The organism is Cellulomonas sp. P5_E12 (genome assembly GCF_054049315.1).
This window is the reverse complement of the sequence record NZ_JBFUMP010000001.1, coordinates 115,343-171,491: the sequence shown is the minus strand read 5'-3', so window position 1 is coordinate 171,491 and position 56,149 is coordinate 115,343. Positions and strand designations below refer to the sequence as shown.

Below are 56,149 nucleotides of genomic sequence, written 5' to 3'. Positions count from 1 at the left end.
TCGTCGTCGATCGCCCGGATCGCCTGGACCTGGGTGACGTGGGCGCGCAGCGCGGTCAGGACGCGGTCCCGGACGGGCAGGACGTCGACCTCGAGCTCGACCTCGTCGTCGGGGACGGCGACGGACGGCAGCTCGGCGGCAGCGTCGGGCACCTCGAGCTCGTCGTACAGCGAGCCGAGCGCCGCGAGCACGGCGTCGCCGCGAAGAGCGCGCAGGCCACGCTGCAGCGCGAGGCGCCCCTGCACGGCCCAGAGCACGACCGGGACCGCGAAGGCGGGCGACGTGTCGTCGGGACGCGAGCCGGCGAACTCGACCGCCCACTGCGTGACCTCGTGCGTGCGGACGTGGTCGGGGTGCCCGTAGCCCCCGCCCGGCTCGTACGTCACGACGACGTCGGGGCGGCGCGCGCGGATGACGCGCGCGAGGCGCTCGGCGGCCTCCTCGAGCCCGACGCCGACGAACGCCCCCGCGGGGATCTCGTCGGGAAGCCCGGCACGGCCGGTTCCCACCCACTCCATGCCCGAGTCCTCGAACCGCTGGTCGACGGACCCGGGGATGGTGTCGAGATACCCGCGGTCTCGCACGCCCAGCGCCGCCAGCGCCTTGCCCAGCTCGTGGTCGCGGTGCTCGGCGAGCGCCGGCCCGTCCCCCTCGAGGTGGGCCAGGCGCTCGCCGATGACCTCGCCGCGCTCACCGCGCGTGCAGGTCACCACGGTGACGGGCCGACCGACGGCTGCCCAGGTGGCGAGCAGCGCGCCGGTCGCGAGCGTCTCGTCGTCGGGGTGCGCGTGCACCGCGACGAGGCCGCCGGAGGAACGAGTCACGCAGAGATCAGGCGCGCTTGGAGCGTGCCGTGATGCGCGCGCGCTCGGTCTGGTCGAGCACCACCTTGCGGATGCGCACCACGGTCGGCGTCACCTCGACGCACTCGTCCTCGCGGGCGAACTCCAGGGACTCCTCCAGCGTGAGGTTGCGCGGCGGGATGAGGTTCTCAAAGTTGTCGGCGGTGGCCGAGCGCATGTTGGTGAGCTTCTTCTCCTTGGTGATGTTCACGTCCATGTCCTCGTTGCGCGAGTTCTCACCGACGATCTGGCCCTCGTAGACCTCCTGCGTGGGCTGGACGAAGAACGAGCCGCGCTCCTGCAGGTTGATCATGGCGAACGGCGTGACCGGACCCGAGCGGTCGGCGACGAGCGAGCCGTTGATGCGCGTCTCGATCGGGCCGGCCCACGGCTCGTAGCCCTCGGAGATCGAGGACGCGATGCCCGTGCCGCGGGTGTCCGTGAGGAACCGCGTGCGGAAGCCGATGAGGCCACGCGCGGGGACCAGGAACTCCATGCGGACCCAGCCGGTGCCGTGGTTCGACATGGTCTCCATGCGGCCCTTGCGCTGCGCGAGCAGCTGCGTCACGGCGCCGAGGTACTCCTCGGGGACGTCGATGGTCATCCGCTCGACGGGCTCGTACGTCTTGCCGTCGACCTTCTTCGTGACGACCTGCGGCTTGCCGACGGTCAGCTCGAAGCCCTCGCGGCGCATCTGCTCGACCAGGATGGCCAGCGCGAGCTCGCCACGGCCCTGGACCTCCCACGCGTCGGGGCGCTCGGTGGGCAGGACGCGGAGCGAGACGTTGCCGACGAGCTCCTTGTCGAGACGGTCCTTGACCTGGCGGGCCGTGACCTTGTGGCCCTTGCCGCCGCGGCCGGCCAGCGGGGACGTGTTGATGCCGATGGTCATCGAGATCGCCGGGTCGTCGACCGTGATGAGCGGCAGCGGACGCGGGTCGTCGGGGTCCGTCAGGGTCTCGCCGATGGTGATGTTCTCGATGCCGGCGACGGCGACGATGTCGCCGGGGCCCGCGGAGTCCGTGCTGACGCGCTCGAGCGCCTTCGTCTCCAGCAGCTCGGTGATCTTCACGTTCGCCAGCGTGCCGTCGGCCTTGGCCCACGCGACGGTCTGACCCTTGCGGATCGTGCCGTTGAAGACGCGGAGGAGGGCCAGACGGCCGAGGAACGGGGACGCGTCGAGGTTGGTGACGTGCGCCTGCAGCGGCGCGCCCTCGGTGTAGGTGGGCGCGGGGATCCGCTCGAGGATGGTCTTGAACAGCGGCTCGAGGTTCTCCGAGTCCGGCAGGCCACCGTCGGCAGGCTGGTTCAGCGACGCGCGGCCGGCCTTTGCGGCGGCGAACACGACGGGCACGTCGAGGATCGCGTCGAGGTCCAGGTCCGGCACGTCCTCGTGCAGGTCGGACGCCAGGCCCAGCAGCAGGTCGGTGGCCTCGTGCACGACGTCGGTGATCCGCGCGTCGGGGCGGTCGGTCTTGTTGACGACCAGGATCACCGGGAGCTTGGCGACGAGCGCCTTGCGCAGCACGAAGCGCGTCTGCGGGAGCGGGCCCTCGCTCGCGTCGACCAGCAGGACGACGCCGTCGACCATCGACAGGCCGCGCTCGACCTCGCCACCGAAGTCGGCGTGGCCCGGGGTGTCGATGACGTTGATGGTGATGCCGCCGGGCTCGCCGATCTCCGCCGCCGCGGGACCCGTGTACCGGATCGCCGTGTTCTTGGCGAGGATCGTGATGCCCTTCTCGCGCTCCAGGTCGCCGGAGTCCATCGCGCGCTCGTCCACGTGGGCGTGGGAACCGAACGAGCCGGACTGCCACAGCATGGCGTCGACCAGCGTCGTCTTGCCGTGGTCGACGTGAGCGACGATGGCGACGTTGCGCAGGTCGTTGCGCACGCTGGTGCCGGGAGATGCGGCGAGCGCAGCCGGCGCAGACGTGGGCTCAGACATGGGGGAACTCATCTCAGAAGGTGGGGAGCGCGCCGGGTCGTCGGCCGCGCCGATCGATTCTACCCGCACACCTGTCCCGCGGGGTCAGATGGTGACCAGACGCACGTCGGCGACGCGCGCGCAATCCCTCAGCGGCTGGCGCGAGCTGTCCCTCAGCCGCTGACGCGGGCCCAGGACCACCACGACGTCAGGTCCGCGCGCCCGAGCTGGAGCGGGTCCACCTCGAGCGGCTCCGCGGTGCTGCCCGACGTCTCCGCCGCGGACGCCCGGGTAGCCACGACCACCGGCTGCCGCACGAGCGAGAGCACGGCGCCGCCGTCCTCGAGGCTCTGCGCGACCGGTGCCAGCTGCGCGTCGACGGACGTCGGGTCGACGCTCGTGGCGAGGGGGCCGAGCAGCGCGTCCGTGGCGGCGTCCGTCCAGCCCGTCACGTTCGTCGCGCCACCCGTTCCCCACCGGGACACCACGGAGTCGACGGGCAGGTCCGCCTGCGACACGGGCACCAGCGCCGCGTCCCAGGAGTCCGGTGCCCCCACCAGGTCGGGCCCGAGGCCGTCCACCACGTCGTACGGCTCGACCTGGAACCCGACGTCGGCAGCCGTCGCCGTGAGCAGCGTGAGCATCGCCGACCGCAGCGGGTCCGTCGCGTTGACCAGGACGCGCACGGCCACGGGCTCGGTGACGCCGGCGTCCGCCAGCAGACGGCGCGCACCCGCGATGTCGGCCGGCCCGCTGGGCGCCACGTCGCCGCCGGCCTCCGGGCCGACGGTCGGCAGCAGCGCCCCGGCGACGGTCGCCTCGGGCCACAGCGGCCGGACCACGTCGGAGACGATCGCGTCCCGCGGCACCGTCAGCAGGAACGCGCGGCGCACCGCCGAGGCGACCGCCGTGTCGCCGCCGTACGACGCCGGGTCGAACGCCCCGCCGCCCGCCGCCTGGAGCTGCAGCTGCAGCGTGCTGTCCCCGCCCGTGGTCACGTCCGCCCCGTCGACCTTCCCCAGCGCGTCGAGCACGTCCTTCGTGTCCGTCGGTGTGACCACGTCGACCGTGCCGGCGTCGAGCGCCGCGACCTCCGCCAGCGGGTCCAGGTCGCTGCGGACGACGACCCGGTCGTACGCCGCCTTGCCGGCGCCCTTGTACTTGTCGTTCCGCGCCAGCTCGACGCGTTCGCCGGGCACGATCAGGTCGATCACGTACGGACCGGTCGAGACGGCCTGGTCGACGTGCTGCGCGAGCGTGTCGGCGTCGAACCCGGTCCGCCACGCGGCGGAGATCGAGCTCAGCGCGGCCTTGTCCTGCTCGACGATGGCCTTCGTCACCGCCGCGGCCGCGGCCTCTGGGTCCTCGACGCCGAGCGCGGTCTGCCCCAGCACGTGCGCCGGCACCCCGACGTCGAGCGCCGTCGGCCAGTCCGCGACGGGCACGGCGTACGTCAACGTGAACGTGCGTCCGTCCGTCGTCGGCAGCTGCTCCGCGTGCACGAGGGCCGGCGACGCCGCCGCGAACGCGACCCCCGCGTCGAGGGCGTCGTTGTTGGTGATGCCGCCCTGCGGGTCGAGCTCCGGGGTGACGTCGTCCAGCTGGCCACTGCGCGCCGCCCACTCGAGGAGCAGGTCGTCCGTGGTGACCGGCACGCCGTCCGACCACGCTGCCGACCGGTCGATCGTGTACGTCACGGTCAGCGGCGCGTCGCTCACCTTCGCGACGGTGCCGAAGCCGTCGTCGGGCACGGCGGCGCCGTCCTCGTCGAGCGACACGAACCCGGCCTGCGCGAGCGAGCGCACCAGGGTGCTCCCGGGCGCGCGCCCCTCGGTCGTCCCGCCGTTCAGCGACGTGAACGGGGACCCGACGGCGACGACCACCGTGCTGGTCCGGCTCGGCTCGGGCGTCTCCGTGGTGCACGCCGCCAGGAGCGAGAGCGCCCCGACAGCTCCCGCCACGACCAGCCACCTACGCTGCACCACGACCCCCGCTCGCACCCGATCGGACCATCCGCCCATGCGGGCGATATCGGTCGATCACACCCGCACCTGAACCCTGTCGGACAACTCGTCCACAGGACGGGACGCCACGCGGTGGCCGCGGGACGGCTAGGACTTCTCGAGCAGGAGCGCCCGCAGCTCGCGCCGCTCGCGCTGCTTGTCCGGGTCGGGCAGGGGCACCGCGGCGATGAGCCGCTGCGTGTACGCCTGCTGCGGGTTGCGCAGGATCGCGTCGCGCGTGCCCTGCTCGACGATGACCCCGCGCCGCATGACCGCGATGCGGTCGGCCAGCACGTCGACGACCGCGAGGTCGTGGGTGACGAAGAGGCACGCGAACTTCAGGCGCGCCTGCAGGTCCTGCAGCAGCTCCAGCACGGTCGCCTGGACGGACACGTCGAGCGCGGACGTCGGCTCGTCGGCGACGAGCAGCTCGGGCGACAGCGAGATCGCGCGGGCGATGCCGACGCGCTGCTTCTGCCCGCCCGACAGCTCGTGCGGGTACCGGTTGCGGTAGCTGCGGGGCAGCTGCACCTGGTCGAGCAGCTCCTCGATCCGCTTCTGCAGCGCATCGCCCTTGGCCACGCCCGCCAGGTACATCGGCTCGCCGATGCTCTCGCCGACGGGGAGCCGCGGGTTCAGCGACGACGACGGGTCCTGGAACACCATGCCGACCTTGCGGCGCAGCGAGCGCAGCTTCTTCGCGTCCCGGACGGTGAGCTCGACGCCGGCCACGGTCAGGGTGCCCTCGACCACCGGCAGCAGGCCGACGGCCGCGCGCCCGATGGTCGTCTTGCCCGAGCCCGACTCGCCGACCAGCCCGACGACCTCGCCGGGACGGATGAGCAGGTTGGCGCCCTCGACGGCGCGGAAGGCGGGGATGCGACCCTGCTTCGGGTACTCGATCGCGACGTCGACCAGCTCGAGGATCGGGGCGGTGCCCTCGACCTCGGCCGCTCGTCGTGCGCGTTCCGACACCTCGAGCGCCTTCTTGTTGGCCGCCTCGCGCCGCGCCAGCTCGGCGGCGTCGACAGTGAGGACGTCCTCGTTGCCGGTGGCCGCGGCGAGAGCCGCCGTGAGGTCGATCTCCTCGCCCGACGAGTCGGCCGCGCCGAGGTGCGGGACCGCCGCCAGCAGCTCCTGCGTGTACGGGTGCTGCGGGTTGCTGAAGATCTCCCGGGCGGTGCCCGTCTCGACGATGAGCCCGCGCCGCATGACCGCGATGCGGTCCGAGAGGTCCGCCACCACGCCCATGTCGTGCGTGATGAGGATGACCGCCGAGTGCAGGTGGTCGCGCAGGTTGCGCATGAGGTCGAGGATCTCGGCCTGCACCGTGACGTCGAGCGCCGTGGTGGGCTCGTCGGCGATGAGCAGCACGGGGTCGTTGGACAGCGACTGCGCGATCATCGCGCGCTGCCGCTGGCCGCCCGAGAGCTGGTGGGGGTAGGAGTTGAAGGCCTTGAGCGGGTCGGGCAGCTCGACCATCGTGAGCAGCTCGAGCGCCCGGTCGCGGGCGTCCGACGGCGACATCATGTTGTGCAGCCGCAGGGCCTCGATGATCTGCGCACCGATCGTGTAGACCGGGTTCAGCGCCGTCATCGGCTCCTGGAAGATCATCGCGATGTCGTTGCCGCGGATCTCCCGGACCTTCGCCGACGACATGTCGCTCATCTCCTGGCCCATCAGCTTGATGCTGCCCGTGATGCGCGCGTTCTTGGGCAGCAGGCCGAGGAGTGCCATGGAGCTCACGGACTTGCCCGAGCCCGACTCGCCCACGATGGCGAGGACCTCGCCGGCGTGGACCTCGTAGCTCACGTCGATGGCGGCCGGGATCCACTTGCGGTCCACGGCGAAGTCGACGGACAGGTCGGTGACCTGGAGGACGGGTGCGTCCTGGGAGGTCGTATCGGTCATCGTGTGACTCCTGAGATCATGCGGGCATGCGTGCCGAAGGTGGCGACCTGTCGTACAGGCCGCGCAGCAGATATGTGTCGACGATCGCCGCCTGGGCGGTGATCGCGGGACTGACGGCAGCGCGGGGCTTCGAGGACGGGGCGACGGCCGTGCTGCGGGCGCTGCCGCTGGCGTTCGGCCTGGGTCTGCTGGCGTGGCTGGTCTTCTGGCGCCCGCGGGTCGACGTCGCGCACGAGGGCGTCACGCTGGTGAACCCGCTGCGCACCGTCCGGGTGCCGTGGGCCGCGCTCATCCACGTCGAGACGCAGTACTCGCTGACCCTGGTGACCCCGACCGGCCGCTATCGCGCCTGGGCGGCACCCGGGCCGGGCCGCCACCAGGTGGTGACCGCCGGCAACGAGGAGCTCTCCGGGATGTCCCGCATGGCCCGCGACTCCCGCGGAGCGGTCTCCATCGGCGACCTGCCCAGCGCGCCGTCCGGCCACGTCGCCTCGATCGTCCGCCGCCGCTGGGAGGAGCTCGTGGAGAACGAGCTGCTGCCCATCGGCGTCGCGGACGACACGCCCGTGGACCAGCACTGGAACGGAGCGGCGATCGCGCTGCTCGGTCTCGCGGTTGTCGGCGTCGCGGTCGTGGCTCTGACCTGACGTCACCGCCGGCCCCGCCCGTCGTCGTTCTCGTCGCCCATGTCGCGAGGCTGGTCGAACGACTCGTACAGCCCGCCGGACGCGATGGAGTCCGAGCCGGCGCTGGCGATGTGGTCCGGGGCGGGCCCAGGCCTGTACATCGTCGTGCGGTCGCGCGTCTCCTTGACGCGGCGCAGCGCGAGCTTCTTCTGGCGCGGGTCGAACGCGTCGCGCAGACCGTCGCCGATGAAGTTGATCGTGAGGCAGATGACGACGATGAAGACGCCGGGCCACCAGAACAGCCACGGCCGGGTGGCGAACGCGGCCTGGTTCGCGCTGATGAGCGAGCCCAGCGAGACGTCCGGCGACTTCACGCCGAGGCCGACGTAGCTCAGCGCGGTCTCCGTGAGGATCGCCGCCGACATCAGCAGCGTGGTGTTCACCGTGATGACGCCGACCGCGTTCGGCAGGATGTGCTTGAAGATGATCCGCTGGTTCGACGCCCCGGCCAGGCGGGCGGCGTCGACGAACTCGCGCTCGCGCAGGGTCAGGAAGTCGCCACGGACCAGGCGCGCCATGCCGGTCCACGACACGAGGCCGAGGAACGCCGCCAGGGCCACGACGCTCTTCGCCGAGTTGGCCACCACGGCGGCCGCAATGAGCGCCGGGATGATGATGATCATGTCGGTGAACCGCATGAGCACGGCCTCGGTCTTGCCGCGGAAGAAGCCCGCGCTCGAGCCGATGAGCACGCCGACGAGGGCGGCGATGAAGCCGACCATCAGCATGATGAACATCGAGATCTGGGTCCCGCGCATGGTCATCGCGAACAGGTCACGACCGACGCGGTCCTGGCCGAACGGGTGGTCACCGAGCGAGAACGGCAGCAGCTGGAGCGTCGGGTGCCCGCCGTTCTGGAGCGGCGGGGTGTCCGCGTAGCTCCACATCCACCAGCCCGGGATCGGTCCGAGCCCGATCGCCGAGACGGCCAGGATGAGCACGAAGGCGAGCACCACGATGCTGACGACGGCACCGGTGTGCCCGAAGAACCGCTTGGTGACGATGCGGCCCTGGCTCAGGCCGCGGACGTCCTCCGGGTTCTCCGGGGTCGTCGGGTTCGGCGGGACGTCCGCCGTGTTCTCCAGGATGGCGGTCATGCCTTCACCCTCACTCGCGGGTCGAGGGCCGAGTACGTGAGGTCGGCCAGCAGGTTGAACACCACCGCGGTGATGCCGGTCACGAGGAACACGCCCATGACCGGATTGGGGTCGACGTTGTGCAGGCCGGTCAGGAACATCTGACCCATCCCCTTGATCGAGAAGACGTTCTCGGTGATGACGGCGCCGCCAATGAGGCCGCCGATGTCGATGGCGACGATGGTCGCGAGCGGGATCATCGCGTTGCGGAACGCGTGCCGCGTGACGACGACGCGCTCGGAGAGCCCCTTCGCGCGTGCGGTGCGGACGTAGTCCTGGCCCATGACCTCGAGCATCGACGCACGCGAGTAGCGCGTGTACGACGCCAGCGAGATGAGGATCAGCGCGATCGTCGGCAGGATCAGGTGCGTGTACTTGTCGATCCCGGTGATCCAGAAGTCGCCGTTGAGGTTCGGCGTCTCGGCCCCGATCGTCGCGATGGGGCGGTTGCGGATGCGCGGGTTGGCCATGTACGCGGGCCACGACTGCATGTAGCGGTCGAGCAGGATGAGGAACGCGACCGCGAAGCTGGTGAGCGAGGCCGCCTTCATCGACTGGCCACGGTCGTAGCCGCCCATGAGGTACCCGACGAGCAGACCCACCCCGATGGCCAGCAGACCGAGGCCGATGATCATCCACAGGTTCGCGTTGTCGAGCAGCGGCTGGAGCGCGAAGTACGCGACGAGGCCGATGCCGACCGTGATGAAGCAGGAGTAGAGCGCCTTGCGGTTCTGCAGCCCGGCGAACAGCACGGTGAACCCGTAAGAGGCCGCGATGCCTGTGACCGTGATGACCACGAGGCCGAGCGACGGCGTGGTGAACCAGCGGGTGACCGACAGGTAGTAGAGGACCGCGGCGGTGACGAGCGTGGCGGCGCCGAAGGTGATCAGGCGTCGCCTCAGGTTGCCCGCGATGATCACGGTCCAGATCAGACCGACGATCAGCGAGATCACGATCACGGTGCCGTTCGCGATGTACGGGTCCCGCAGGAAGTCGTTGAAGCCGATGGCCCCGAACTCCTTGAGCAGCACCGCGACCCAGAAGACCGGCAGCGAGAAGAAGAGGAACGTGATGAACGTGACCGAGTAGTCGAGGGTGCTGTACTGCCGCAGCGCAGTGATGACACCGATGGTCACGCCGAAGAGGATCGCGAGGAGCGCGGCTGTGGTGACCAGCTGGAGCGTCGAGGGGATCGCGGTCGACAGCGCCGCCGTCACCGGCTGGTTCTGCAGCGTGACCCCGAGGTCGCACTGCCCGCCGAACGGGATCACGCACTTGATCGCGCCGCTGAGCCAGATGAAGTAGCGGAGCGCCGGCGGCACGTCGAGGTGGAGCAGCTCCGTGCGCTGCTGCATCTGGGCGCCCTTGCTCGGCGAGTTGCTGGACCGGATCTCAGCCAGCGGGTCGCCCGAGTAGGCGATGAGCAGATAGACGATGAACGACGCGCCCAGCAGGATCAGCAGGGACGCGAGCAACCGTCGAAGGATGTAGGTGGTCATCGTTTCTCAGGTGTCGGTGTCGGGGCGGCACGCCGAACCGCGTGCCGGGAATGGTCAAGCGTAATTCAGACGCCGCCCCAGCACTGCACGGACCTCGTCGTCCCTGCTGCGTCGTGCCATGGGCGGACCCGAAGGTGCCGGGCCCCCGCGAAGCGGGCGACCCGGCACCTTCGGTCGTTCAGGCGACTGTCACACAGTCGTCGGGTGGTGCGCTAGTTCGGCCAGGATCAGCCGTCGTTGACGCTCCAGTTCCAGACGTTCCACCAGACACCGTTCTGGTTGGGGTTGTACGCGTCGATGCCCTGAACCCGGTCGGCGACCGCGTCCACGCCCACGCTCTGGAAGAACGGCAGGCCGTAGTCGGCAGCGAAGATCTTCTCGTCGATCTGCACCTGCAGGTCGGTCTGCTTGGCCTTGTCGGTCGTGACGATGAGCTCCTGCATGAGCTCGTCGGCGGCCGGGTCGGTGAAGCCGTTGAAGTTCGAGTCGGCACCCGACCCGAAGATCTGCGGCACGCCGGAGACGCCGACGCCCGAGTTGATCCAGCCGAAGATGGACGCGTCGTACGAGCCGTCGCCGAGGCGCGAGCCCCACTTGGCGTCGCCCTGGTCGTCGATGATGAAGCCGGCCTGCGAGGCCGACTGCTGGATCAGCGTGAACGCGTCAACACGGTTCGGGTTGTTGACGTTGTAGAGGATGCGGACGGTCGGCGTCTGGCCGCCGAGGAGCGCCTTGGCACCCTCGATGTCCACGTCGGCGAACTTGTCAGAGCCGTTGCTCTTGACCGAGTCGGCGTAGCCGTCCTGCGCGGGCACGAACAGCTGCGAGTCGAGAACCTTGGCCTCGGGGTCCAGCGGCGTGATGATCGCGTCGAGGATCGCCTGGCGCGGGATCGTCTTGAGGAACGCCTCACGGACCTTCTGGTCGGCGAAGACGCCGGAGAAGTTCAGGTCGATGTGGTCGTACGCGAGCTGGTTGCCCTTGTGGACCTGGACACCGTCGAGACCCTCGAGCGAGGCGAGCGTGTCGGCGTTGGCCTGCGGCGAGATGATGTCGACCTCACCGTTCTGCAGCGCCTGGACCATGGCGGACGGGTCCGCGATGGTGCGCATGGTGATCTCGTCGAGCTTCGGCTTCAGGCCACCGGTGTACTTGTCGTTGGCCTTCATCGTGACCGACTGACCCTCGACGACGTCCGTGACGATGTACGGGCCGCTGGACAGGTACAGCTCCGGGTCGCTGGGCAGCGTCCGGGAGTCGAAGCCCGTGTTGTAGAAGTCGGCGGCGGCCTTGAGCTGCGGGTCGGTCGCGGCCGGGGCGTCGGGGTTGCCGCGCGGCTTGTCCTTCATCACGGCGGTCAGCGCGTCGGCGTCCGCGAGGCCGGCACCCTTCGCGACGACGTGGGCCGGGCGGTCCAGACCGAACGAGGTCTCCCAGTCGGCGAACGGCTTGGAGTACGTCAGCGTGATGCTGCGGTTGTCGTCACCGATCTCGGGGAACTCGGTGAGGGCCAGGCCGTCGGTCGAGCCGGCGTAGCTGAAGTAGTTGGTTCCCGTCGTCGGGTTGCCCTCGTCGTCGGGGGCGCCACCGTCGTCGTAGAAGCCGGAGTACACGGCCCACGCGAGGACCAGGTCGTTCGCGTCGATCGGCTCGCCGTCGGACCACTTCTGGCCCTCGTTGACCGTGTACTTGACCGTCAGCGGGTCGTCGCTGACCTTCTCGATCGTGCCGAACGACTCGTCGCGCTTGACCTTCAGGTCGCCGTCGATGTAGTAGAAGTTCGAGTTCGTCGCGAGCGCGATCTTCGAGTTGATGTCCGTGTTGCCGTTGGCAGTCGACGAGTTGAACGAGAAGAACTCGTTCGTCTCCGCGACGACGACGTTGCCACCCGTGGCCGCGGCAGCCGACTCCGACGAGGACGCAGTGTCCGTCGGGGCGTTGTTGGAGCACGCGGTGAGCACCAGGGCGCCGGCTGCGAGAGCCGCGGCCGCGGCGCTGATTCGCCTGATCTTCAATGTTCCTCCTGGGAAGGGGTGGACGCTGATCCGCGCGCCTCGTCCCCCCAGCGTGCTGCAGGGACAGAGGCGGGTGCAGTGTGAGCACGTCCGCCGTGAGTTGCAGACAAGGTAGGCCACGGTTGCTCGGACATATCGGGCACGTATGGGCCTGACGCCGGATCGTTACCTGATTGATACTGGCGAGTACCGTCCAGCATGCGAGATGGCGACCAGCGGAAACATCACCGTAATGTGTCCGTTCCCGAGGCCGCGGGGGTGTCTTGACTCAAAAGCAGCCCCATCCGGCGCGTTGATCTGCTATGGCAGTCCCGAGCGTCTGCTATGGAGTCGCCCGCCGCGAGACGCCGGTCACAGCCCGAGCGTCGGGGACACTCGTCCGATGGATCTCACCACCACCGTGCGCCGCCTGGGGCGCACCCGATGGTTCGCACGGCTCGGTCGGGCCACCACCGGGATCGACCGGCGGCTGCAGAAGGCCACCGACGGCCGCTGGAGCACCCTCGGCCGGGCGCGGCTCCCCCAGCTGATCCTCACGACCACGGGTCGCAAGTCGGGCCAGCCGCGCGAGGCCGTCCTGCTCTACGCGGTCGACGGCGACGGCTGGGTGCTCATCGGCTCGAACTGGGGCCAGGAGCACCACCCCGCGTGGTCGGGCAACCTCCTGGCCGAGCCTCGCGCGTCGGTCAACGTCGGCGGCGTCACCACCGAGGTCGTCGCGTCGCTGGCCGACGACGACGAGCGCGCCCGGCTGCTGCCCGCCCTGCTCGGGGTCTGGCCGGGGTACGACGACTACGCCGCGCGCGCGGGCCGCGAGCTCCGGGTGTTCCGCCTGGCTCCGGCCTGATGGAGATCCTCCACCTGACCGAGCGCGCCCACTGGGACGATGCGGTCCGCACCGGGAGCTACCGCTGGTCCACGCGCGGCCGGACGCTCGAGCAGGTCGGGTTCGTGCACGCCTCGACGCGCGAGCAGCTGCCGGGTGTGGCGGCGTTCCTCTACACCGGAGCGACGGAGCAGCTGTGCGTGCTCGTCATGGAGACGGACACCATCGCGGCCGCCGGCACGCGCGTCGCCTTCGAGGACGGCGGGAAGGGCGAGCTGTACCCGCACATCTACGGCCCGATCGACCCCGCCTGGGTGTCGGACGTGCGACCCGCGCGCATGGCCGGCGCCGACCTCTCCTGGTGACGGGCCGCGGATAACCGTTGCCACCAGGTCCCCGTCGAGCGGATGCTCGAGGCATCGCCGCTCCGCCGGTCCGTCACCCGGACGCCCGTGCGGCTCATTGTTACCGGCTGGTAACCAGGGGGTGGGCCGCACACGGCCCCGTTCGTCGAAACATCGCAAGGAGTTCCATCGTGAAGCGTGCCGCCCTGTTCCTCGTCGCTGCTGCCCTGACCACCACCCTCGCCGCCTGCTCCAGCGGCAACGACACGAGCGGCGACTCGACCGCCTCGTCGTCGTCCACCGCGTCCTCCACCGCGAAGCCGACCGCCGACGCCGGCAGCACCGCGGCGCCGGCCGAGGCGAACATCGCGCTCGCCTGCGGCCGCTACTACAACGGCGGCGAGAGCTCGCTCAAGGTGCGGATCGCGGCCGTCGCGCCGGCCATGGACGCGCAGGACGCGGGCACGCCGCTCGACGAGGACACGACCACGGAGCTGGGCGCGATCGACTCGTCCCTCGTCCTGGCCGTCAAGGTCGCGCCCGCGCCCCTGGCCGAGGCGTACACGGCAATCCAGGACCGCATCCAGGGCGCCCTGGCGGCCGCCGAGTCCGGGGGCACCAACGCCGCCACGCTCGACCTGCCGGCGCAGGACGCGACGATCAGCACGGAGTGCGCCGCGGGCGGCTTCCCGGTCAGCTGACACCTCCCGGCGGGTCGCGACGAAAGGTCGTGACCCGCCGGCGGTCGGTTTGGCAGGATCCGGCCATGACCGAGACCCTGCTGCTGCGCGCACTCTCCGTCTCCGACGAGCAGGACGCGCGGGCCGCGCACCGCGAGCTCGCCGACTCGGGGTTCGAGTTCGTCCTGGGGCTCGACGAGGCCCCGAGCTGGCCGGCCCTGCTCGAGTCCCTCGAGCGCGAACGCACCGGGCGCGACCTGCCGCCGGGGCGGGTGCCGGCAACGTTCCTCGTCGCGGTCGTCGGCGACCGGATCGTCGGACGCCTCTCCGTCCGGCACCGGCTCAACGCGTACCTCGCCGAGGTCGGCGGTCACATCGGCTACGCCGTCCGGCCCGCTGCCCGCCGCCGCGGCTACGCCACCGAGATCCTGCGGGCGGGGCTGCGGGTCGCGGGCGACCAGGGCGTCGCGTGCGCGCTCGTCACCTGCGACGACGACAACGTCGGGTCGGCCACGGTGATCGAGCGGTGCGGCGGCGTGCTGCGCGACACGGTCGACGTCGACGGATCGCGCAAGCGCCGCTACGACGTCCCGACTGCGCCGGCCTGATGTCCGCATGGCCCTGAGTGCCGCACCCGGAGGCGAGCCCTACCGAGAGGACTCGAGTCCGGCAGCCTGCGCCGGGGCCTTCCGCGAGCGCTGACGGTACGCCCGGGCCTTCATGACGTCGCCGCACTCGTTCATCGAGCACCAGCGGCCGGACCGGTTGCGCGAACCGTCGTAGTAGATCCACTGGCAGTCGGGGTTCGCGCACGCCTTGAGCCGCGGCCACTCCCCCGCCGCGTGCGCCCGATGGACCTCGGCGAGCAGGTCGGCGACGAGCGCGTCGTCCCCTGCCGGTGCGAGGGCCGCCGCGCCGCCGTCAAAGGTCACGACCAGGGGGTGGGTGGCCGCGATCGCCTCGAGCCCGACCGGGTCGCCCGTCACGAGGTAGGCGCGCAGGGCATCGCGGAACGCCCGGAGCGGTCGGGGGCCGTGGGCCTCGAGACGGTCGACCCCGTGGAAGYGGTCGTCGGTGTTCAGCAGGGCACGGACGCGCTCCAGCGGCCCGGGGGCGACGCCGGGCTCGGCGCCCAGCGAGACCCACTCGAGGAGCGGGTCGGGGCGGGTGATCTCGCTGACGGTGTCCTCCATCGCTCTTGACGTCGGGTGCGGGTCGCCAGAATAGTCGTCACCACTGTAACTGTTTTACTGGTGATGCACACGCAAGGAGACCCCGATGACCGCCGCGACGACCGAGAAGCTCGGCTGCGACACCTCCGACATGCTGACCATCCACGCGCTGTTCCGGCGCGCGTTCACCGACGCACCCGGGCTCGTGCGCGGGGTCGAGGACGGCGACCTCGCCCGCCTGGCTCCCGTCGCCGGCCACGTGCGGGAGGTCGCGGGCGCACTGCACCACCACCACGAGGGCGAGGACCTGCTGCTGTGGGACACGCTCGAGCAGCGCGCCCCCGCCTGCGCCCTGCACGTCGGGCTCATGCGCGCCCAGCACGCCGCCACCGCGAACCAGCTCGAGCGGCTGGACGAGCTGATGACCGAGTGGGAGGTGGACGCCGGCGCCGACGAGCGCGACGCGGTGGCCGCGCACCTCGACGAGGTCCGGGACACGCTGCTGGCACACCTCGGAGCGGAGGAGACGCAGATCCTGCCGACGGCGTCGACCGTCATGTCCCAGCGCGAGTGGAGCCTGCTGCACGAGCACGGCATGGCGTCGATCCCGAAGGACCGGCTGTTCCTGCAGCTCGGCTGGGTCCTCGACGTCGTCCCCGCAGACGAACGGGCAGGTTGGCTGCGTGCCAACCTGCCCGCTCCTGCCCGGATGCTGTGGCGGCTCGTCGGCAAGCGACAGTTCGCCGCGCACCGGGCGCGCGTCTACGGACCCGGGTCCCCGGCCCTCAGCTGATCTTGCGCCGGTAGACGCGCATCGCGAAGACGTAGGCGACGACGAGGATGCCCACGCACCAGGCGAGGGCGACCCAGATGTCGCTGCCGACCGGCTGCCCGGAGAACAGGTTCTGGATCGTGTCGACGATCGACGTCACCGGCTGGTTCTCCGCGAAGGCCCGCACGGGAGCGGGCATCGTCTCGGTCGGCACGAAGGCCGAGCTGATGAACGGCAGGAAGATCAGCGGGTAGGAGAACCCCGCGGCGCCGTCGACCGACTTCGCCGACAGGCCGGCGATGACCGCGACCCACGTGAGCGCCAGCGTGAACAGCGCCAGGATCCCCGCCACCGCGAGCCAGGCCAGCACGTCGGCCGAGGTGCGGAACCCCATGAGGAGGCCGACGAGCACGATGATCACGACCGTGATGGCGTTGGACGCCAGCGAGGTCAGCACGTGGGCCCACAGCACCGACGGTCGGGAGATCGGCATGGAGTGGAACCGCTCGAAGATGCCGCTCTGCAGGTCCGTGAACAGCCGGACCGCGGTGTAGGCGATGCCCGACGCGATCGCGATGAGCAGGATGCCCGGCAGCAGGTAGTCGACGTAGTTCTCGCTGCCCGTGTCGATCGCCCCGCCGAAGACGTAGACGAACAGCACCATGATGGCGATCGGCGTGACCGCGGTCGTGATGATCGTGTCCACGCTGCGGGTGATGTGGCGCATGGAGCGGCCGGTCAGGTCGACCGTGTCGCTGAAGAAGTGCGTGGTGCTCATGACAGGTCCTCACTGAGCTCGGTGGTGGCGTCTTTCCCGACGAGGACGAGGAAGATCTCCTCGAGGGTCGGCTGCTTCTCGACGTACTCGACCGTCGCCGGCGGCAGGAGCTTCTTGAGCTCGGCGAGGGTGCCGTTCGCGATGATCCGGCCCTGGTGCAGGATCGCGATCCGGTCCGCCAGCTGCTCCGCCTCGTCGAGGTACTGCGTGGTGAGCAGGACGGTCGTCCCCTGTGTGGCGAGCTCCTTGATGACCTGCCACACCTCGAGGCGCGCCTCCGGGTCGAGTCCCGTGGTGGGCTCGTCGAGGAAGAGCACCTTCGGCCGGCCGATCAGGCTCATCGCGATGTCGAGGCGGCGGCGCATCCCTCCGGAGTACGTCGCCACCTTGCGCGCACCGGCCTCGGTGAGGTTGAAGCGCGCGAGGAGGTCGTCCGCGATCTGGCCGGTGCCCTTGAGGTGCCGCAGCTTGGCGACGAGCACCAGGTTCTCCCGGCCGGAGAGGATCTCGTCGACCGCGGCGAACTGCCCGGTCAGGCTGATGGACTCCCGGACCTGCAGCGGTTCGCCTGTGACGTCGAACCCGTTGACGGTGGCCGTGCCGGCGTCCGGCTTCAGCAGCGTGGACAGGATCCTGATGATCGTGGTCTTGCCGGCTCCGTTCGAGCCGAGCAGGGCGAAGATGCTGCCCGGTGCCACGTCGAAGTCCACGCCGCGCAGGACGTGCAGCTCGTTGTAGGACTTCTCGATGTTCCGCAGACGGATCGCCGGTCCGCGATCCTCGATGCCCGTCATGTCTCTCGTTCCCCTCTGCTCGTGTGCTGGACTCATCGGGCGTGCTGGACGGTGATGTCGCCGGACGCGGTGCGCGCACGCACGGCGACCGTGCGCTCGGACTCGTCCGGAGCGACGTCGCCCGCGAGCTGGTTGCGGACGTGGCCGATCTTCGACGACAGGTCGAGCCAGGCCGCGATTCCGGGCCGCACGCCGATGGTGACCTGGCCGTAGCCGCTCTCGACCTGGATGGACCCGCTCGAGACCTCGCGCAGGTCGATCGCCCCGTACGCCGTCTTCGCGGTGACGGAGGCGAGCGCCTGGGTGATCTCGAGGTCTCCGTAGGAGAGCTTCGCGTCGAGGTCACCGCCGGACTGCCCGACGGTGACGGTGCCGTGCGACGCCTTGAGGATCGCGTCGCCGGTCACCGTGCCGAGCCGGATCTGTCCGTGGTCGGCGGTGATCTCGGCCCCGCCCTGGACGGTGCGCACGGTCGCGTTGCCGTGCCCGGCGCGCAGCCACAGGTCGCCGGTGGTGTCGACGTCCGCGCCACCGGACGACGCCTTGATGCGCGTGGCGCCGAGGCGCCCGACGGTGCGCACGTTCCCGACCGAGATCTCGGCCGTGAGCCGCGACCCCGCGGGCAGCTCGACCACGACGTCGACAGTGTCGAACGGTCCCGGGCCGATCCAGCTGAGGCGGGGCTTCGGGCCCGTGATCGTGAGCCGCTGGCCGTCGAAGTCGACCTTGGTGTCCTCCGCGCCGCGGCGGTCGACGGCCTTGGCCGGGTTGGTGGGCGTCACGGTCACGACGGTGTCGGTGCGGTCGCCGGCGACGACGTCGATCGCGCCGACCTGGAGGTGGATGGCGAGGTCGATCGGAGTGGGGGTGCTGTAGGTGGGCATGCTCACGACTCCCTGCTTCTGGGTGTGTTCGTCCGGCCCCGCGGGTCCGCGTGGCTGGTGGAGGTAGGTGGGGCTGGGGCTAGCGCGCCCAGCCGGCGAAGCTGTCGCCGGTCCGCATCGTCTTGGCCGCGGACCGTCGTTGTCTGGGTTGCAGCGCTGCCGCGATCGCGCGGACCAGCCATGCGTTGACGGACAGACCGTCGGCGGCCGCCGCCTCGTCGACCCGCACCTTGAGGGCGTCGGGCAGGCGGAGCGTCGTGCGCGACGTGCTCACGTCGTCGAGGTCGACGGCGGTTGCGGGCGCGTCGTCGGTGTCGTGCTCCGGGTTCGGCTGGGCGACGACGAACTCGATCTCCCGCCCGCGCAGCCGGAGGTCGACCGAACCGGGTGCGAGGTCGCGGGTGATCTCCCCGACCGCGGCGGAGAGGGCGTCGAGCAGCACGAGCCGGGCCGCGGAGTCGAGGCCGGCGACGAGCCGCTCGGCGACCGCGCGAGTGCCCTCGTTGCCGTTCTCTGCGGCCTCCACCAGCTGGCGCTGAAGGTCGGTGACGTACTGTCCAAGTTCCATGGCACCATCTTGACACCACCATGGTGTCACGTCAAGCGATTGTGGTGTCAGCCGTGACACCGCGCCACGAACACCATCTCCCGCCCGGGCCGGTCGGGCGCCTCCCGGACGTCGAGCACCTTGAAGCCGGCCGCCTCGAGCGACCGCTCGACCGTCCTCCGGTCGCGGAACCGCAGGGTCGAGTCCGAGGTCAGCACGGCTCCGTCCGACTCGAACGCGTAGTAGGCGCGGAACGTCACCGTGTCGCCGACGACCTCCGTGACGTCGACCCACGTCTCGACCCGCCCGACCCCCTCGACATCGTTCGCCTCGAAGGTCGCCGCGCGCGTCCACTCCCGCCATGCCTGCCGCTCCGGGATGCGGGTCTCGAACACGAGGTGCCCGCCAGGCGTCAGCGCGGCACGGACCCCGGCGAGGGTCGCCGCCCACTCCTCGTCGGTCACGAACACCTGCGCGACGTTGCCGGTCATCGTCGCGAGGTCGACCTGCAGCGGCGGCAGGGCGGTGGCGTCGCCCTGCAGCCACCGGACCTCGTCGGCGCCCGGTTTGGCCCGCGCCACGTCGAGCGACGCTCGCGCCGGGTCGAGCCCGACCACCTCCAGACCGCGCGCCGCGAGCTGCAGCGCGAGCACGCCGGTCCCGCACCCGACGTCGAGCACGCTGCGGGCGCCGAGCTCGTCGGCGATGGCCACGTACGCGTCGAGGTCGCTGCGGTCGGTGTCGAGCGGGTCGTAGAGCTGCGCGAGGCGGGGAACCTCGAATCCGTCGTCGGCCATGACCGGGACGCTAGGAGGACGGCGGGGCCGTGGGCCACCGGAATTGCTCGTCGCCGTCGCGATGTGGTTCTACCCGCGGTAGACCTTGACCACTGGCCCGCCTCACCGGCACCGACCCACTGGAGGAGACAACATGAGCCCCAGCGCCACGGGCCGCCGCGAGACTCGCAACGGTCACGACAGCGTGGTCGTCGACCGCACCTTCCGCGCTCCGATCGAGTCCGTGTGGGCGGCGGTCACCGAATCGGACCGGCTCGAACGATGGGTCGGCACCTGGAGCGGCGACCCCGCCTCCGGTTCGGTCCTGTTCCGGATGAATGCGCAGGGCGACGACATCTTGCCCGAGACGTTCACCATCGAGACCTGCGACCCGCCCCACAGGATCGCCCTCACCTCCAACGTCGAGGGCGAGCAGACCGTGTGGCACTTCCTCCTCGAGCTCACCGAGGACGCCGGCACCACGACCCTCAGCTTCAGCCAGTCCGTGCCGGACGCGGAGATGGCGGCCGGTGTCGGACCGGGCTGGGAGTACTACCTCGACCGGCTCGTGGCCGCGGAGACCGGCGCCGACGTCGCGGCTCTCGACTTCGGCGCCTACTACCCCGCGCAGGCGGATCACTACCGCGGACTGTTCGGCCGCGTCACGGGTTGAACCCACCAGCTCGCCATCCGTCGCCACGAGGTCGAGGCGACCAGCCGCCGGAGTGATCGCCGGCCGGGCCTGACCCGACCAGGCGATGTCGATCCCGCCGGACTCCCAGACGCGCTTGACAGGGTCCCGGACGCCGACGGCGCGGGTGATGTTGCGCGCGGCGGGTCGGAGTAACGTCGGCCTCGCACCGCGATGTCGATGTCGATGTTCGGGTGGAGGACGGGATGGCCAAGACACTGCCTCCCCCCGGGCCGCTGCCCGCGGGGCAGCACCCCGGTTGCGACACGTCGGGGATGATCCTCGTCCATCGGATCTTCCGCTGGCTGTATCGGGAGCTCCCTGAGCTGGTGCGCGAGGTCGAGCCGGGCGACACCGCACGCTCGGCGGTCGTCGGCCGCTATGCCCACCTCGACTTCTTCGCCCTGCACATGCACCACGAGACCGAGGACATGGTGCTGTGGGACAGGCTGGTCGCGCGCGAACCCGCCTGCACCCTGCACGTCGGTCAGATGCGGGCGCAGCACGCCGAGGTCGCGGTGCGGCTCGCGCGGATCGAGCCGCAGCTGGAGCCCTGGGTGGTCAGTGCCGATCCTCGGCTTCGTGATGCCTTTGCCACCGACATCGAGGGTCTCCGCGACCTCCTGTCGGCGCACCTCGGGCAGGAGGAGGACGACATCCTCCCCGTCGCAGGGGAGGTGATGTCCCAGCAGGAGTGGGACTTCATGGAGGAGCACACCCGCGCCACCCTCATGGCGCACCGCAAGGAGCTCGGGAAGGACGTCCTGTCGCTGCAGGTCGGCCTGCTCATCGCGAGCGTTCCCGAGGCCGAGCGGGAGGACTGGGTCCGCGCCAACGTGCCCGCCGCGATCCGGCTCCTGTATCTCCTCCTCATGAAGCGGAGGTACGACAACGCGATGAAGGAGCTCTACCCCGACCGGCCCGTGCCCTCGATGGTGTGACGCGCCGACATGTGGCGACGCGTCAAGCTCGACGTCCATCTCGATCACCCGCCGTCGCGCGTCTACCCGTACCTCGCCGACCCGGGTCGGTGGCCCGAGTTCGCGCCCGCGGTCGACTCCCGCCGCCCGCTGGACGGCGGTCCGCTGCAGGTGGGGAACCGGTGGGCCGCAGTCGACCGCATCGGGCCGTTCCGGATCCGGTTCACCGACGTGCTCGAGGTCGTCGAGCCCGACCGTCGGGTCGTGTGGCACTCGACGTCCCCGTGGAACTCCCGCGTCGAGTACGTGTGCACGCCCGACGCCGGGGGCACGCGCATCCGCGCCGACTACGACGGCGACGTCGCCGCCTGGCTCCGGCTGGTGGCGCTCCTGCCGACGTTCGTCCTGGCGCGGATCCTGCTGCGCGACTTCACCGGCCTCCGGCGGGTGCTCGAGGCTGCAGACCGGGCTCGCGCCCGGGAGTGACGTTCTCGCGGCCACCGGCGCCAGGCCTCGCCGGTCCGTCGTCCGACGTCGGCAGACGAGGGACCGATCCTGCGAGGAGTGTCCAGCAGCAGCGTCGGCCGGTACTCAGAAGGTCACGCAGGCGAGGTAGTCGAAGCCCTCCTGGGCGGCCTCGAAGGGGTCGAACGTCGGGTCGCCAAACCGGGGGTCGTGCTCGACGACGTAGTACCGCGTGCTGCCACCCGCGGCCTCGAAGATCGACGGGAAGTCGATGATTCCGTCGCCGACGATCTCGATCCGACCGGGGAACGGGCCGGCCGCCATGTCCTTCACGTGGAACAGCTTGATCCGGTTGCCGTACTGCTCGATGACGTCGAGGGGGTTGCCGATGCCGCCGCCGTTGGTAGCCCAGTAGAGGTCGAGCTGGAACACGACGTTCTTCGGGTCGGTGTAGTTCGCGAGGATGTCGAACACGGTCCGGTCGCCGAAGACCTCCTCGAACTCGACGTTGTGGTTGTGCACCATCAACGTCTGTCCGTTCTGCCGGGCCACGGCGCCGATCTCGTTGAGGTACTCGGCGTAAGCGATCCACTGGGCTTCGGTGGTGTAGACCAGCGGGAAGATCGGGGTCGCTCCTGAGCCGAAGAACTTGATCCCCAGCGTCTTGTTGTCCGCAAGGATCTGGTCGATGTCGGCCGGGGCCTCAGGGGTCCCGACGTCGACGTGCCGCGCGGAGGCCTTGAGCCCGTACTTGTCGAGGAGCGCGCGGTACTGATCTGCCGTCAGACCGCTCAGAGTGAACGGCTCGACGTTCCGGTAACCCATCTTGCTGAGGCGGCTGAACACCTCCTCCGTCCTGGCGATGGTGCCGGCGTCGGTGCCGAAGCCGATGTACTCGGCGAACGTCCAGAGCTGGATCGAGATCTTGCTCGTCGGAACTCCTCTGCCGGTGCACTCCGGCGCCGCGGCGGACGCGGCTGACGCGGTGCTGACACCACCGACGGCGAGGAAGAGCGCGACCAGCGTCGCGGCGATGAAGGCGCGCAGCGTGCGGGCCCGAGATCGATAGGTTTCCATCGGTGCCTCCCGAGGCGCCAAGCCCGAAGGTTCGACCGGCTTCCTTGCCCGTCTCATCCTCAAGTTACTGGCAGGCCATCCGGCTGTCGCGCCGGGGCGAGGTCGGACCGGGTCAGCCCGCGCGGCAGGTTGCGGCATGCGACTGCAGTCCCGTCGACGGTGAGCTCGCCCGATCGGTACTCCTGGTCCCGCTCGAGGGTGATCGGCCCCGCCCGAAGCGACGTCTCCGCGGCTGGGCGTTCGGGCCCGAGTGTGGGGTCGACGTGGGAGTGCCGTGGCTGGTCCGGTCACTGAGAGGGCCGCGATGCTCGGTGCACCGACCGAGAGGAGCACCTGATGCCCACCACGATCCCCGCCGGCCCCCTGGCCGACGTCCGCGACATGTACGTCGTCCACCGCGCGTTCCGCCGCGAGTTCGGGCTGCTGCCCGACCTGATCCGCGACGTCATCTCCGGCGACGTCGCGCGCGCCGAGGTCGTCGCCTCCCACCTCGACCTCGTCCTTGCGGGCCTGCACATGCACCACACCGGCGAGGACGTGGTCTTGTGGCCGCTGCTCCTCGAGCGAGCTGCGCCGTCGGCCGACCTGATCGCGACGATGGAGGTGCAGCACCACGCCGTGGACGAGTACGCCGACCAGATCGCTCCCCTCAGCGCAGACTGGCGCACGACGGCGTCGGCCGTCCGCGGCGAGCAGCTCGCGCGGCTCGTCGAGGACTTCCGTGCGGCGCTCCTCGAGCACCTTGACCTGGAGGAACGCGCGATCCTCCCCGTCGCCGCACGCCACGTCACCGCGAAGGAGTGGGACTCCATGGGCGACCACGGCGTCGAGGTGATGACCCGGAGCCAGCTTCCCCTGATGTTCGGGGCGGTCCTCGAGGAGGCGGACGACGACGAGCGGTCGATGATGCTCGGAAAGCTGCCTGGCCCGGTCCGGGTGCTCCTCGCCACCCTCGGCCGGTGGCAGTACCGCCGCTACGTCAGCCGCGTGCGCGGCGGCTGAGCTCGCGCGCCAGCTCGACGACCTCGGGTCCGGTGGTGTCCCGTCCTGCGTCCCAGGCGGGACGGAACCGCACCTCGCCCAGCACCTCGCGCGCACGGGCGAGGTCGCGGTGCGCCAGCGCCTGCGACGCCGGGAAACCGGTGTCCACCGAATGGTCCGCGGACCACGACGCGGCGGCGCCGAACAGCGTCGCCCCCAGCTCGTGGTCCCCCGACCTGACGGCCACGCTCGCGAGCGCCGGAAGCGTGTAGGCGAACGTCCAGCTGATCCGGGCGGTCATGGAGATCTCGGCCGACTCGGCCAGAAGTCGTGCGGTCTCGCCGTGCTCGTCGCGGAGCTGGGTCAGCGTGGCGCGCAGATTGAGCACCGTGGCCAGCGTGAACGGGTTCCCCAGCCTGCGAGCGCGGTGCTCGCAGGCCAGGAGCAGCTGCTCGGACACGTGCAGTGCGCCGGCCAGCAGCGCGACCTGGGCGTCGGCGATCCGGCAGTGCAGGACGGCCCACGTCTCGTCGCTGTCGGCGACCCTCGTGCGCACCACGGCCAGGCGCGCCGACGCTTCGCCGAGGTCACCGGCGAACAATGCTCCCGACCCCGCGAGCGCGGCGGCCTCGGCGAGCAGGCCGGGACGGTCAAGCCGTTGCGCGAGGGCGAGTGCGGCGTCGGCGTCGGCACGCAGGGCCGGGATCCCACCGCCCACGTGGCTCATCCCGGCCGCGGCGACCAGCAGTCGGGCCTTCGCCTCGTCGGTCATGGGCCTGCCGCGGAGCAGGTCCACCAGCGCCAGGCCCTCCTGCCCGACACCGCGCAGCGCCAGGAACGGCCACAGTCTCCAGATCGCCTCGGCCGCGTCGTCCAGGCGCCCGGCGTCGATGGCGTGCAGCAGGCCCACCCGGAGCGTGGGCAGGTCGGCCTCGGCGAGGTCGAGGCCGGCCACCAGTGCTGGTCCTCGGAGATCCGTCTCCAGGTCTCGGCCGAGCGCGAGCACGGAGTCGGCCAGGCGCGCCGTCGCGACCGCGCGATCGGCCTCGGCGAGCCGAAGCGCGGCGTACTGACGAACCGGAGTGAGCAGCCGGAATCGTTCGGTGCCCTGCACGTCGGCGCCGCGGCTGACCAGCGAGTGGTCGAGCAGCACACGCAGGTCACGCAGCACGTCCTGGCCCGCGACCGCCTCGGCCCCCGCCAGCGAGAACGTGCCCGGGAGCACCGCGAGCCTCGCCAGCAGCGCTCGCTCGGGCTCGCCGAGAAGGTCGTAGCTCCAGTCGAGCGTCGCCGCCATCGACCGCTGACGCTCAGGGAGGTCGCGCGGACCGTCGACGAGCACGCTGTCGAGCCGGGCCAGGAGCTCCGCCGGGCGCAGGAGCGCCGTCGCGGCGGCGGCGAGCTCGACCGCGAGCGGGAGGCCGTCGAGCCGTCGGCAGATCTCGGCGACTGCCTCGTCCTCGTCGGCGGTTCGCGTCAACCGCCCGCCTGCCGCCTCGGCGCGCTCGCGGAACAGTTGGACGCACGCCCCGTGGTCGAGCGGGTCGACGCGGAGGGTGCGCTCGGCCCGGATCCGTAGCGGAGCCCGGCTCGTTCCGAGGATCACCAGGCCCGGGCAGTGCGCCGACAGCTCGGCGATCGACGGCGCCGACGCGAGGACCTGTTCGAGGTTGTCGAGCAGCAGCAGCATCCGCCGACCGGCGAGGAAGGGCGCCAGGCCGGCGACGGTCCCTCGGTGCCCGGCCTCGGGAACCCCCAGCGCTGCCGCGATCGCCGGGACGACCACCTGGGGCTCGGTGATGCCGGCCAGCTCGACGAGCGTCACGCCCCCGGGAACGCATGCGACGCCGCTCGGGCCGCCGCGAGCGCGAGCGTGGACTTCCCCACGCCTCCCGGACCTGTCAGCGTCACCACCCGGGTCGCTGCTTCGGCGAGCAGCTCCGTGAGGCTCTCGAGCACGGTGGACCTGCCGACCAGGTCGACCGTCGAGCTCGGCAGAGCCTTCGACGCAGCGGCGTCCGGCTGGGGAGCCGACGACGGACCGACAACGGAACGGGTCCGGCCCGGGACGGTGCCCACGAGGCGAGCCCGCTGGCCCTCGTCCAGAGCCAGCGCGTCCGCGAGCGCGCGGACGGTGTGCGGATAGGGGCGGCGACGCTCGCCGCGCTCCAACGCACCGACGGCCTTCACCGTGATGCCGGCCTTGTCGGCCAGCTCGTCCTGGGTCAGGGACCGCTCGTCACGAAATGCCCGCAGCAGTGTCGCGAAGCTGTCACCCACCGAACGGACGGTAGTCGCCCGCAGGCGTGGACGTGGCTCAACTGTGGTCGTGCTGTGGGTGTCGCGTCCGCAGCCGCCTCTGGAGGCTGGTACGTGCCCACGCCGGCCCGGTCCCGGTCGACGACCACCACCCGAGCTCCACGTCATCGGAGGAACACATGTCCACCACCAGCGCCCAGCCCCGCACCACTGCTCACGCAATCGACCCGGCGGCCCGCACCCGCTACGGCGCGGCGGTGCCGACCCTGCTCGTCGCGGCCTTCAGCCTCTCGGTGATCCACACGGTCTACGCGTGGCTCTCCGGCCTCGAGGATCCGGACTTCACCGTGACCAGTCCGCTCACCTGGGTGTTCTACCTCGTCGCGTTCGGGGTCGCCGCGCTCGCCCGTCTCGACTCCCGCGCCGCCCAGATCACCGTGCTCGGCTATCTGGTCGTGATCCTCGGGGTGTCTGTCTTCTACTACCCGACGACCTTCACGCTCGAGCAGCAGACCACCTTCGGATGGCTGGAGAACGACGTGTACACCGGGCTGCTGCTGACCTCGCTGATCCTCTCCGTGCTGCGGCTGCGTCGCCGAGCCCTCGTGCCGTGAGGCTCGCCCGAGAGCACGCGCATGCCGACGGCGCACGCGCGGCGACGCCCCCTCCCGCGACGAGGCTGGCCCGGGTGGCGACGTTCTTCAGTCTCCGCTCCGACTACACGTTGAAGCGGAACTCCACCACGTCGCCGTCGGCCATGACGTAGTCCTTGCCCTCGATGCGCGCCTTGCCGGCGGCGCGGGCGGCGGCGACGGAACCGGCGGCCACGAGGTCGTCGAACGAGATGACCTCGGCCTTGATGAAGCCCTTCTGGAAGTCCGTGTGGATGACGCCGGCGGCCTGGGGCGCGGTCCAGCCCTGGTGGATCGTCCAGGCGCGCGACTCCTTGGGGCCGGCGGTCAGGTACGACTGCAGGCCGAGGGTGTGGAAGCCGACGCGGGCCAGCTGGTCGAGGCCGGCCTCCTCCTGCCCGTTGTCGGCGAGCATCTCGCGGGCCTCGTCGGGCTCGAGCTCGACCAGCTCGGACTCGAACTTGGCGTCGAGGAAGATCGCGTCGGCGGGTGCCACCAGGGCGCGCAGCTCGTCCTGCATCGCGGTGTCGGCCAGACCGGCGTCGTCGGTGTTGAACACGTAGATGAACGGCTTGCTCGTCATGAGCTGGAGCTCGTCGAGGTGCTCGATCCTCTTGCCGCTCTGCGAGAGCGTCGTGCCGGTCTCGAGGATCGCCTGCGCCTCCTGGGCGGCGGCGAGCAGGCCGGCGTCCGCCTTCTTGGCGCGGACCTCCTTCTCGAGGCGCGGGATCGCCTTCTCGAGGGTCTGGAGGTCGGCGAGGATCAGCTCGGTGGCGATGATCTCGATGTCGTCCTTGGGGTTCACCTCGCCGGAGACGTGCACGACGTCCGGGTCGGCGAACGCGCGGGTGACCTGGCAGATGGCGTCCGCCTCGCGGATGTTGGCGAGGAACTTGTTGCCCAGGCCCTCCCCCTCGCTGGCGCCCTTGACGATGCCCGCGATGTCGACGAACGACACGGTCGCCGGGAGGATTCGCTCGGAGCCGAACAGCTCCGCGAGCACCTCCAGGCGTGGGTCGGGCAGCGGGACGACGCCGACGTTGGGCTCGATCGTCGCGAACGGGTAGTTCGCCGCGAGGACCTGCGCGCGGGTCAGCGCGTTGAAGAGGGTGGACTTGCCGACGTTGGGCAGGCCGACGATGCCGATGGTGAGTGCCACGACGAAGGAGTCTAGGCCGCGCGGCCGCCTCCCCCTTCCGTGGGTGCGGCGCGGGACCTGGTCGCGACTGCAGCGATCCCGACCGCGACCAGCAGCCCGGTAGCTCAAGGCCCGTCGTCGACGGGTCCACGGCACCACCACGTGCACGTTCGGCCGCGGTCGAGTCCGGCGATCAGGCGAACGCGACGATGCGTCGCAGCAGGTCCGGCGCGGTGCGGTCGAGGGTGCGTCCGCCGATGCGGACCCCGACGGTCAGCAGCACCGATCCGAGCACGACGCCGACCAGCAGGGTCACCCAGCCCAGGGGTACGGATCCCCACCCGACGGCCGCGACGGCGAGGACGATCTCGGGCAGGCACAAGGTCATCACGGCCAACCAGCCGCAGAGCTGCGAGACCAGCGCCGACATCGACGCTCCCTGCCGGCTCTGGAACGGGTTCTCGCCGGGCATCTGGACGGGGTAGACGACGAGGGCGGAGACGATGCTCGACCCGCCGAGCGCCGTCAGCAGCACACCGAACGACACCCCGAGCAGGGCGGGGACCAGGGCGCCTTTGTCCGTGACCACGGCCGACGCCACCGCCAGCACCACCACCGCCGGGACGGCGATCGCGCCGGCGGCGAGGACGCGCCCGAGCCGGTCGGTGACCCCGCGCAACGGCGAGGCGACGTGCGTCCAGAACGCCGTGCCGTCGTAGGCGATGTCGGCGGAGATGCCCCAGCCCATGAGGTAGCCGGCGATCGGGACGATGAGCAGGATGAGGCCGCCGCCCGGGTTGACGAAGTAGAACACGACCGCGAGCACGGGCACGATGGCGACGGCTATCGCGTATCTCGGGTCCCGCGCCCAGTACGTGAGGCACCGCGCGGTGACGGCTCCCAGCGGCGTCGCCGGCAGCCGGTCGAACCAGCCGAGACCGCGGCCCCGGGTCGAGACCGCCTGGTGCGGAGGGTTGACCAGCGCGTGGGCCATCGCACGGTCCCAGACGACCGCGACGACGACCAGGGTGCCGACGGCGATCGCGAAGCGGGCGGCGGCGAGTGGCCAGGCGCCGTCAGCGACGTCGCCGGGGACCGCCCACACGGCACCGAGCGGGGTCCAGGACAGCACGTCGGCCACCTGCTCGACCGTGTGCTGCGTGATCGTCGTCCCGGAGAAGAACCGCCCCAGCACGGGGCCGACGAGGATGAAAGGAAGCAGAACCACGGCCGCCATGACCTCGCGGAAGCGCCGACCGCTCAGCACGCCCGAGGCGGCCGACGTCGTCGCTCGCGCACCGACGACGCAGGTGGCCAGCGCGAGCACGGCGCAGACGAGGCCGGCGACCAGGGCGGCCGGCGTCCGCCACCACACCCCCGCCATCGAGAGCACCGACAGGGTCGTCACGACGCCCGGGATGCCGAGCAGGCCCGCGAGCGCCAGACCCGTGAGCAGCGAGCGTCGCGGGATGGCGAAGGTGACGAACCGCGCCGGGTCGATCGTCGCGTCCAGGCCGAAGGCGACGAGGGGCACCACCCACCAGCCGAGCACGAGCACCGACCCGAGCAGGACCGTGACCAGCCCGCGGATGTCGGGCTCCTGGACGCTCAGCACGGCCATCGACCCCACGACGAGGGCCACGGCGAACAGCCCGTAGAGCACGCCGACGACGAGACCCACGATCTGCCAGGCGCTGCGCCGCAGGCCGTTGCGCAGCAACGTCAGCTTCAGGCGGACGAGGTGCGCAACCACGCCAGCCCCTCCCCGGTCACCCGGCCACCGACCAGGTCGACGAAGCGGTCCTCCAGGCTGCCGTCGCCGCGGACCTCGTCGACGGTGCCCGCCGCGAGCACGTGCCCGGCCGCGATGACGGCGACGTGGTCGCACATCCGCTGGACCAGGTCCATGACGTGCGAGGACACGATGACGGTGCCGCCGGAGCGGACGTAGGAGGCGAGGATGTCGCGGATGTTCGCCGCGGAGACCGGGTCCACGGCCTCGAACGGCTCGTCGAGCACCAGCAGGCGCGGCGCGTGCACCAGCGCGCACGCCAGCGCGACCTTCTTGGTCATGCCCGCGGAGTACTCGACGACCAGCTTCGTGGCATCCGCCGTGAGGTCGAGCGCGGCCAGCAGGTCGGTCGCGCGCTCGGCCACCGTCGCGCGGTCGAGGCCCTGGAGCAGGCCCGCGTAGGTGATCAGCTGCTCGCCCGTCAGCCGGTCGAAGAGCCGGACGCCGTCGGGCAGGACGCCGAGCATCGCCTTCACCTCGACGGGCGCCGCCCACAGGTCGTGGCCGTGCACCAGGACCGTCCCGAAGTCGGGCTGCAGCAGGCCGGTCGCCATCGACAAGGTCGTCGTCTTGCCCGCACCGTTGGGGCCGACGAGGCCGTAGAACGAGCCGGTCGGCACGACGAGGTCGATCCCGGAGACAGCGATCTTGTCCCCGAACTTGCGCCAGAGGCCACGCAGCTCCAGGGCGGGTGCGGTCGACATCGGACCACCCTAGGCGGCAGCACGCGACGGCATGGCCCATTTCGGGCGGGTGTCAGAGGTACCTGGGAGCGTTCGGGCATGGACACCGGACTGCTGCTGGGACTCGCGATCGGCGCCATCGTCGGCGTGCTCGTCGGCTGGATGCTCGCGTCCGCCCGGTTGCGCGCCGCCGACCTCGAGGCCGCCCGGGCGACGGCGCTGCTCGAGGCGGAGCGGCACGGGACGCAGGCGCGGCTGGCGGACTCCGACCGGCTGGCCGACCAGTTCCGGTCCCTGGCGGCGGACGCGCTGGCGACGAGCTCCGACCAGTTCCTCGCGCTCGCGCACCAGCGGTTCGCCGCCGACCACCAGACGCAGGTCGGCGAGCTCACGCAGCGCGAGCAGGCCGTGCGGGCCATGGTCGAGCCGCTGTCCCGCACGCTCGACCAGGTCCGCCGCGAGCTGTCGACGGCCGAGCAGGCGCGCGCCGCCGGGCAGGCCGCGCTCGGCGAGCAGGTCCGCGCGATGCAGCAGGCCTCCGAGCACCTCCGGGGCGAGACGGCTCAGCTGGTCACCGCGCTGCGCTCGTCGCAGGTGCGCGGCAAGTGGGGTGAGCTGCAGCTCAAGCGGGTGGTCGAGGCGGCGGGGATGCTCGCGCAGGTCGACTTCGTCGAGCAGGACCAGGTGCGCACCGATGACGGCCTCCTGCGGCCGGACATGGTGATCAGGCTGGCCGGGGGCAAGAACGTCGTGGTGGACGCCAAGGTCGCGTTCCTCGGGTTCCTCGACGCCGCGCAGGCGACCGACGAGCGCGTGCGCACCGAGCGGCTCGCCGCCCATGCGCGGCACGTCCGGGCGCACGTCGACGACCTGGCGGCCAAGCGCTACTGGGACCAGTTCGCGCCGGCCCCGGAGTTCGTCGTGATGTTCGTGCCCGCCGAGTCGTTCCTGCACGCGGCCGCCGAGCAGGACCCGCTGCTCATCGAGTACGCGTTCGAGCGCAACGTCGTCATCGCCACCCCCACCACCCTGCTGGCCCTGCTCCGGACCATCTCCTACGCCTGGCGGCAGGACGCGCTGGCCAGCAACGCCCAGGCGGTCCTCTCCCTGGGCAAGGAGCTGCACGGCCGGCTGGCGACCATGGGCTCGCACCTGGCCAAGCTCGGCCGGGCCATCGACTCGGCGGCCGGCGCCTACAACCAGACAGTGTCGTCGCTCGAGACGCGCGTGCTGGTGAGCGCCCGACGGTTCGCCGACCTGCACGTCGTGGACGCGGACCTCCCGACGCCGGACCCCGTCAATCCGCAGTTGTCCGCCGTCAGTGCGCCCGAGCTGGTGGCGTCGGCCGAGGACCAGATCGTGATGTTCGACGGCCGCGCCGAGCGCGACGAGCGAGCGCTGCGTGCCGAGAGCGTCGTGGCGCGGACGAACGACGGCGACGCGTCGAGCGCGTGAGCGTCGCCGCGTCGAGCCCCTGAACGCCCGCTCGACTATGCGGGCTGGACGTCCAGGGAGCGGCGGCCGTCGCGCCGCGGAACCTCGGGAGCCTTGCCGGCGGCCTTCAGGTCGGCACGGAGCTCACGCGGCAGCGAGAACATGAGGTCCTCGGTCGCGGTGCGCACCTCCTCGACGTCGCCGAAGCCGTGCTGGGCCAGCAGGTCGAGGACGTCGCGGACCAGGATCTCGGGCACCGAGGCGCCGGAGGTGACCCCGACCGTGGTGACGCCCTCGAGCCACGCGAGGTCGATCTCGGACGCCTGGTCCACGCGGTAGGACGATCTCGCGCCGGCATCGAGGGCCACCTCGACCAGCCGCACGGAGTTCGACGAGTTCGCGGAGCCGACCGTGATGACCAGGTCACACTCGGGCGCCAGCTTCTTCACTGCGACCTGGCGGTTCTGGGTGGCGTAGCAGATGTCGTCGCTGGGCGGGTCCTGCAGGTTCGGGAACCGCTCGCGCAGGCGGCGGACGGTGTCCATCGTCTCGTCGACCGAGAGCGTGGTCTGCGAGATCCAGATGAGCTTGTCGGGGTCGCGGACGACGACGTCGGCCACGGCGTCCGGCGAGTTCACCACCTGGATGTGGTCGGGGGCTTCCCCGTAGGTGCCCTCGACCTCCTCGTGCCCGTCGTGACCGATGAGGAGGATGTCGTAGTTCTCCGACGCGAACCGCACGGCCTCCTTGTGCACCTTGGTCACCAGGGGGCAGGTCGCGTCGATCGTCTGCAGCGACCGTGCCGCCGCCTGCGCGTGGACTGCCGGGGAGACGCCGTGCGCGGAGAACACCACGCGCGCACCCTCGGGCACCTCGTCCGTCTCGTTCACGAACACGGCACCGCGCGCGGCCAGCGTCTCGACGACGTACTTGTTGTGCACGATCTCCTTGCGCACGTACACCGGGGCGCCGTAGTGCTCGAGGGCCTTCTCGACGGCGATCACCGCGCGGTCGACGCCGGCGCAGTACCCGCGCGGGGCGGCGAGCAGGACGCGCTTGCCGGCGACAGCGGGGGGCACGTCGCCGGGGTGCTGACCGTCGGGGTGCTGGCGGTCGGGTGTCGGAGAAGTCACGCTCCGGAGTCTAGTTCGGCGTGCCCGACGAGCCCGGCGGAACGGGCGTCGGCGGCTGTGACCTGCACCCGACCCGCACGGGGTGCACACGAGCGGGGGCCGGCGACCGCGTCGGGCGACCTCGCTGTCGGCGGGATGAGGCAGGCTGGGCGCGTGAGCACCGGTCCCATCACCAGTCCGCCGGCGGCCGGTCCCCCGCCGCTGCGCGCGGCGGACACGACCCCCGACCGCCCGTGGCCAGTCCGCCACCTGGCGCCCAAGATCGCCGACTACATCGCGAAGATGCCGCCCGTGTGGGTCGAGGGTCAGGTGCTCAACCTCAAGAGGTGGAACACCCTCTACTTCCTCACGTTGCGCGACACCGACCTCGACATGTCGCTCTCGGTGACGGCGCCCGCCTCGGCGATCGGCCCGCTGGCGGACAAGCTCGCGGACGGCGCCCACCTCGTGGTGCACGCCCGGCCGCAGTTCCACGCCAAGAAGGGCACCCTCTCGTTCTCGGCCGACGACGTCCGGCTGGTCGGCCTGGGCGAGCTGCTGGCCCGCATCGAGCATCTCAAGGGCATCCTCGGGGCCGAAGGGCTCTTCGAGCCGTCGCGCAAGCGCGCGCTGCCGTTCCTCCCGACGAGGGTGGGGCTGATCGTCGCGCAGCAGGGCGACGCCGAGCACGACGTGGTCTCCAACGCCCGCGCCCGCTGGTCCGCCGTGGAGTTCGAGATCCGGCGCGTGACGGTGCAGGGACCACGCGCGGTGCCCGAGGTCAGCGCCGCGATCGTGGAGCTGGACCGCGACCCGCGCGTCGAGGTGATCGTGGTCGCGCGCGGTGGCGGCTCGTTCGAGGACCTCCTCCCGTTCAGCAACGAGTCGCTGGTCCGGGTGGCCGCCGCCTGCCGCACGCCGCTGGTCAGCGCGATCGGCCATCACCTCGACACCCCGCTGCTCGACCTGGTGGCGGACCTGCGCGCCTCGACGCCGACGGACGCGGCCAAGCGGATCGTGCCGGACGTGAGCGAGGAGCGTGCCCGCGTCACGCAGGCGCGGCTGCGGGCCCGGGCCGCGCTGACGGCCCGGCTGACCCGCGAGCAGACCGGCCTGGACCACTGGCGCAGCCGTCCCGTGCTGGCCAACCCGACCACGTTGGTGGACCTGCACGAGCACCGGGTGGCGGCCCTGCGCGACAGCGCGCGCCGCTCTCTGCACACCGCGCTCGTGCACGGCCGTGCCGAGGTGGCGGGCCTCGCGGCGCAGGTCAGGGCGTTGTCGCCCGCCGCGACGCTCGACCGCGGGTACGCGGTGGTCCAGCGCGCCAACGGGCACGTGCTGCGGGACCCGGCCGAGGTGGCCGAGGGCGATCCCCTGCGCATCCGGGTCGCCCGTGGCGAGGTCGCGGCGCGCGTGACGACCTGACAGTCACGCCCGGCAGCGAGGTCGCGGCGCGCCTGACGACCTGACGATCGCGCCCGGCGGCGAGGTCGCAGCGCGCCTGACGACCTGACAGTCGCGCCCGGCGGCAAGGTCGCGGCGCGCCTGACGACCTGACGGCAGCGCCCGGCGGCGAGGTCGCGGCGCGCGCATCGGCGCGACCCCGACCGCCCCAGGTACCGGTGGGCACCTGGCTGACAGGAACGGCTCGCGTCTCGGTGGGCGGTTTGACGGCGCGGCGGTGTGGGCCGGTCCTGGTTGACTGTCCTCGTGCCGAAGCCGTCCACCTCGCCCGCCGCCCAGCCCTCCGACGCGAACGCCGATGTCCGTGACCTCGGCTACGAGCAGGCCCGTGACGAGCTGGTCGCGGTCGTCGCCCGGCTCGAGGCCGGCGCCGCGACGCTCGAGGAGTCGCTGACCCTCTGGGAGCGCGGCGAGGCGCTCGCCGCGCGGTGCCAGGAGTGGCTCGACGGGGCGCGCGAACGGCTCAGTGCGGTGCGCGACACCCCGGCGGTGGCCACCGCCACGGACGACGAGGAGTCCTGATGAGCACGACGGACCGGGCGCTCGTCGTCGGCGAAGCGCTGATCGACGTCGTCGCCAGGCCGGACGGCACCCGCGCGCAGCACCCCGGCGGCAGCCCTGCCAACGTGGCGCTCGGGCTCGGTCGCCTCGGCCGGCACGTGGACCTGCTCACCTGGCTGGGTCACGACGCCGACGGCGACCTGGTCCGGCAGCACCTGCGCGGGTCCGGCGTCCACGTCCTCGAGGGCAACCGGTCGGCGACGCGCACGCCCCTCGCGACCGCGCACATCGGTGAGGACGGGTCCGCCTCCTACGAGTTCGACCTCGAGTGGGACCTGCCTGAGACGTGGGACGAGGAGCCCGGGGACCCGCTGGTCGTGCACACCGGATCGATCGCGACGGTGCTGCAGCCCGGCGGCGCCGCCGTCGCCGCGATCCTCGCCCGGCGGCGCACCTCGTCGACCATCACCTACGACCCGAATCTGCGGCCGGTCCTCATGGGGTCGCCCGCGCACGCGCTGCCCGTGGTCGACGCGCTGGTGCGGCTCGCGGACGTGGTCAAGGTCAGCGACGAGGACCTCGCCTGGCTGCACCCCGGCGTGGCGCCCGCGGAGATCGCCGAGGAGTGGAGCAGGTCGGGCCCGTCGCTCGTCGTCGTGACGCACGGCGGCGACGGGGCGTTCGCGAGCACGTCGGCGGGCGCCCGCCTGTCTGTCCGGGCGCCGAAGGTGCAGGTCGCGGACACGGTCGGCGCGGGCGACTCCTTCATGGGCGGCCTGATCGACGGGCTCTGGTCCGCCGGGCTGCTCGGGGCGGACCGGCGACAGGCGCTCGCCGACGTCGACTCCGCGACCGTCGAGGCCGTGCTGGAGCGTTGCGCCCGGATCGCCGCGATCACCGTCTCGCGCGCGGGCGCCAACCCGCCGAGCTCGGCGGAGCTCGCCTGACCGACTCAGCAGTCCGGTCGCGCCGAGGCGACTCGAACCACGAGGCCGCCGCGCCGACGGCCCCTACCGGCGGCCGAGTCAGACGCGCGCCTTCTCCCGGGCCTGCGCGCGCTCGAGGGAGGCCTTGCGGTCGGCCTCGTTCTCGCGGTCGAGCGCCTCGGCGGCCGCGCCGTCCCAGGTGAGGTTCTCGCCGCTCTCGGGGTCGAACACCATCATCCGGGCGGGGTCGAACCACAGGGTCGCGTCGCGACCGTCCCGGATCTTGGTCTCCGACGGGAGCGCGACGATCAGCTGCGTGCGCAGGCCCTCGCCGTCGAGGTCGCGGTCGAGCTCCTCGAGCGTGGTCGCGACGTCCGGATTGGTGTCGAACGGGATGTAGGCGTAGAGCTCGGAGCCGAGCCACTCGGTGACGTCCACGGGCGCGGAGAAGGAGACGCCGGTCCCCTTGCGCGCGTCCTCCAGAAGGGCGGCGTCCTCGAAGTGCTCCGGGCGGATGCCGACGATGACGATCTCCTTGCCCTGCAGCTTGGGAGCCAGGTCCGCAGAGATCGGGACCTCGGCGAACGGCAGCTTCATGGTGGACCCGCTGATCTCCCCCGGCAGGAAGTTCATGGGCGGCGAGCCGATGAAGCCGGCGACGAAGAGGTTGACCGGCTGCTCGTACAGGCCCCGGGGGCTGGCGACCTGCTGCAGCTCCCCCTTGCGCAGGACGGCCACCCGGTCGCCGAGGGTCATGGCCTCGGTCTGGTCGTGGGTGACGTAGACGGTGGTCGTGCCCAGGCGGCGCTGCATGCGGGCGATCTCGGTGCGCATCTGGCCGCGAAGCTTGGCGTCGAGGTTGGACAGGGGCTCGTCGAAGAGGAAAGCCTCCGCCTCGCGGACGATCGCGCGGCCCATCGCGACGCGCTGCCGCTGACCGCCGGACAGGTTGGCGGGCTTGCGCTCCAGGTGGTCCTGCAGCTCGAGGGTCTTGGCGGCGAACTCGACCTTCTCGCGGATCTGGGCGTCGGTGAACTGGCCCTTCTGCAGGCGCAGCGGGAACGCGATGTTCTCGAAGACGGTCAGGTGCGGGTACAGGGCGTAGTTCTGGAACACCATGGCCAGGTGCCGGTCGCGCGGCGCCTTCTCGTTGACGCGCTTGCCCCCGATCTCCAGGTCGCCGGCCGTGATGTCCTCGAGGCCGACGATCATCCGGAGCAGCGTCGACTTCCCGCAGCCCGAGGGTCCGACGAGGATCACGAACTCGCCGTCGGCGATGTCCAGGCTCACGCCCTTCACGGCGAGGAAGCCGTCGCCGTACTGCTTGACGATGTCCTTGAGGGTGATGGCGGCCATCGGATCTCCTTCGTGGGACGGACTGCGCGCGTGGACGTCAGCCCTTGACGGCGCCTTGGGTCAGGCCGGACACGATCTGGCGTTGGAAGAGCAGGACGAGGATGACCACCGGGATGGTCACGATGATGGCCGCGGCGGAGATGGATCCCGTCGGCTCCTCGAACTGCGAGGCACCGGTGAAGAACGCCAGCGCGGCGGGAACGGGTCGGGCGCGGTCGGTCGACGTGAGCGAGATGCCGTAGACGAAGTCGTTCCAGGCGATGAAGAACGCGATCAGCGCGGTGGTGAACACCCCGGGTGCGGCGAGCGGCACGATCGCCTTGCGGAAGGCCTGCCACGTGGTCGCTCCGTCCACCTGCGCCGCCTGCTCGAGCTCCCACGGGATCTGGCGGAAGAACGCCGCGAGGGTCCAGATGGAGATCGGCAACGTCAGCGACAGGTACGGGATGATCAGCCCGAGCCACGTGTCGTAGAGGCCGATGTTCCGCCACAGGTTGAACAGGGGCGTGACGATCGAGATGACCGGGAAGATCGACACGCCGAGCGCGGTGAGCAGGACCAGCCGCTTGCCGGGGAAGTCGAGCCGGGCGATCGCGTAGGCCGCGAGCGTGGCGAGGACGACGGCGATGGCGGTGGCGATCAGGCAGATGCCGATCGAGTTGCGCAGCGAGGACAGGAACAGCGTCTGCGCCGACCCGCCCGGCGCGAGGATCTCCTCGTAGTTCACGGTCGACCACGTCTTCGGCCAGAACAGCCCGAGGTTCAGCTGGCTGGGCAGCTTGAACGACGTCGCGAAGATCGACACGATCGGGAAGAGGGCGTACGTGATGACGAAGATCGTGATGAGGGCCCAGGCCCACTTGGCCCTCGTCGACAGCTGCTTCATCAGCCCGCCCCCCTCGCGCCGCCGGCCAGATCGACCTTGAACAGCTTGACCGCGATCCAGCAGATCAGGATCACGCACAAGAACAGGAGCACGGAGATCGCCGACCCGAGGCCGATCTCGAGCCGGCCGATCGACGTCCGGTAGGCGAGCAGCGACAGCACCTCGGTGCCGTTCGCGCCGTTGGTCATGATGAACACGTTGTCGAAGATGCGGAACGCGTCGAGGGCCCGGAACAGGACCGCGACCATGATCGCGGCCTTCATGTTCGGCAGGACCACCCGCGTCAGGCGCTGCCACCACGTGGCACCGTCGACCTCCGCCGCCTCCTCCAGCTCGGTCGGCACCTGCGAGAGGCCCGCCAGCAGCAGGAGCGAGATGAACGGTGTGGTCTTCCAGATCTCCGACAAGATGATGACGAAGAGGCTGGTGCCCTGCTGGGCGAACCAGTTGAGGTCCGTGCTGATCCCGGGCACCCAGGCGAACCAGTGGTTGATGTACCCCGAGTTGATATCAAACGCGTAGAACCACGCGAAGGCCGAGACCACGGTGATGATCCCGTACGGCACCAGGATCGCCGTGCGAAGCAGCCCGCGGAGCTGGGTGATCGCTCGGTGCATGACGAGCGCGAGCGCGAAGCCGAGAAGCAGCTCGACCACCACGGTGACGACCGTGATGAACACCGTGACGCCGAGCGCCTGCCAGAACAGCGGGTCCGTCAGCACGACGGCGTAGTTGCTCAGCCCGGCCCAGCGCTTGTCGTCCGGTGCCGTGAGCCGGAAGTGGTACAGCGAGTCGAAGAAGGCCTGGAGGATCGGGTACAGCGTGACGGCCAGCATGACGACGAACGCCGGGCCGGCTAGCAGCCAGCCGAGGCGCGCCTCGGACCTCGACCGGTCGCTCCGCCCCGCCTTCGCCGCCGCGTCGCGCAGGTCCGGCGGGAGCCCGCCGGGTGTCTTCGTCTGGACCTGGCTGCTCATAGCAGCTGCTCCCCTCGCAGCACGGCGGTGATCAGGTCGGTCGACTCCTTGGGCGTGACCTCCGGCGTCACCGAGCTCGGCGGGTGCCACGTCTGCTGCAGGCCGGTTGACACCTCGTTGTAGTAAGGCGTCTGCGGCCGGGGCACGGCAAGCTCGAGCGACTCCCGGATGACGTCCGCCATGGGGAAGGCTTCCTTGACGGCGGGGTCGTCGTAGGACGTCGTGTTGGACGGCGGGTTGCCGTTCGTCGCGAAGTACTGCGCCTGGTGCTCGGGGGTGACGATGCACTCCGCCGCCTGGTACGAGAGGTCGACGTACTTGCTGAAGGCCCCGATCCCGAGGTTGATCCCGCCGTAAGGAGGCGCGGTCTGCTTGTCCGCTGTCACCTGCGGGTAGAGCGCCCAGCCGATGTCGTCGAGCAGCGACTGCTCGAACGTGCCGTCCTCGACGCCCGCCTTCGTGGCCGACCAGACGAACGGCCAGTTGACCATGAACGAGCCCTTGTCGCCCTGGAAGATGGCGAGCGAGGCCCCCTCGTCCTCGGTCGGCAGGGCGGGACCACCGAGGTTCTCCTTGCCGATGGTGCCCATGATCGTCGCCGCGGCCTCGCCCGCGGGCGTCTCGAGACCGAGCGTGATCTCGTCGGCCGGAGCCTCGGGGTTCTCGAGGATCTTTCCGCCGGCGGACGCGACGAGCGCGTTGATCCACACGGTGAGGGACTCGGCCTTGGTGCCCTGGACGGCCAGGTACTTGTCCTGGTCCTTCGACGCCTTCATGATCTGGTCCCACGTCACGGGCGCCTTCGCGGGGTCGAGCCCCGCCGCGGCCGCCACGGACTTGCGGTACCAGAGCAGCTGGGTGTTCGCCCAGAACGGCACGGTGACGAGCTTGTCCTTCCACGTCGCACCGGCGAGGGCACCGGCGACGACGTTCTGCGTGACCTTCGACGCGACGTCGTCGGGCACCGGGGCCAGGAAGCCGGGCTCGGCCATCTCAGGGATGAACGGCGGGTCGAGGCTCATGATGTCGATCGACGAGTCCTTGGCGGCCAGGCGCCGAGCGAGCTGCTCCCGCTGGGCGCTGGCGTCGCGCGGCAGGACCGACACCTCGATCGAGTAGGCGCCAGCGGCGGATTCGGTGCACTGCTTGGCGATCTCCGCCTGACCGCCGTCGTCGGGGTTGATGTACCAGGTGAGCACGGGAGTCCCGGACCCGGACCCGGCGCACGCGGCCAGCGGGACGACGAGCCCCGCGACCAGCGCCAGGGCAAGCCCGCGTGTGCGTCGTCGCACGGAGCACCTCCGAACCGAGGCGTCGACGCCTCACACCCAAGGGCTACACCCGTTCGGCGTCGGCGCGCCAGTGGAACGGGGATACCCGAGTGCTGAACACCGACTCCCGAGCGGGCGCCCGACCTGCGACGATGACGCCGTGACACGCCCCACGACCCCCGCCGAAGCCTGGTCCGCGCTGCGCGAGGGGAACCAACGGTTCGTCCGCGGCGAGATGCTGCACCCGTCCCAGGGTGTCGACCATCGGGCGGAGCTGAGCGCCGCACAGTTCCCGTTCGCGGTGATCTTCGGCTGCTCGGACTCGCGAGTGGCGGCCGAGATCATCTTCGACCAAGGCCTCGGCGACGTGTTCGTGGTGCGCACGGCCGGGCACGTGCTGGACACCACGGTGATCGGGTCGATCGAGTACGGCGTCCAGGTCCTCGGCGCGTCCCTGGTCGTGGTCCTCGGGCACGACAGCTGCGGCGCGGTCGCCGCGGCCACCACCGCGCTGACGACGGGCGAGCTGCCCGACGGGTTCGTGCGGGCGATCGTCGACCGCGTCATCCCCAGCATCGTGAATCTCGCGGGCGGCGGCCACGGGTCGCTGGACACGCTGGACCCCGCCGTTCTCGGGCACGAGCACGTCCGGCACACCGTCCGCATGCTCCAGGGCTACTCGCGGTCGCTCGCGGAGGCCATCACCGAGGGACGGCTGGCGATCGTCGGCCTCGAGTACACGCTGGCCGACGGCACGGTGCACCTCACCGAGGCGGCCGGCCAGCTCGACGCCTGACACGGACCGACGATCGGACCCGCAGGCGTGCGGCAGGATGAACGCATGACTTCTGAGTTCCGCATCGAGCACGACACGATGGGCGAGGTGCGCGTCCCGGTCGACGCCCTCTACCGCGCACAGACCCAGCGGGCCGTCGAGAACTTCCCGATCTCGGGCAACCGGCTCGAGCGCAGCCACATCGAGGCCCTCGCCCGCATCAAGAAGGCCGCCGCGCGCGCGAACGCCGAGCTGGGCGTCCTGGACCAGGACGTCGCGGACGCCATCGTCGCCGCCGCCGACGACGTGGCCTCCGGTGCGCACGACGGCGACTTCCCGATCGACGTCTACCAGACGGGCTCGGGCACCAGCTCGAACATGAACACCAACGAGGTGCTCGCGACCCTGGCCACGCGCCGGCTCGGCCGTGACGTGCACCCGAACGACCACGTCAACGCGTCGCAGTCGTCGAACGACGTGTTCCCGACGTCCGTGCACGTCGCCGCGACCGCGGGCGTCGTGCGGGACCTGGTCCCGTCGCTCGAGCACCTGGCGGAGGCGTTCGAGGCGAAGGCCGTCGAGTGGGCCGAGGTGGTCAAGTCCGGCCGCACGCACCTGATGGACGCCACCCCGGTCACGCTGGGCCAGGAGTTCGGCGGGTACGGCGCCGCCGTCCGGTACGGCATCGAGCGGCTGCAGTCGGCACTCCCCCGCGCGGCCGAGGTCCCCCTGGGTGGCACCGCCGTCGGCACCGGCATCAACACCCCGGCCGGCTTCCCCCAGCGGGTCATCGCGCTGCTCCGCGAGGACACCGGGCTGCCGCTGACCGAGGCACGCGACCACTTCGAGGCGCAGAGCTCGCGCGACGGCCTGGTCGAGCTGTCGGGCGCGCTGCGCACCATCGCCGTCAGCCTCACGAAGATCTGCAACGACCTGCGCTGGATGGGCTCCGGACCGAACACCGGCCTCGGGGAGATCGCGATCCCTGACCTGCAGCCCGGCTCGTCGATCATGCCCGGCAAGGTCAACCCGGTGATCCCGGAGGCGGTGCTCATGGTCGCGGCGCGCGTCGTCGGCAACGACGCCACCGTCGCCTGGGCCGGTGCGAGCGGGTCGTTCGAGCTCAACGTGCAGATCCCCGTGATCGCCGCCGGCGTGCTCGAGTCGATCCGCCTCCTGGCCAACGCCTCGCGGCTGCTGGCCGACAAGACCGTGAGCGGTCTCGTGGCCAACGTCGAGCGGGCCCGGGCGCTGGCCGAGTCGTCGCCGTCGATCGTCACGCCGCTGAACCGCGTGATCGGCTACGAGGCGGCCGCGAAGATCGCCAAGCACGCGGTCAAGCACGGCATCACGGTCCGCGCGGCCGTCATCGACCTGGGCTTCGTCGAGCGTGGCGAGGTCACCGAGGAGCAGCTGGACTCGGCGCTCGACGTGCTGAGCATGACGCGCCCGCCGCAGGCCTGACACGACGACGAAGGCGCCGGTCCACCAGGACCGGCGCCTTCGTCGTCCGCAGGATCAGACCTCGGCCGCCACCGGCTGCTGCGCCGGCGCATGGTGCACCGGGCGGCCGCCCTTCATGGCGAGGCTGGCCACGAGCCCGAGGACCAGCACGCCGACCGTGAGGAGCATCGTCTGCGTGACCGCGGTCGCGAAGCCCGAGTGCACGGCCTGCAGGGCGACGTCCTGGATGCGCGCGGCGACGTCGGCGGGCACCGACGACGGCAGCTGCGGGGCCGCGCCGCTGGCGAAGCTGCCCGAGGCGAAGCCGTCGACGAACGGCTGGCGGAGCTCCTCGGGGAGCTGCCCCGCCGCGTCCTCCGCCGCCGCGGGGATGGTCACGGCGAGGCGCGAGGTCAGCATGGCGACGACCGCGGCCGACCCGATGACGCCGCCGATCTGCCGCGTCGTGTTGAACGCACCCGCGCCGGCGCCGGCCGTGCGGCCGTCGAGACCCGAGGTCGCCAGGTTGGCCAGCGGCGAGAAGAGCGCGCCGGTGCCGACCCCGAACAGGATCATCGGCAGGACCAGGTGCCACACCGGCGCGTCGGGCTGCACGGCCACGGCCAGCCAGGTGATGGCGACGGCGAGCAGGGCGAACCCGCTGGCGACGACCCACTTGCCGGCGATCTTGTCCGACAGGCGCCCGGCGAACGGCGCGACGACCCCCGAGATGAGCGAGCCGGGCAGGCCCACGAGGGCGGCCTGGAGCGGCTCGAGCCCGAGCACCTCCTGCAGGAAGAGAGTGAACGGGAAGAAGATGCCCATCATCGCGAAGCTCACGGCCGCGCCGGCCACGTTGGACAGCGAGAAGTTGCGGTGGTGGAACAGGCTCAGCGGGAGCAGCGCGTCGCTGCCCAGGTGGCGCTGCCAGAGCACGAAGGCCACGAGCACCAGCAGCCCGACGCCGATGACGCTCCAGACCGTGATCGGGCCCGCGATGGTGCCCCAGTCGTAGGTGGCACCCTCCTGGACGCCGAACACGACGAGGAACATGCCGACGACCGAGAGCAGCACGCCGAGACCGTCGAACGAGCGGTTCGCCGTCGGGAGCGTCGGCAGGGTCCGCACCGCCAGGACGAGGGCGACGACGCCGACCGGGATGTTGACGTAGAAGATCCACTCCCAGCCGACGGTCTGGACCAGGAGGCCACCGAGCACCGGGCCGGTGATCGTGGCGATGCCGGCGACGGCACCCCACAGGCCCATCGCCGACCCGCGCTTCTGCGGCGGGAAGACCCGCGTGATCATCGACATGGTCTGCGGCGTCATGAGCGCGGCGCCGACGCCCTGGGCCGCGCGAGCGGCGACGAGCATCCCGATCGAGCCGGACAGGCCGCACAGCAGCGACGTCAGCGTGAAGATGACCAGGCCGACGATGAACACGGGCCGCGGGCCGAAGCGGTCACCGAGCCGGCCCGTGACCAGCAGCAGGGTGGCGAAGGTCAGCAGGTAGGCGCTGTTGACCCAGCCCACCGCCGTGAGGTCGGCGTCGAAGGCCGTGACCAGCGACGGGATGGCGATGTTCACGATCGTCGTGTCGACCATGATCATGAAGAAGCCGAGACACAGGGCGGGCAGGATGCTCCACGGACTGCGGCCGTGGAGGTCGACGAGCGCGGGTGGCTGCTCGGTGGCGGTGCTCATGAGTTGTCCTTCGAGTTCGGGTGGGAGGAAGACGTGAGGGTGCGCTTGGCCTCGAGGAAGCCGGACGGGAACGGGCCGCCCCAGTCGAGTGCGTCGACGCGCAGCTCCTCGAGCGTGGCGTCGAGCCACGCGATCTCCGCACGCAGCACGGCGAGGTCGTGCTCGGCGTCGAGGAGGTACCGGCGCGGCAGGCCCAGGTCCCGGACAGCCCCGTAGGACGCCTCCAGGGCGGCAAGGGTGCCCGTCTTGCGGTCGCGCCGCCGCGTGAGCTGCTCGACGACGACGTCCGCCGGCAGCTCGTTCGCCTCGGCCAGTCCGACGGAGAAGAGCGGGTAGGCGGGGTGCTCGTCGCCCAGCAGGCTTGCCAGGCGCTCGGCGCAGGCAGCGCGCCCGGCGTCGGTGATGCGATAGGTGGTGCGCTCGGGGCGCTTCCCGGTGCGGTCGGTGCCGACGGCCTCGACGAGGCCGTCCCGCTCGAGCCGCTCAACGCCGTGGTAGACGGCACCCGGGTTGACCCGCACGATCCGGGCATCGCCTCGCTCCACCAGGGTCTGGTGCAGCTGGTACGGGTGCATCGGCTGCTCGTGCAACAGGGCCAGCACGAGCACCGCGACCGCTGAGAGCTCCGCCACGCCACACTTCCTTCCTGATTATTCCGACGGGAATATACCTTCCGGAAGCTGCTCGTGTCACCTTTGCATCACGGTCCGCCGTGCGTCCGCGGAATCGCTCCCACACTTTCTTCGGCATCCCTTACGATCACCGAGCCGCGCGCGTCGCCCCTTGATCGTTCGCGCCTGGGACGAGGACGTCAGGAGGAGGTCGCATGGGCTGGAGCCTGCGCGTGCTGCGCCATCGCGCCGCCGCACAGCGGACGCTCCTCGCGACCGTCGTGGCCGTCGCCCTCGTGGGGGCCTCCCTGCTGGGCACGTTCGCCCTGCTGCTGTTCACCAGCGCGCACGGGGCCCTCGACACCGCCCTGGACCGTGCACCCGCGGCAGCCACCGACATCGACGCGGTCCTCTCGATGGACAAGTCCGACCCGGCCGACGCGATCGCTGCCGGCAACGGCTTCCTCGACGACCTGCTGGGGGAGGTCCCGGCCACGCGCACCCAGTGGCTCACCTCCCCGATGTACCGGCTGACCGGGCAGGGCGGTCGGGTGCCGCCGCTCAGCTATCTCGCCGCGAACCCGCGGCTCCTGTCGGACGCCACGCTCGTCGCCGGCGCCTGGCCGACCGCGGCGACCGACGACCAGGGACGCATCGAGGTCGCGGTCCCGAAGGTCGCGGCCGACGCGTACGGCTGGACAGTCGGCAGCGTCCTGCCTGTGCAGAACCTGGGCACCTACACCGACGCCGGCTTCGTCGTCGTCGGCGTGCACGAGCTCACCGGACCGAGCAGCATCTGGACCCGTGACCTCCTCGACGGCGCCGAGCACGACCCCCGCTACCCCGTGCCCGGCAGCTTCGGCTACGTCATCACCGACGCGTGGGGCCCGTTCGTCGCGCTCCCGGGGGCCATGGAGGGTGCCGGCGGGCTCGCAGAAGCCGACCTGGTGGCCTCCCCCGAGCTCGTCGACGCACCCGACGGAGCGGTGGCCGACCTGCGCTCCCGGCTCGACGACGCGCAGGCGTCGCTGACGAAAGACGTCGGCGCTACCGCGCTGTCCGGTGACTTCCGCTCGTCGCTGGCGGGCACGATCGACCTCGCCGAGGGCAACCTGGCCGTCACCCGCGTGAGCCTCGTCATCGTCGGGCTCATGCTCGTCGTGCTCGCCGTCACGGTGCTGCTGCTCGCGGCCCGCTTGCTGGCCGACCGCCGGGCGCCCGAGCAGACGTTGATGTCGTCCCGAGGGGCGTCGGGTGGTCAGCTGCTGGGCCTCGCCGCGCTCGAGGCGGCCGCGGTCGCGCTGGTCACGACGCTGGTCTCTCCCTGGCTCGCTGGCCTGCTGTTCGGGCTCATCACGTCGTTCGGGCCGCTCGAGCGCGCGGGCATGCACACCGACCCCGGCCGGCCGCTCTCGTTGTGGGTCACGTGCGTCGTCTCGTCGTTCGTCCTGGCCGGCGTCCTGCTCGGCCCTCTCCTGYGCCGGCGGGGAAGCGTCGTCGACACCGAGCAGCAGCTCGTCCGCCAGGACCGGCGCGGCGGGCTCGCACGCTCAGGTGTCGACCTCGCGCTGGTGGCTGTCGCGGGCGTGGCCGTCTGGCAGCTGCAGTCGTACCGGACGCCCGTGCTCGCGGGTGCCCGACCGGACCCGATCCTGGTCGCCGCGCCGGCGCTCCTGCTCCTCGCCGGCGCCGTGCTCGCGCTCCGCGCGCTCCCGCTGATCACCGCGCTGGGTGAACGCCTCGCTGCCCGCGGCCGTTCGCTCGTCGCCCCGCTGGCGGCCTGGGAGGTGGGCCGGCGACCGTCCCGCGCGGCGGGTGCGGTGCTGCTGCTCACCCTCGCCCTGGCCGTCGGGTCGTTCTCGCAGTCGTTCCTCGCCACGTGGCGCACGTCCCAGGCGGACCAGGTCGACCTGCAGGTCGGCACGGACGTGCGGGTCGGGAAGGTCAACGGCTCCGCTCCCGCGCAGGCGGTGGTCGTCGACGGGCTGTCGGGCGCGCAGGCCGCGAGCGCCGCGACGTTCCGCTCCGTCCGGTACGGCGTGCCGTCGAACAACGGCGACACGACGAACGGCGGGTCCGTCAACGTCCTCGCGCTCGACACCGCGCAGGGCGGCGACCTGCTGCGCGGCCGGATCACGCCCGACTGGGGGCAGATCAGCGCTCCCCTGGCGCCGACGACGCCCGACGGCTCGATCGCACTCCCGGGCACGCCGACCTCGCTGCTCGTGGACGTGACCAGCTCTGTCACGTCGGCGCTGCCCGGTTCCCTGCTGCTCACGTTGGTCGTCGAGGACTCCTACGGCACACGCACCTCGCTGGAGGTGCCGCCCACGCCCCTGGAGGGAACCTCGGCCGACATGAGCGTCCCGCTGCCCGTCCCCGGTACCGGGCTGCGACTCGTCGCGGTCCTCGCGCAGGGCCTGCCGGACAGCACGGACCCAGGTCAGCTGACCTTCCGGCCCGGGCAGGAGCCGACGGCGACCGTGGCGGTGACCGTGGCCAACCTGCGGACGGTCGAGCGGCCCACCGGCGCGGCCGCCGACACCGTCACGCCCGTCCCGCTCGACGGCGCCACCTGGACGGGCAACGCGGCGGCCGACAACCGCGGCCGCCGCGCGGTGCCGGTGACCACGGTCGACGATGCCGGCCTGCACCTGAGCGCACGGCCGGAGGCGGTCACCCTGCTGCTCGGCCAGGTGCGGATGGCGGCGATGACGTTCGCCGACCCGGGCATCGTCCCGGCCGTGGCGACGGACACGGTGCTGGTCGCCCTCGGCGCCGAGGTCGGGGATACGGTGCAGCTCGACCTGGACGGCGCGCCCGTGCTCGTCTCGATCGAGCGCGAGGTCCCGTACCTGCCGGGAATGCCTCGCGGTCCCGGGCTGCTGGTGGACCGCGACCTGCTGGGACGAGCGGCGCTGCAGTCGGCGTGGTCCGACCCCTTGCTGGACGAGTGGTGGCTCCAGGTCCCCGACGAGGACGCCGCGGACGTGGTGCGCCAGGTCGAAGCGGTCGAGCTCGGCGCCCCCACGAGCCGCGTCGCGGAGCAGTCGGCGGCGATCGAGGGCCCGCTGCGCGTCGGCGTGCAGGCGGCCCTGTGGATCGTCACGTTCGCCGCGCTGGCGCTGGCCGTGGCCGGGTTCGTCATGAGCGCGACCGTCGGGGTCCGGACGCGACGCCTCGAGCTCGCGCGGCTGCAGGCGCTCGGCGCGTCCCGCCCGTCCCTGGTGCGGTCGGTGCTGGTCGAGCACGTCATTCTCGGCACGCTCGGGCTCGCCGCCGGCCTGGCCCTCGGCGCCGTGCTGGCGCGCGTCATCGCGCCGCTGGTCACGGTCTCCGCGGTCGGCGGCCAGCCGGTCCCGGCCGTGGTCGTGCACTGGCCGTGGGCCACCGAGCTGGTCCTGGTGACGCTCCTCGTCGTCCTCGTCGGGTCCGCGGTCGCCCTGACCGCGAACCTGCTCCTGCGGCGCGCGTCCGGCGAGCTCCTGCGACTGGGGGACGAGCGATGAGCGCGCTGACGGTTCGGGCCGGCAGCGGGTGGCGGGCGGCCACCGCGGACGGCGTCCTCGTCGCGCGGCGCCGCAGCCGGCAGGACGCGGGCCTGCTCACCCTGACCGCGCTCCTGCTCGCCGTCACCGTGCTGCTCGCCCTGGTGATCCCCCGCATCACGCTGCGGATGGCCGACGAAGGCGTCCAGCGGGCCGTCCGCGACGCGGGGTCGTCGGCCGACGTGGTGGCGACGATCGGCGCGGCGCTGGGCACGGCCGACGGTCGCCAGGACGACGCTGCGACCCTCGTCGCCAACGCCGCGACCACCATGGCCGCCTCCCTGCCACCCGCCGTGCAGGAGGTCACCGGCGCTCCCTTGACCGCCGTGCAGAGCCCAGCGGGGACGATCACCACGCCGGCCGGGATGCTCGCGACGCGGCTCGTGCACGTGGGCCACGGCGCGCCGCAGCACGTCGGGGAGTCCTCGCCGGACCTCGTCCGGTGGGTCACGGGCATCGAGCCGCGGATGTCGCCGCCGCCGGCCGGGAGCACCGTGATCCCGACCCCCGAGAACCCGCGCCTGGTCGAGGTCGGGGTCTCCACGGCCGCCGCGGACGACGCCGGGATCGCCGTCGGTGACCGGTTCGACTTCTCCGGGCCGTCGATCGGTGCCGTCCGGCTCGTGGTGAGCGGCCTGTACGAGCCGGTCGACCCGGCCTCGCCGGTGTGGGTCGCGCACGCCGACCTGCTGGAAGAGGTGCCCACGCCGAAGGCCGCGTCGGCGGTCGGTGGGGTCGCCTTCCTGCTGTCCGACGCGTCGTTGCCCGACATGCAGCTCGGGATCGGGCAGCAGGCCGTCTCGACGACCTTCCGGTTCCCCGCGCAGGCCGACCACTTGCTCGCCACCGACACCGACGAGGTCGAGCTCGCCGTCAGCCAGCTGCTGAGCGACTCGCGCACGCTGACGGGCGCCGACGGCTACAACCCCGAGGTCGCCACCGACCTCGGCACCGTGCTGCGGAACGCCGACGCCCGGCTGCTGTCCAGCACGGCCCAGGCGTCGGTGCTGCTGATCGGGCTGGCCGCGGTCGGCGCGCTCGCGCTCGTGCTCGCCTCGCGGCTCCTCGTGGTGCGCCGGGCGACGTTCCTGCTCGCCGAGCGCGCCCGCGGGGCGTCGGTGGCCTCCGTCGTGGTGCGCGCTCTGGTGGAGAGCGTCCCGCTCGTCGTGCTCGCCGCGGCGGTCGGCGCGCTGGGCGCCTGGCTGCTCGAGCCCGACGACCGGGGGTCGTGGACCGTCGCCGCCAGCGTGGCGGTGATCGCCGCGCTCGCTCCCGCGCTCTCGGCCAGCCGCGTGGTCCGGGGGGCGTGGACCGGTCGCCGGCTGCCGGCCAACCGGGTCGACCGGGAGCGGCTCGCTCGCCGGCGGCGCGGCCGTCGCCTCACGGCCGAGCTCGCGGTCGTGGCGATCGCGGTCGCCGCCCTCGTGTCGGTGCACGCCCGCGGGCTGCTGCAGACGACCACGGGCGGGGTCGACCTGCTCCTCGCGTCGACGCCCGTGCTCCTCGCGACGGCGGCGACCCTGCTCGTCGCGCGCGCCCTCCCGCCCACTCTGCGCGGCCTGTCCCGTCTGGCGGCCCGTCGCCGGGGCCTGAGCCCGCTGATCGCCACGGCCCGGGCCGGCGGCGCAGTCGACACCCGGGTCCCGCTGCTCACCCTGACGGTCGCGGTCGCGCTCGTCGTCTTCTGCGGGACCACCGCCGTCACCGTGCAGCGCGGCCAGGTCGCGGCGGCGGACATCGTCGTCGGCGCACCCGTGCGGCTCGACGGCAAGATCCCGTCCGACGCACTCGATGCGCTGCGATCGGAACCCGGGGTCACGGCCGTCGCGGGCGCGCAGGACCTCGGCGACCGGACGTTCGGCAAGGAGAGCGGCGTCAAGGCACGGCTGCTCGTGGTCGACGCGGCCGACCTCGCCACGGTACTGACGTCGGCCGGGCAGCCGGTCGACGTGGGTCTCGCGGAGCTCGGTGACGTCACCGGACCCGCCCTGCCCGCTCTCATCGCACCCGCACTCGAGAGCACCGCCGAGCTGTTGCCGCCCGAGATCCTGGGCCGGACGGGATTCCTCGACCTGGACGTCGTCGGCACCGCACTGCACCCGCCCGTCCTCCTCGCGAAGGCGGATGACGCTCCGGCCGAGACCGACGCGATCGTGATCGTCGACCGCGAGCGTTACGAGGAAGCCAACGACACCGGGCTCGCCCTCGCGACCGTGTGGGTCGACGGTCCGGGCGCCGTCGACGCCGTCCGCGCCGTCGGCCTCGCCGAGACCCCCGGCATCACCGTCACCGAGCGCGACACCTGGCTCGAGACGTGGCGGTCGTCACCGCTGACGTCCGGCCTGCTCATGCTGCTGGTCGCGGTCGGCATCGTGCTCGCCGGCTATGCCGCCGTGGCACTGGTCCTCACCGTGGTCGCAACGGCCCGTGAGCGCGGCCGGACGCTGTCCGCGTTGCGCACTCTCGGGCTCGACGCGCGCACGGCGCGCGCCATGACGTTCGGCGAGCTCGCCCCGCTGGCAGTCGCCGCCCTGATCGCGGGGACCGCCGTCGGGATCGCGATCCCCTGGATGCTCACAGGGGCACTGGGGCTCGAGCTGGTCACCGGAGCGGCCGAGGCGACGCGGCTCCAGGTCACGTGGGCCCCGATCGTGGGCGCCGCCGTCGTCGTGCTGGCGTCGCTCGTGCTCGCGGTCGTCGTGGAGTCGGCCGTGCGACGGCAGGACCGGCTGGGGGAAGTCTTGCGAGTGGGCGACCGATGAGAGGGAGGCACTGGTGACCGTCACGGAGACCACGCTCGGCGCGCTCGAGGCGCGCGCCCAGCAGCGCACCGGCGCGTTCGGGGAGCACGCCCTGATCGTGTGCGACTCGCTCGTGCGCATCTACCAGGCCGAGGGGATCGAGGTGCAGGCCCTGCAGGGCCTCGACCTGCTGGTCGAGGAAGGAGAGCTCGTCGCGATCGTCGGCGCCTCCGGGTCCGGCAAGTCGACGCTGCTGTCGGTCCTGTCCGGGCTCGACGTCCCCACGGCCGGGCGCGTGCGGGTGGGTCCGTGGGACCTCATGGCGATGTCGGGCGCGCAGCGGGTGGAGTACCGGCGCTCGATGGTCGGGTTCGTCTGGCAGCAGACCGCCCGCAACGTCGTGCCGTACCTCACCGCCACGGAGAACGTCGCGTTCCCGCTCGCGCTGTCCGGGGTCAAGCGCAAGGAGCGCGACCGTCGCGCCGCCGAGCTGCTCGACGTGCTGGGTGTCGGCTACTGCGCCGAGCGCCGGCCCGGGCAGATGTCCGGTGGCGAGCAGCAGCGCGTCGCCATCGCCGTCGCCCTGGCCAACGCGCCCCAGGTGCTGTTCGCCGACGAGCCCACGGGCGAGCTCGACTCCGCCACGTCGCACGACGTCCTGGAGGGCCTGCGGACGGTCAACCGCGAGCTCGGCACCACGGTCGTCGTCGTCACGCACGACCCGGGCGTGAGCGAGCACGTGCAGCGCACCGTGGCCATCCGCGACGGCCGCACCAGCTCGGAGACCGTGCGGCGCACCCACACGCGCGACGACGGCACCGAGCACGTCGTGGCCGAGGAGCTCGCCGTGCTGGACCGCGCCGGCCGCGTGCAGCTGCCCAAGGAGTACCGGGACACGTTGCAGCTGGTCGGCCGCGTGCGGCTGGCGCTCGAGGAGTCGCACGTCTCGCTGTGGCCGGACCGGCCCGTGCCCGAGCGCCCGGTGGGCGGTCCGCCGACTGCCGAGACGTCCACGCGCCGCGGCCGGCACTCGGCCGCCGCCGCGGACCAGTCCGACGTCCCGACCCCGGAGGTTCCCCGATGAGCACCGAGACGGCCGCTGCTGCGGCTACTGCTCCGGCGCCGAGCGCCACCGACGCCGTCGTCCGCGTCGAGCACGTCAGCCGCACCTACGGGTCCGGCACGGGCGCCGTGCACGCCCTGCGGGACGTCTCGTTCACCGTCCAGCCCGGCGAGCTCGTCGCGCTGGTCGGCCGCTCCGGCTCCGGCAAGACGACCCTGCTCAACATCGTCGGGGGCCTCGACCGGCCGGACGAGGGTCGGGTGGTGGTCGACGGACGCGAGGTGTCGACGCTCGACGAGCGCGGCCTGGTCGAGCTGCGGCGCGACGTCGTGTCGTTCGTGTTCCAGACGTTCGGGCTCGTCCCGGTGCTCTCCGCGGCCGAGAACGTCGGCGTGCCGCTGCGCCTGCGCAAGCTGCCCACCAAGGACCGCGAGGAGCGCGTCCGGCTGCTGCTCGACCTGGTCGGGCTCGGCTCGCACGCGCTCCAGCGGCCCGGCGAGCTGTCGGGCGGTCAGCAGCAACGCGTCGCGATCGCCCGGTCGCTGGCCAACTCCCCGCGGCTGCTCGTGGCCGACGAGCCGACCGGCCAGCTGGACACCGAGACCGGCACGGCCGTCATGGCGCTGATCCGGGCGGTCGTCGAGGCCGAGGGCATGACGGCGATCGTCTCCACGCACGACCCGCTCATGGTCTCGCTCGCCGACCGCGTGCTGCGCATCGCCGACGGGCAGCTGGTCGAGGGCTGAGCCCGCTCAGGCGGGCCGGAGCACGAGCCTCCCGACCGGGCTGAACCACGACACCTCGCGGGCCACGGCGGTGTCGGCGTCGAGCGGCTCGGCGGCCCGCTGCGCGCGGCCGAGCGCCCAGCGGAAGTCGTAGATCCAGGCCCGGCCCCCGGGGCGCAGCACCCGTCGGACCTCGGCTACCCCGGCGGTCGGGTCCGCCCAGTGGTGCTGGCTGATGGTGGAGACGACGAGGTCGAAGGTCGCATCGGGCCACGGCAGTCGTGCGACGTCGGCGACCGCGAACGTCACGGCGCCCGCCGTGTCCGCACCTCGGGCCTGCGCGATCATCTCCGGCGCGACGTCGATCGCGTCGATCTGCAGGTCGGGCCTTTCCCCCGCGACCAGGAGCGGCAGGATACCCGGGCCGGTCCCGACGTCGAGCACCCGCGCTCCGGCCGGGAGTCCGAGGCCACCGACGTCGACGGCGACCCGTCGGTACAGGCGAGCGGCCAGGTGGCCCGCGAACCGGCTGTACTGCGCGGCGTGGTGCGCGAGGCCGAACATGCTCTCGCGTCCGTCGTGCGTCGTGGTGCCCATGGCCGCTCTCCTCTACAGTTGTACGACACAACTCTTACGACGAGAGCGTAGGCGCAACAGTTGTACGCCACAACCTTTCCGGACGACGACCTCCGGCGGTTCTTCCAGCAGCTCGCCCGGACCAGCGGGTTGCTGGAGACGGTCCGCCCCCACGAGCACGCCGGCGTCCAGCTGTCGCTGTCCGAGACCATGGCGCTCGCCGAGCTGGCCGCGGCCGGGTCGACCTCGCAGCAGGACCTGGCCGACCGCCTCGGTCTGGAGAAGAGCACCGTCAGCCGGCTCGCCGCCGGGATGGAGGGACGCGGCTGGATCTCGCGCGAGCGCGACGCGGACAACCGCCGGCTCTACCGCCTCCGGCTCACGGCCGAGGRTCAGGACGTCGCGGATCGCGTCGGCGCGGAGCTGCACGCGCACCACAGCCGGATCCTCGCGCGGCTGACCGACGAGGAGCGACGTGCGCTCGCGCTCGGGCTCGGCGCGCTGGTCCGCGCACTCGACGCCGGTCACGCGCCGACGACCGGGGGCTGACACGCCCGAGCGCCCGGGTCCGCGGCGGACCCGGGCGCTCGTCGGGAGGTCAGACCTCGATGCCCTCCAGCAGCTCCGTGACCAGCGCGGCGACGGGCGAGCGCTCGGACCGCGTGAGCGTGATGTGCGCGAAGAGCGGGTGGCCCTTGAGCGCCTCGATCACCGCGGCGACGCCGTCGTGCCGGCCGACCCGCAGGTTGTCGCGCTGGGCCACGTCGTGCGTAAGGACGACGCGCGAGCTCTGCCCGATGCGGGACAGCACGGTGAGCAGGACGTTCCGCTCGAGCGACTGGGCCTCGTCGACGATGACGAACGCGTCGTGCAGCGAGCGCCCGCGGATGTGGGTCAGCGGCAGGACCTCAAGGATGTCGCGGTCCATGATCTCCTCGACGACCTCCTTGGAGACCAGTGCCCCGAGGGTGTCGAAGACGGCCTGCGCCCAGGGGTTCATCTTCTCGTCGGCGCTGCCGGGCAGGTAGCCGAGGTCCTGGCCGCCGACCGCGTACAGGGGTCGGAACACCATGACCTTGCGGTGCTGGCGGCGCTCGAGCACCGCCTCCAGGCCGGCGCACAGCGCGAGCGCCGACTTGCCGGTGCCGGCGCGACCGCCGAGCGAGACGATGCCGATCTCCTCGTCGAGCAGCAGGTCGATGGCGATCCGCTGCTCGGCGCTGCGGCCGTGCAGGCCGAACACGTCCTGGTCGCCGCGCACGAGTTGCACGTGCTTGTCGGCCGTCACGCGCCCGAGCGCGGAGCCGCGGGGGCTGTGCAGCACGACGCCGGTGTGGCAGAGCAGGTCGTTCGGGTTCGCGCTCCCGGTCCCGAAGCCGGCGGGGACGTCCGCGAGCGCGATGGACTCGTGCTCCCACAGGTCCGCCATCTGCTGCTCGCCGAGGTCCAGCGCGTCCATCCCGGTCCAGCCGGAGTCGACCGCCAGCTCCGCGCGGTACTCCTCGGCGCGCAGGCCGACCGCGGACGCCTTGACGCGCATCGGCAGGTCCTTGGAGACGACCGTGACGTCCTTGCCCTCGGCGGCGAGGTTGGCCGCCACGGCGAGGATCCGCGTGTCGTTGTCACCCAGCCGGAAGCCGGCGGGCAGGACCGTCGGGTCGGTGTGGTTGAGCTCGACGCAGAGCGTGCCGCCGTCCTCGCCGAGCGGGATCGGCGTGTCGAGGCGGCCGTGCTCGATGCGGAGGTCGTCCAGCATCCGCAGTGCGGCCCGGGCGAAGTAGCCCAGCTCGGCGTGGTGGCGCTTGGCCTCGAGCTCCGTGATCACCACGACCGGGAGCACGACGTCGTGCTCGGCGAAGCGGAGGATCGCCCGCGGGTCGGACAGCAGGACGGAGGTGTCCAGGACGTGCGTCCTGCGACCCTCGAGCGCGGGCTCGGGCTGGGTGTCGTTCTGCGCGTTGCTGACCACGGCAGGCTCCCTCCGGCGCTACGTGCGCCGCGACGGGCACCGGACGTCGGCGTCCTGCCAGAGCAGGACCATGCACCGACGAGCGGCGACGGGACGGGGGCGGTCGGCCGAGGGCCGGATCCGGCCCACCTCCCGGAGCGGATGCTCCATGGGCTGGCCTCCCGGGGACGGCGGTCGCCGTCCTCTACGCCGGAACATAAGCCCGCTCCGGCGCCCCTCAGGGGCGACACGCGAAGTGGTTACACGCTGTTCATCTGGGCGACCCGCGGCGCCCCGACGACCGAGACGGGGCGCACGCGACGGAGCCGCAGGTGGGAGCGGCAACGGCGCTCGGACGGCGTCTGCGGCGGCCTCGTCGGCCCCCGACACAATTAACCCGGACGGGTCAGCGTCCCCCGCGACGCTCGCGCGCCGCGTAGGCGCGGACCGCGCGCAGGAAGTCCACGCGCCGGAAGTCGGGCCAGTACGCCTCGCAGAAGTAGAACTCCGAGTGCGCGCTCTGCCAGAGCAGGAACCCGCCCAGGCGCTGCTCGCCCGAGGTGCGGATGACCAGCTCCGGGTCGGGCTGGCCCTTCGTGTAGAGGTGCTCGGCGATGTGCTCGACGTCGAAGGCCTCGGCCAGCTCGTCCAGGCTCGACCCGGCCTCCGCGTGCTTGCGCAGGAACGCCTTGACCGCGTCGGCGATCTCGCGCCGGCCGCCGTACCCGACCGCGACGTTGACGTGCAGCCCGACCACGGCCTCGGTCGCGTCCTGCGCGGCGGTGAGCGCTTTGACCGTGTGGTCGGGGAGCAGCTCGAGGGAGCCGACCGCCTGGATGCGCCACCGACCGGTCG

51 protein-coding genes (2 of these 51 cut by a window edge) are annotated in these 56,149 nt (G+C 71.8%); 22 read left to right on the top strand and 29 right to left on the bottom strand.

Going from position 1 to position 56,149, the window contains the following annotated elements:
- From ACXJKA_RS00750 to ACXJKA_RS00735, 4 genes are all read right to left on the bottom strand, one after another.
- Positions 1–824: the 5' portion of a PIG-L family deacetylase gene (locus ACXJKA_RS00750; protein ID WP_456823246.1), read on the bottom strand. It extends 136 nt beyond the left edge of the window; the window shows 824 of its 960 coding nt (coding positions 1–824); it begins with the start codon at positions 822–824; its stop codon lies beyond the left edge, outside the window.
- Positions 825–831: 7 nt separating this feature from the next.
- The gene (typA, locus tag ACXJKA_RS00745) at positions 832–2,790 is read right to left on the bottom strand and encodes a translational GTPase TypA (protein ID WP_456823245.1); all 1,959 of its coding nucleotides are present in this window, start codon (positions 2,788–2,790) and stop codon (positions 832–834) included.
- Positions 2,791–2,942: 152 nt separating this feature from the next.
- Positions 2,943–4,730, bottom strand: a complete 1,788-nt coding sequence (locus tag ACXJKA_RS00740) for an ABC transporter substrate-binding protein (RefSeq protein ID WP_456823244.1) — start codon at positions 4,728–4,730, stop codon at positions 2,943–2,945.
- 150 nt (positions 4,731–4,880) lie between these two features.
- Positions 4,881–6,683 carry an ABC transporter ATP-binding protein gene (locus ACXJKA_RS00735; RefSeq protein ID WP_456823243.1) on the bottom strand — a complete coding sequence of 601 codons (1,803 nt, stop codon included), beginning with the start codon at positions 6,681–6,683 and terminating at the stop codon, positions 4,881–4,883.
- A gap of 26 nt (positions 6,684–6,709) precedes the next feature.
- Here ACXJKA_RS00735 and ACXJKA_RS00730 point away from each other — a divergent pair, with 26 nt between their 5' ends.
- A complete protein-coding gene (locus ACXJKA_RS00730; protein ID WP_456823242.1) occupies positions 6,710–7,330 on the top strand; it encodes a PH domain-containing protein in 621 nt (206 codons plus the stop codon).
- 2 nt (positions 7,331–7,332) lie between these two features.
- On the opposite strand, the gene ACXJKA_RS00725 is transcribed toward ACXJKA_RS00730, so the two are convergent.
- From ACXJKA_RS00725 to ACXJKA_RS00715, 3 genes are all read right to left on the bottom strand, one after another.
- Entirely contained in the window at positions 7,333–8,466 is a 1,134-nt protein-coding gene (locus tag ACXJKA_RS00725; RefSeq protein ID WP_456823241.1) for an ABC transporter permease, read from the bottom strand.
- On the bottom strand, positions 8,463–10,004 hold the full coding sequence (locus ACXJKA_RS00720) for an ABC transporter permease (RefSeq protein WP_456823240.1): 1,542 nt from the start codon (positions 10,002–10,004) through the stop codon (positions 8,463–8,465). The genes ACXJKA_RS00725 and ACXJKA_RS00720 overlap by 4 nt, the downstream gene beginning before the upstream one ends.
- Before the next feature lie 227 nt (positions 10,005–10,231).
- The gene (locus ACXJKA_RS00715; protein WP_456823239.1) at positions 10,232–12,019 is read right to left on the bottom strand and encodes an ABC transporter family substrate-binding protein; all 1,788 of its coding nucleotides are present in this window, start codon (positions 12,017–12,019) and stop codon (positions 10,232–10,234) included.
- Positions 12,020–12,401: 382 nt separating this feature from the next.
- Here ACXJKA_RS00715 and ACXJKA_RS00710 point away from each other — a divergent pair, with 382 nt between their 5' ends.
- From ACXJKA_RS00710 to ACXJKA_RS00695, 4 genes are all read left to right on the top strand, one after another.
- On the top strand, positions 12,402–12,866 hold the full coding sequence (locus ACXJKA_RS00710) for a nitroreductase family deazaflavin-dependent oxidoreductase (RefSeq protein WP_456823238.1): 465 nt from the start codon (positions 12,402–12,404) through the stop codon (positions 12,864–12,866).
- Positions 12,866–13,210: a DUF952 domain-containing protein gene (locus ACXJKA_RS00705; protein ID WP_456823237.1), complete on the top strand. Its 345-nt coding sequence runs from the start codon at positions 12,866–12,868 to the stop codon at positions 13,208–13,210. The genes ACXJKA_RS00710 and ACXJKA_RS00705 overlap by 1 nt, the downstream gene beginning before the upstream one ends.
- Before the next feature lie 170 nt (positions 13,211–13,380).
- Positions 13,381–13,890: a hypothetical protein gene (locus ACXJKA_RS00700; protein ID WP_456823236.1), complete on the top strand. Its 510-nt coding sequence runs from the start codon at positions 13,381–13,383 to the stop codon at positions 13,888–13,890.
- 65 nt (positions 13,891–13,955) lie between these two features.
- Positions 13,956–14,477, top strand: coding sequence for a GNAT family N-acetyltransferase (locus ACXJKA_RS00695; RefSeq protein WP_456823235.1), 522 nt, complete (start codon positions 13,956–13,958; stop codon positions 14,475–14,477).
- Between the two features lie 39 nt (positions 14,478–14,516).
- Here the strand turns inward: ACXJKA_RS00695 and ACXJKA_RS00690 are convergent, their stop codons facing one another.
- Positions 14,517–15,062 carry a CGNR zinc finger domain-containing protein gene (locus ACXJKA_RS00690; protein WP_456823234.1) on the bottom strand — a complete coding sequence of 182 codons (546 nt, stop codon included), beginning with the start codon at positions 15,060–15,062 and terminating at the stop codon, positions 14,517–14,519.
- Positions 15,063–15,147: 85 nt separating this feature from the next.
- Here ACXJKA_RS00690 and ACXJKA_RS00685 point away from each other — a divergent pair, with 85 nt between their 5' ends.
- Complete coding sequence (locus ACXJKA_RS00685) at positions 15,148–15,834, top strand: hemerythrin domain-containing protein (RefSeq protein WP_456823233.1); 687 nt, start codon at positions 15,148–15,150, stop codon at positions 15,832–15,834.
- On the opposite strand, the gene ACXJKA_RS00680 is transcribed toward ACXJKA_RS00685, so the two are convergent.
- The 5 genes from ACXJKA_RS00680 to ACXJKA_RS00660 form a co-directional block, all read right to left on the bottom strand.
- On the bottom strand, positions 15,827–16,591 hold the full coding sequence (locus ACXJKA_RS00680; protein ID WP_456823232.1) for an ABC transporter permease: 765 nt from the start codon (positions 16,589–16,591) through the stop codon (positions 15,827–15,829). The two genes, ACXJKA_RS00685 and ACXJKA_RS00680, sit on opposite strands and share 8 nt — an antisense overlap.
- Positions 16,588–17,385 carry an ABC transporter ATP-binding protein gene (locus tag ACXJKA_RS00675; protein ID WP_456823231.1) on the bottom strand — a complete coding sequence of 266 codons (798 nt, stop codon included), beginning with the start codon at positions 17,383–17,385 and terminating at the stop codon, positions 16,588–16,590. Before ACXJKA_RS00675 ends, ACXJKA_RS00680 begins: the two co-directional genes overlap by 4 nt.
- A 32-nt stretch (positions 17,386–17,417) precedes the next feature.
- The gene (locus ACXJKA_RS00670; protein ID WP_456823371.1) at positions 17,418–18,269 is read right to left on the bottom strand and encodes a DUF4097 family beta strand repeat-containing protein; all 852 of its coding nucleotides are present in this window, start codon (positions 18,267–18,269) and stop codon (positions 17,418–17,420) included.
- A gap of 79 nt (positions 18,270–18,348) precedes the next feature.
- Complete coding sequence (locus tag ACXJKA_RS00665; protein WP_456823230.1) at positions 18,349–18,837, bottom strand: histidine kinase; 489 nt, start codon at positions 18,835–18,837, stop codon at positions 18,349–18,351.
- Positions 18,838–18,884: 47 nt separating this feature from the next.
- Entirely contained in the window at positions 18,885–19,613 is a 729-nt protein-coding gene (locus ACXJKA_RS00660) for a class I SAM-dependent methyltransferase (RefSeq protein WP_456823229.1), read from the bottom strand.
- A gap of 133 nt (positions 19,614–19,746) precedes the next feature.
- Here ACXJKA_RS00660 and ACXJKA_RS00655 point away from each other — a divergent pair, with 133 nt between their 5' ends.
- The 3 genes from ACXJKA_RS00655 to ACXJKA_RS00645 all read left to right on the top strand — a co-directional run bounded on the left by ACXJKA_RS00655 (position 19,747) and on the right by ACXJKA_RS00645 (position 21,689).
- Positions 19,747–20,265 carry an SRPBCC family protein gene (locus ACXJKA_RS00655; RefSeq protein WP_456823228.1) on the top strand — a complete coding sequence of 173 codons (519 nt, stop codon included), beginning with the start codon at positions 19,747–19,749 and terminating at the stop codon, positions 20,263–20,265.
- 224 nt (positions 20,266–20,489) lie between these two features.
- Positions 20,490–21,224, top strand: coding sequence for a hemerythrin domain-containing protein (locus ACXJKA_RS00650; RefSeq protein ID WP_456823227.1), 735 nt, complete (start codon positions 20,490–20,492; stop codon positions 21,222–21,224).
- Positions 21,225–21,233: 9 nt separating this feature from the next.
- Positions 21,234–21,689, top strand: a complete 456-nt coding sequence (locus ACXJKA_RS00645; RefSeq protein ID WP_456823226.1) for an SRPBCC family protein — start codon at positions 21,234–21,236, stop codon at positions 21,687–21,689.
- 105 nt (positions 21,690–21,794) lie between these two features.
- On the opposite strand, the gene ACXJKA_RS00640 is transcribed toward ACXJKA_RS00645, so the two are convergent.
- On the bottom strand, positions 21,795–22,745 hold the full coding sequence (locus tag ACXJKA_RS00640; protein WP_456823225.1) for a sugar phosphate isomerase/epimerase family protein: 951 nt from the start codon (positions 22,743–22,745) through the stop codon (positions 21,795–21,797).
- A 336-nt stretch (positions 22,746–23,081) separates the two neighbouring features.
- Here ACXJKA_RS00640 and ACXJKA_RS00635 point away from each other — a divergent pair, with 336 nt between their 5' ends.
- A complete protein-coding gene (locus ACXJKA_RS00635) occupies positions 23,082–23,747 on the top strand; it encodes a hemerythrin domain-containing protein (protein ID WP_456823224.1) in 666 nt (221 codons plus the stop codon).
- Here the strand turns inward: ACXJKA_RS00635 and ACXJKA_RS00630 are convergent.
- Positions 23,725–25,551 carry an ATP-binding protein gene (locus ACXJKA_RS00630; protein WP_456823223.1) on the bottom strand — a complete coding sequence of 609 codons (1,827 nt, stop codon included), beginning with the start codon at positions 25,549–25,551 and terminating at the stop codon, positions 23,725–23,727. The genes ACXJKA_RS00635 and ACXJKA_RS00630 overlap by 23 nt on opposite strands.
- Positions 25,548–26,006 (bottom strand): helix-turn-helix domain-containing protein, encoded by a 459-nt coding sequence (locus ACXJKA_RS00625; protein ID WP_456823222.1) that lies wholly within the window; start codon positions 26,004–26,006, stop codon positions 25,548–25,550. The genes ACXJKA_RS00630 and ACXJKA_RS00625 overlap by 4 nt, the downstream gene beginning before the upstream one ends.
- A gap of 158 nt (positions 26,007–26,164) precedes the next feature.
- Here ACXJKA_RS00625 and ACXJKA_RS00620 point away from each other — a divergent pair, with 158 nt between their 5' ends.
- Positions 26,165–26,599 (top strand): hypothetical protein, encoded by a 435-nt coding sequence (locus tag ACXJKA_RS00620; RefSeq protein WP_456823221.1) that lies wholly within the window; start codon positions 26,165–26,167, stop codon positions 26,597–26,599.
- Positions 26,600–26,702: 103 nt separating this feature from the next.
- Here the strand turns inward: ACXJKA_RS00620 and ychF are convergent, their stop codons facing one another.
- The 3 genes from ychF to ACXJKA_RS00605 form a co-directional block, all read right to left on the bottom strand.
- Positions 26,703–27,776: a redox-regulated ATPase YchF gene (ychF, locus tag ACXJKA_RS00615; RefSeq protein ID WP_456823220.1), complete on the bottom strand. Its 1,074-nt coding sequence runs from the start codon at positions 27,774–27,776 to the stop codon at positions 26,703–26,705.
- A 172-nt stretch (positions 27,777–27,948) separates the two neighbouring features.
- Positions 27,949–29,508: a hypothetical protein gene (locus ACXJKA_RS00610; RefSeq protein WP_456823219.1), complete on the bottom strand. Its 1,560-nt coding sequence runs from the start codon at positions 29,506–29,508 to the stop codon at positions 27,949–27,951.
- A complete protein-coding gene (locus ACXJKA_RS00605) occupies positions 29,484–30,251 on the bottom strand; it encodes an ABC transporter ATP-binding protein (RefSeq protein WP_456823218.1) in 768 nt (255 codons plus the stop codon). Before ACXJKA_RS00605 ends, ACXJKA_RS00610 begins: the two co-directional genes overlap by 25 nt.
- A gap of 78 nt (positions 30,252–30,329) precedes the next feature.
- Here ACXJKA_RS00605 and rmuC point away from each other — a divergent pair, with 78 nt between their 5' ends.
- Positions 30,330–31,685, top strand: coding sequence for a DNA recombination protein RmuC (gene rmuC, locus ACXJKA_RS00600; RefSeq protein ID WP_456823217.1), 1,356 nt, complete (start codon positions 30,330–30,332; stop codon positions 31,683–31,685).
- A 35-nt stretch (positions 31,686–31,720) separates the two neighbouring features.
- Here rmuC and ACXJKA_RS00595 read toward each other — a convergent pair whose 3' ends face one another.
- Positions 31,721–32,743 (bottom strand): 4-hydroxy-3-methylbut-2-enyl diphosphate reductase, encoded by a 1,023-nt coding sequence (locus ACXJKA_RS00595; RefSeq protein ID WP_456823370.1) that lies wholly within the window; start codon positions 32,741–32,743, stop codon positions 31,721–31,723.
- 189 nt (positions 32,744–32,932) lie between these two features.
- Here ACXJKA_RS00595 and xseA point away from each other — a divergent pair, with 189 nt between their 5' ends.
- The 3 genes from xseA (at position 32,933) to ACXJKA_RS00580 (ending at position 35,691) form a co-directional block, all read left to right on the top strand.
- The gene (xseA, locus tag ACXJKA_RS00590; RefSeq protein WP_456823216.1) at positions 32,933–34,204 is read left to right on the top strand and encodes an exodeoxyribonuclease VII large subunit; all 1,272 of its coding nucleotides are present in this window, start codon (positions 32,933–32,935) and stop codon (positions 34,202–34,204) included.
- A gap of 285 nt (positions 34,205–34,489) precedes the next feature.
- Entirely contained in the window at positions 34,490–34,765 is a 276-nt protein-coding gene (locus tag ACXJKA_RS00585) for an exodeoxyribonuclease VII small subunit (RefSeq protein WP_456823215.1), read from the top strand.
- Positions 34,765–35,691 carry a carbohydrate kinase family protein gene (locus ACXJKA_RS00580; RefSeq protein ID WP_456823214.1) on the top strand — a complete coding sequence of 309 codons (927 nt, stop codon included), beginning with the start codon at positions 34,765–34,767 and terminating at the stop codon, positions 35,689–35,691. Before ACXJKA_RS00585 ends, ACXJKA_RS00580 begins: the two co-directional genes overlap by 1 nt.
- A 78-nt stretch (positions 35,692–35,769) precedes the next feature.
- Here the strand turns inward: ACXJKA_RS00580 and ACXJKA_RS00575 are convergent, their stop codons facing one another.
- From ACXJKA_RS00575 to ACXJKA_RS00560, 4 genes are read right to left on the bottom strand one after another with little or no spacing between them, the layout of a single operon-like run.
- On the bottom strand, positions 35,770–37,026 hold the full coding sequence (locus ACXJKA_RS00575; RefSeq protein WP_456823213.1) for an ABC transporter ATP-binding protein: 1,257 nt from the start codon (positions 37,024–37,026) through the stop codon (positions 35,770–35,772).
- A 37-nt stretch (positions 37,027–37,063) separates the two neighbouring features.
- The gene (locus ACXJKA_RS00570) at positions 37,064–37,912 is read right to left on the bottom strand and encodes a carbohydrate ABC transporter permease (protein ID WP_456823212.1); all 849 of its coding nucleotides are present in this window, start codon (positions 37,910–37,912) and stop codon (positions 37,064–37,066) included.
- A complete protein-coding gene (locus tag ACXJKA_RS00565; protein WP_456823211.1) occupies positions 37,912–38,889 on the bottom strand; it encodes a carbohydrate ABC transporter permease in 978 nt (325 codons plus the stop codon). Before ACXJKA_RS00565 ends, ACXJKA_RS00570 begins: the two co-directional genes overlap by 1 nt.
- Positions 38,886–40,181 (bottom strand): sugar ABC transporter substrate-binding protein, encoded by a 1,296-nt coding sequence (locus tag ACXJKA_RS00560; RefSeq protein WP_456823210.1) that lies wholly within the window; start codon positions 40,179–40,181, stop codon positions 38,886–38,888. The genes ACXJKA_RS00565 and ACXJKA_RS00560 overlap by 4 nt, the downstream gene beginning before the upstream one ends.
- A gap of 139 nt (positions 40,182–40,320) precedes the next feature.
- Here ACXJKA_RS00560 and ACXJKA_RS00555 point away from each other — a divergent pair, with 139 nt between their 5' ends.
- Together ACXJKA_RS00555 and ACXJKA_RS00550 are read left to right on the top strand one after the other, a co-directional pair.
- Positions 40,321–40,956, top strand: a complete 636-nt coding sequence (locus ACXJKA_RS00555) for a carbonic anhydrase (RefSeq protein ID WP_456823209.1) — start codon at positions 40,321–40,323, stop codon at positions 40,954–40,956.
- A 45-nt stretch (positions 40,957–41,001) separates the two neighbouring features.
- Complete coding sequence (locus ACXJKA_RS00550; protein ID WP_456823208.1) at positions 41,002–42,399, top strand: class II fumarate hydratase; 1,398 nt, start codon at positions 41,002–41,004, stop codon at positions 42,397–42,399.
- Between the two features lie 54 nt (positions 42,400–42,453).
- On the opposite strand, the gene ACXJKA_RS00545 is transcribed toward ACXJKA_RS00550, so the two are convergent.
- Together ACXJKA_RS00545 and ACXJKA_RS00540 are read right to left on the bottom strand one after the other, a co-directional pair.
- The gene (locus ACXJKA_RS00545; protein WP_456823207.1) at positions 42,454–44,082 is read right to left on the bottom strand and encodes a DHA2 family efflux MFS transporter permease subunit; all 1,629 of its coding nucleotides are present in this window, start codon (positions 44,080–44,082) and stop codon (positions 42,454–42,456) included.
- Positions 44,079–44,714, bottom strand: a complete 636-nt coding sequence (locus ACXJKA_RS00540) for a PadR family transcriptional regulator (protein ID WP_456823206.1) — start codon at positions 44,712–44,714, stop codon at positions 44,079–44,081. The genes ACXJKA_RS00545 and ACXJKA_RS00540 overlap by 4 nt, the downstream gene beginning before the upstream one ends.
- A gap of 194 nt (positions 44,715–44,908) precedes the next feature.
- Between ACXJKA_RS00540 and ACXJKA_RS00535 the strand changes: the two genes are divergently transcribed.
- The 4 genes from ACXJKA_RS00535 to ACXJKA_RS00520 are packed head-to-tail and all read left to right on the top strand — an operon-like array spanning position 44,909 to position 52,791.
- Entirely contained in the window at positions 44,909–48,202 is a 3,294-nt protein-coding gene (locus tag ACXJKA_RS00535) for an FtsX-like permease family protein (RefSeq protein ID WP_456823205.1), read from the top strand.
- Complete coding sequence (locus tag ACXJKA_RS00530) at positions 48,199–51,003, top strand: FtsX-like permease family protein (RefSeq protein ID WP_456823204.1); 2,805 nt, start codon at positions 48,199–48,201, stop codon at positions 51,001–51,003. The genes ACXJKA_RS00535 and ACXJKA_RS00530 overlap by 4 nt, the downstream gene beginning before the upstream one ends.
- 13 nt (positions 51,004–51,016) lie before the next feature.
- Positions 51,017–52,066, top strand: coding sequence for an ABC transporter ATP-binding protein (locus ACXJKA_RS00525; RefSeq protein ID WP_456823203.1), 1,050 nt, complete (start codon positions 51,017–51,019; stop codon positions 52,064–52,066).
- The gene (locus ACXJKA_RS00520; RefSeq protein WP_456823202.1) at positions 52,063–52,791 is read left to right on the top strand and encodes an ABC transporter ATP-binding protein; all 729 of its coding nucleotides are present in this window, start codon (positions 52,063–52,065) and stop codon (positions 52,789–52,791) included. Before ACXJKA_RS00525 ends, ACXJKA_RS00520 begins: the two co-directional genes overlap by 4 nt.
- Before the next feature lie 6 nt (positions 52,792–52,797).
- Here the strand turns inward: ACXJKA_RS00520 and ACXJKA_RS00515 are convergent, their stop codons facing one another.
- Entirely contained in the window at positions 52,798–53,367 is a 570-nt protein-coding gene (locus ACXJKA_RS00515) for a class I SAM-dependent methyltransferase (RefSeq protein WP_456823201.1), read from the bottom strand.
- A gap of 60 nt (positions 53,368–53,427) precedes the next feature.
- Between ACXJKA_RS00515 and ACXJKA_RS00510 the strand changes: the two genes are divergently transcribed.
- Positions 53,428–53,895, top strand: coding sequence for a MarR family winged helix-turn-helix transcriptional regulator (locus ACXJKA_RS00510; protein WP_456823200.1), 468 nt, complete (start codon positions 53,428–53,430; stop codon positions 53,893–53,895).
- Between the two features lie 49 nt (positions 53,896–53,944).
- Here ACXJKA_RS00510 and ACXJKA_RS00505 read toward each other — a convergent pair whose 3' ends face one another.
- Together ACXJKA_RS00505 and ACXJKA_RS00500 are read right to left on the bottom strand one after the other, a co-directional pair.
- Complete coding sequence (locus ACXJKA_RS00505) at positions 53,945–55,315, bottom strand: PhoH family protein (RefSeq protein WP_456823199.1); 1,371 nt, start codon at positions 55,313–55,315, stop codon at positions 53,945–53,947.
- A 385-nt stretch (positions 55,316–55,700) separates the two neighbouring features.
- On the bottom strand, positions 55,701–56,149 hold the 3' portion of the coding sequence (locus ACXJKA_RS00500) for an isoprenyl transferase (RefSeq protein WP_456823198.1). 313 nt of this gene lie beyond the right edge of the window; only the last 449 of its 762 coding nucleotides appear in the window; the start codon falls outside the window, past its right edge; it ends in the stop codon at positions 55,701–55,703.

Coding starts and splice junctions, on each gene's coding strand:
- typA (WP_456823245.1), bottom strand. CDS start 2,790: ATGTCTGAGCCCACGTCTGCGCCGGCTGCGCTCGCCGCATCTCCCGGC.
- ACXJKA_RS00735 (WP_456823243.1), bottom strand. CDS start 6,683: ATGACCGATACGACCTCCCAGGACGCACCCGTCCTCCAGGTCACCGAC.
- ACXJKA_RS00730 (WP_456823242.1), top strand. CDS start 6,710: ATGCGTGCCGAAGGTGGCGACCTGTCGTACAGGCCGCGCAGCAGATAT.
- ACXJKA_RS00725 (WP_456823241.1), bottom strand. CDS start 8,466: ATGACCGCCATCCTGGAGAACACGGCGGACGTCCCGCCGAACCCGACG.
- ACXJKA_RS00720 (WP_456823240.1), bottom strand. CDS start 10,004: ATGACCACCTACATCCTTCGACGGTTGCTCGCGTCCCTGCTGATCCTG.
- ACXJKA_RS00710 (WP_456823238.1), top strand. CDS start 12,402: ATGGATCTCACCACCACCGTGCGCCGCCTGGGGCGCACCCGATGGTTC.
- ACXJKA_RS00705 (WP_456823237.1), top strand. CDS start 12,866: ATGGAGATCCTCCACCTGACCGAGCGCGCCCACTGGGACGATGCGGTC.
- ACXJKA_RS00695 (WP_456823235.1), top strand. CDS start 13,956: ATGACCGAGACCCTGCTGCTGCGCGCACTCTCCGTCTCCGACGAGCAG.
- ACXJKA_RS00685 (WP_456823233.1), top strand. CDS start 15,148: ATGACCGCCGCGACGACCGAGAAGCTCGGCTGCGACACCTCCGACATG.
- ACXJKA_RS00680 (WP_456823232.1), bottom strand. CDS start 16,591: ATGAGCACCACGCACTTCTTCAGCGACACGGTCGACCTGACCGGCCGC.
- ACXJKA_RS00675 (WP_456823231.1), bottom strand. CDS start 17,385: ATGACGGGCATCGAGGATCGCGGACCGGCGATCCGTCTGCGGAACATC.
- ACXJKA_RS00670 (WP_456823371.1), bottom strand. CDS start 18,269: ATGCCCACCTACAGCACCCCCACTCCGATCGACCTCGCCATCCACCTC.
- ACXJKA_RS00665 (WP_456823230.1), bottom strand. CDS start 18,837: ATGGAACTTGGACAGTACGTCACCGACCTTCAGCGCCAGCTGGTGGAG.
- ACXJKA_RS00660 (WP_456823229.1), bottom strand. CDS start 19,613: ATGGCCGACGACGGATTCGAGGTTCCCCGCCTCGCGCAGCTCTACGAC.
- ACXJKA_RS00655 (WP_456823228.1), top strand. CDS start 19,747: ATGAGCCCCAGCGCCACGGGCCGCCGCGAGACTCGCAACGGTCACGAC.
- ACXJKA_RS00650 (WP_456823227.1), top strand. CDS start 20,490: ATGGCCAAGACACTGCCTCCCCCCGGGCCGCTGCCCGCGGGGCAGCAC.
- ACXJKA_RS00645 (WP_456823226.1), top strand. CDS start 21,234: ATGTGGCGACGCGTCAAGCTCGACGTCCATCTCGATCACCCGCCGTCG.
- ACXJKA_RS00640 (WP_456823225.1), bottom strand. CDS start 22,745: ATGGAAACCTATCGATCTCGGGCCCGCACGCTGCGCGCCTTCATCGCC.
- ACXJKA_RS00635 (WP_456823224.1), top strand. CDS start 23,082: ATGCCCACCACGATCCCCGCCGGCCCCCTGGCCGACGTCCGCGACATG.
- ACXJKA_RS00620 (WP_456823221.1), top strand. CDS start 26,165: ATGTCCACCACCAGCGCCCAGCCCCGCACCACTGCTCACGCAATCGAC.
- ACXJKA_RS00605 (WP_456823218.1), bottom strand. CDS start 30,251: ATGTCGACCGCACCCGCCCTGGAGCTGCGTGGCCTCTGGCGCAAGTTC.
- rmuC (WP_456823217.1), top strand. CDS start 30,330: ATGGACACCGGACTGCTGCTGGGACTCGCGATCGGCGCCATCGTCGGC.
- xseA (WP_456823216.1), top strand. CDS start 32,933: ATGAGGCAGGCTGGGCGCGTGAGCACCGGTCCCATCACCAGTCCGCCG.
- ACXJKA_RS00580 (WP_456823214.1), top strand. CDS start 34,765: ATGAGCACGACGGACCGGGCGCTCGTCGTCGGCGAAGCGCTGATCGAC.
- ACXJKA_RS00575 (WP_456823213.1), bottom strand. CDS start 37,026: ATGGCCGCCATCACCCTCAAGGACATCGTCAAGCAGTACGGCGACGGC.
- ACXJKA_RS00570 (WP_456823212.1), bottom strand. CDS start 37,912: ATGAAGCAGCTGTCGACGAGGGCCAAGTGGGCCTGGGCCCTCATCACG.
- ACXJKA_RS00565 (WP_456823211.1), bottom strand. CDS start 38,889: ATGAGCAGCCAGGTCCAGACGAAGACACCCGGCGGGCTCCCGCCGGAC.
- ACXJKA_RS00550 (WP_456823208.1), top strand. CDS start 41,002: ATGACTTCTGAGTTCCGCATCGAGCACGACACGATGGGCGAGGTGCGC.
- ACXJKA_RS00545 (WP_456823207.1), bottom strand. CDS start 44,082: ATGAGCACCGCCACCGAGCAGCCACCCGCGCTCGTCGACCTCCACGGC.
- ACXJKA_RS00530 (WP_456823204.1), top strand. CDS start 48,199: ATGAGCGCGCTGACGGTTCGGGCCGGCAGCGGGTGGCGGGCGGCCACC.
- ACXJKA_RS00520 (WP_456823202.1), top strand. CDS start 52,063: ATGAGCACCGAGACGGCCGCTGCTGCGGCTACTGCTCCGGCGCCGAGC.
- ACXJKA_RS00515 (WP_456823201.1), bottom strand. CDS start 53,367: ATGGGCACCACGACGCACGACGGACGCGAGAGCATGTTCGGCCTCGCG.